This window comes from Roseburia sp. CLA-AA-H209 (assembly GCF_020687575.1).
Taxonomy (GTDB): domain Bacteria; phylum Bacillota; class Clostridia; order Lachnospirales; family Lachnospiraceae; genus Roseburia_C; species Roseburia_C amylophila.
The window spans coordinates 57,672-115,342 of the sequence record NZ_JAJEQU010000011.1 but is presented as its reverse complement, the minus strand read 5'-3'; the positions used below and the strand labels follow the sequence as shown (position 1 = coordinate 115,342).

Here is a 57,671-nt window from a genome sequence, read left to right as displayed (position 1 = left end):
CTTTGGTACCATTTCCCATGGCAATTCCATGCTGCACATGCTTTAACATTTCCACATCATTGATACTGTCTCCAAATGCATAGGTATCTTCTTTCTCAATACCAAGAAGCTCACAGGTTTTTTCGATGCCGGACGCTTTGGAAAATCCTTTTGGAACAAACTCTGCGCATGCCGCATCATGCACCAGCGGTGTGAAATTCTCTTCCAGATGGGAAAGTACCTTAAGATAAGCATCATCCGGTGTGGAGCAGGAAAACTTACTGATTTCCATAATTGCTTCATTTCCCGTTACCGGCAGCAAATCCTCTCCCAATGTCTCTTTTAGTCTCAAGCCATAAGGGTCTTCTTCAAATTCTTCCAGATCCATATACAAATTCCGGCTTCCCTCATATACCGTAGGAATTCCATACTCTTTTAATATATGTATGGTATCCTCTATCAATTCCTGTTCTAATTTTTTATAAAAAAGTGTTTTTCCATCCATCTCTATCCAGGTACCGCAGCCTGCCACAATTCCGTCGAATCCCAGTGTCAGCAATCTTTCATCCTGAATAAATGCTCTGGTTCTTCCGCTGCAGAGAAATGCCAGATGTCCATTTTCCCGCAGCTTCCGGATTGCTTCCTTTGCGCTCTCCGGTATCACAAAATGCTCGTCCCACAATGTTCCATCAATATCAAAAAATACTGCTTTCCTGCTCATTCTCTTTATGTCCTTTCGCTGTTTTCTTCTCGCTCTTTTTGTCACAAGGGTTATTTTATGCCCCAAAAGCAGAATGTGTCAACCACGAAAAAGCCGCCTGCCACAGCTCACCCTCCGGTGCACCATAGTCAGACGACTTTCTTCTATCATTATATTGTAATTTTCATTACTGTACGGAAAGATAAGAATATCCCATCAGACTTTCGTCTACTTCACGGGCTGCTTCTCTTCCTTCACGGATTGCCCATACAACCAGGGACTGTCCACGATGCATATCTCCTGCTGTAAAGACATTTTCCACGTTGGTCTTGTAATGACCGGCTTCTGTTGCCACATTGGTTCTGGCATTTAAGTCTACGCCGAATGCTTTGGCAATGTAATCTTCTGTTCCAAGGAAGCCTGCTGCAATCAGAACCAGATCACAATCTAACTTGCTTTCGGAGCCCGGTACTTCCACCATCTGCATCCGTCCGGTCTTTTCATCCTTTTTGCCCTCTAATTTTACGGTTTTTAATCCGCAGAGCTTACCGTTCTTGTCTTTTAAGAACTCTTTTACGGTTGTCTGGTAAATACGAGGGTCGGAACCGAACATAGCAATTGCTTCTTCCTGACCGTAGTCTGTCTTGCAGACTCTTGGCCACTCCGGCCATGGGTTGTTCTCTGCACGCTCATCCGGTGCTTTTGGCATCATTTCAAGCTGGATGACACTGGCTGCACCGTGACGGATAGAAGTTCCGACACAGTCATTTCCGGTATCTCCACCACCGATGATAACTACTTTCTTTCCCTTGGCAGAAATATATTTGTTATCTTTAAGCTCGGAATCTAAAAGGCTCTTGGTAGTTGCCTTTAAGAAATCTACTGCAAAGTAAATGCCTTCTGCATCTCTGCCCGGAGCTTTGATGTCTCTTGGATTCTTTGCTCCACAGGCTAAGATGACACGGTCATATTCTTTTAAGAGTTTTGCCGGCTTGATGTCTTTTCCAACATTGGCATTGGTAATAAACTCGACACCCTCTTCTTTCATTATATTAATCTTACGGTCAATAACCCATTTTTCCAGCTTCATATTCGGGATTCCATACATCAAAAGTCCACCGACACGGTCATCTCTTTCAAATACGGTAACGGAATGTCCTCTTTTATTCAACTGGTCTGCTGCTGCAAGTCCGGCAGGACCGGAACCGATGATTGCAACCTTCTTTCCGGTACGGACTCTTGGAGGTTTTGCTGCAGCATATCCTTTTTCATAGGCATTTTCAATGATTCCATGCTCATTTGCCTTACAGGTTACCGGGTCTTCCCAGTGTCCGCAGGTACAGGCTGCTTCACAAAGTGCCGGACATACTCTTGAGGTAAATTCCGGGAAGTTGTTGGTCTTGGTCAGACGGTTATATGCCTGCTCCCAGTTGTTGGTATACAAAAGGTCATTCCACTCCGGTACCAGATTATGCAGCGGACATCCGCTGGTCATTCCCATGATATTCATACCAGCCTGGCAGAACGGCACGCCGCAGTTCATACAACGTGCTGCCTGTACTCTTTGTTTCTCTTTTGAGAGAGGGGTATGGAACTCGTTAAAGTTCTTGATACGCTCCTTTGGTGCAACCGCTGCTGCATTCTCTCTGTCATATTCCATAAATCCTGTTGGTTTTCCCATTTTGCGTCCCCTCCTTAATTTCTTGTATTCGCATAAAATGCTTCAATCTGTGCCTGTTCGGAAGACAATCCTTTTTCTTCCATCTGAACAATTGCCATTAACATACGGTTATAATCGTATGGAATTACTTTCTTGAACTTCGGCAGATACTCACTGAAGTTATCTAAGATTTCTTTTCCCTTTTCAGAATTGGTCAAAGCTACGTGTTCTTTAATCATATCTTTTAATTCCATAACATCATATTTGTTTCCGACTTCTTCTGAGAATACCATTTCCTTATTGATTCTGGTATAAAGGTCGTTATCCTCATCTAATACATAAGCGATACCACCGCTCATTCCGGCTGCAAAGTTTTTACCAGTCTTACCAAGGATAACCACACGTCCACCGGTCATGTATTCACATCCATGGTCACCGACACCTTCTACTACTGCAGAAGCTCCGGAATTTCGTACGCAGAAACGTTCTCCTGCCACACCACTGATAAATGCTTTACCACTGGTTGCACCGTAAAGTGCTACGTTACCGATGATGATATTTTCATCCTTCTTATATTTCACACCTGCCGGAGCGTAGACAACCAGTTTTCCACCGGAAAGTCCTTTTCCGAAGTAATCGTTGGAATCTCCTACCAGCTCTAAGGTAAGTCCCTTTGGAATGAATGCGCCAAAGCTCTGTCCGCCGGCACCGGTACATTTTACGATAAAGGTATCTTCCTCTAAAGTATCGTCATATTTCTTTGTAATCTCGGAACCAAAGATGGTACCAAAGGAACGGTCTGTATTGCTTACTTCTACATCAATGCTTCTCTTCTGTTTCTTATCCAGTGCGGAAGAAAGCTGTTTTAACAGTACAGTTTCGTCCTTGGTCTTCTCCAGTTCGAAATCGTATACATGTTTTGGATCAAATGTAACTTTCTCCTTTGGTCCTGCAAACGGGTTATTCAAAATCTTGGAAAGGTCGATTTCTTTTTCCCGGTCTGTCAAATCCTCTCTTACCCGGAGAAGGTCACTTCTTCCTACCATTTCATCAATGGTACGGCAGCCTAACTTCGCCATGATTTCTCTTAATTCTTCTGCAATAAACCGCATGAAGTTTTCTACATATTCCGGTTTTCCCGCGAAACGTTTCCGAAGCTCCGGATTCTGTGTTGCGATTCCGGCAGGGCAGGTATCCAGATTACATACACGCATCATCACGCATCCCATGGTTACCAGCGGTGCAGTTGCAAATCCGTACTCTTCTGCTCCAAGCAATGCAGCAATTGCTACATCACGGCCGCTCATCAGCTTACCGTCTGTCTCGATTCTTACCTTATTACGAAGTCCGTTCATAATCAGAGTCTGGTGTGTCTCTGCAAGTCCAAGTTCCCAAGGAAGTCCTGCATTATGGATAGAACTGCTTGGTGCTGCACCGGTACCACCGTCATATCCAGAAATCAATACTACCTGCGCTCCTGCTTTGGCAACACCGGCTGCGACTGTACCCACACCTGCTTCTGATACCAGTTTTACGGAAATTCTTGCATCACGGTTGGCATTCTTCAAATCGTAAATCAACTGCTCCAAATCCTCGATGGAGTAGATATCATGATGAGGTGGCGGTGAAATTAAGGATACACCCGGTGTGGAAAGTCTTGTCTTTGCAATCCAAGGATAAACTTTCTTGCCCGGAAGGTGTCCACCTTCACCAGGTTTTGCACCCTGTGCCATCTTAATCTGAATCTCTTCTGCACTGACCAAGTAACGGCTGGTTACACCAAACCGGCCGGACGCTACCTGCTTGATTGCAGAACATCTGTCTAAGCTTGTATGTTTACTTGCGATACGGTCCGGATCTTCTCCACCCTCACCGGTATTGGATTTACCATGTAAATGGTTCATGGCAATTGCCAGTGTTTCATGGGCTTCCTTGGAAATAGAACCATAGGACATCGCACCTGTTTTAAATCTTGTTACAATAGAATCTACGCTTTCTACTTCTTCAATCGGAACACCTTTTTTCGGGAAATTGAAATCCATCAGTCCACGAATATTTGCATCACGCTCTTCGCTGTTCACAAGATCTGTGTACTGTTTGAAAAGGTTGTAATCTCCACGTTTGGTTGATTCCTGTAAAAGGTGGATGGTTGCCGGATTATAAAGGTGAACATCTGCGCCACTTCTCATCTTGTGACGTCCCTTGCTGTCTAAAGTAAGGTCTGTCTCTAATCCCAATGGATCATAGGCTGCAGAATGCAGAGTATCTACATCTTTTGCAATGTCTTCCAGTGTAATTCCACCGATACGGCTTACGGTATTTGTGAAATATTTATCAATTACTGCGGAGTCAATACCAATTGCCTCAAAAATCTTAGAACCCTGATAAGACTGAATGGTTGAAATACCCATTTTGGAAGCAATTTTTACGATACCACTGATAATTGCCTGATTGTAATCATGGATTGCTGCATAGTAATCCTTGTCTAACATATGCTCGTCTACTAACTGCTTTACGGTATCCTGTGCCAGATATGGATTGATTGCACAGGCACCATAACCAAGCAATGTTGCAAAATGATGTACTTCTCTTGGTTCACCGGATTCCAGAATCATGGCAACTGCAGTTCTCTTCTTGGTCTTTACCAGATGCTGCTGCAAACCGGATACTGCCAGAAGGGATGGGATTGCCACATGGTTCTCATCAATGCCACGGTCGGAAAGAATCAGGATATTTGCACCGTCACGGTATGCACGGTCTGCTTCTACAAACAGATGATCCAATGCTTTTTCCAGGCTTGTATTCTTATAATATGTAGTAGGAAGAACCACAACCTTGAAGCCTTCTACTTTCATATTTTTGATTTTCATCAAATCTGTGTTGGTAAGAATCGGGTTATCTACCTTTAATACCTGGCAGTTAATCGCCTTTTCTTCCAGCAGGTTACCATCTTCTCCGATATATACGGTAGTTGATGTTACCACTTTCTCACGAATGGAATCAATTGGCGGGTTTGTTACCTGTGCAAATAACTGTTTGAAATAATTAAACAGTGGCTGATGGTCTCCTGCCAGTGCTGCCAGCGGAGTATCAATACCCATTGCAGAAGTTCCTTCTCCTCCGTTTAATGCCATCGGAAGGATTGCTTCACGCAGTGATTCGTAAGTATAACCGAATGCTTTCTGCATTCTCTGACGCTCTTCTTTGGTATATTCCGGAACACGCTGATTTGGAATCTTTAAATCCTCCAGTTTAATCAGGTTACGGTCAAGCCATTCACCATAAGGCTGTTTGCTTGCGTAATACTCTTTTAATTCATCATCATTGATGACTCTTCCCTGGATGGTATCTACTAAGAGCATTTTACCCGGACGAAGTCTTTCTTTTACAACAATCTTGGTCGGATCAATATCAAGTACTCCGACCTCGGAAGAAAGAATCAGCTGGTCATCATCGGTAATATAATATCTGGAAGGTCTTAATCCATTACGGTCAAGAACAGCTCCCATGACATCTCCATCTGAGAAAAGAATAGAGGCTGGTCCATCCCACGGCTCCATCATGGTTGCATAGTACTGATAGAAGTCTTTCTTCTTCTGGGACATGGTATTGTTATTTGCCCATGGCTCCGGAATCATAATCATAACTGCCAGTGGTAAATCCATTCCACTCATTACTAAGAACTCTAAGGTATTATCTAACATTGCTGAGTCAGAACCTTCGGAATTAATAACCGGAAGGACTTTCTGCAGTTCCCCTTTCAGTTCTTCGGACTCCATGGTCTCTTCACGGGCAAGCATCTTATCTGCATTACCTTTGATGGTATTAATCTCTCCGTTATGTACGATGAAACGGTTCGGATGTGCTCTCTCCCAGCTTGGATTGGTGTTGGTTGAGAATCTGGAGTGTACGGTTGCGATTGCAGACTCATAATCTTTATCCTGAAGGTCTGCAAAGAACTGACGCAGCTGGTCTACTAAAAACATTCCCTTATATACGATGGTTCGGCTGGAAAGGGATACTACATAAGTGTCATCATTGGACTGCTCGAATACCCGTCTTGCCACATACAGCCGGCGGTCAAAATCAAGTCCCCTGGCTACTTCAGCTGGACGTTTTACAAATCCCTGCATGATATATGGCATACAGTCTACTGCTTTCTGTCCCAGTTTATCCGGGTCAGTCGGAACTTTTCTCCATCCTAAGAATTTCATTCCTTCCTTTTCCACGATAACCTCAAACATTTTCTTTGCCTGATTCCGTTTCAGTTCATCCTGTGGGAAGAAAAACATTCCAACACCGTAATCTCTTTCTCCACCAAGTTCAATATCTGATTCCTTTGCTACCTTGGAGAAAAATTTGTGTGATACCTGAAGCAGAATACCAACACCGTCACCGGTTTTTCCTTCTGCATCCTTACCAGCTCTGTGCTTTAAGTTCTCTACGATTTTTAAAGCATTTTCTACCGTCGCATGGGATTTGATACCTTTGATGTTTACCACAGCTCCGATACCGCAGTTATCATGTTCAAAATTCGGATTATACATACCCTGTGCTACTGCTGTACTTTCATTCCACTGTTCTGTCATAATCGTTCCCTTTCTGCTTTCTCTTTATTTTCTGTCTTACTTTGTTACCTGCACTCTGCTGCTTTAAAGTGCTTTTATTTTCTGAACTAAGTTTACACCCGGCATAATATACTTTGCAATAGTTTTTTTCTTGCTATTGTCTGATTATTAGACAATTCATTTTATATTCTTTTATTGTATTTATATTTATCAGTTTTTTACATATAAAAAAAGCTTATCAAAACAATTCAACGTGTTCTTTGTTGAAAATATTTTTTCATAAGCCTTTTGAATTTGCCTGCTATTTTAAATTGTGTCTGAATTGTTTCTCTGTTATCCTGAAATTTCTTAGGAAGGTTTTGAGTGTATCTGCCTTTTCATCGAATACGGATATTACATAAGGACTGTAAGGGGCACTGGGAATTTCGATATACTTTTTTGCCTATCCGGCAACCGGTGCAAATTCACATCCATGTTCATATGCACCTCGCCGGCACATCCCTGTGCCAGCGTTGCCAGTATATCAAACAAAATTCCAAGTGCCCCTAACAGCCCTTATTATATATCTGTATTTCGATGAAAAGGCAAATAAGCATCAATATCCATAAGATTTACCATGTTTTTAATACCATCTGCAGTAGCTGCATTCCCCTTAAAGGCATCAGAATCATCACTGCAGCCATCATACACCCAGGATAAAGCCATATGGGTAATTACATAAGCATAAGGACGAACATTCTCCTGCAGCATGTTATACATACCCTTATCACTTTCATATCCCGGTCCACCATATCCATAGTAGGCTACTGCTGAAAGCAGTGCATCATTGGACACAGAAGAGGTATACTGTCCATTACTCGGATTTGCTTTACTTGGTTCCAGACAATAAACTACAGTTCCATCCGAAAGACTATACTGGTGTGTCTGATAGCCATTGTAATTAATCGTCTTTCCTACGGTTAAATCTACATTAAAATCATAGTTTCCAGAGGCATAAGTTTTAACTACCAATCCCTCATCGGCACTGTTAAGAGCAATCTGCTCCGCTTCATGCTCTTTGTTTTCTTCTTCCGCCTTGCGTACCAGTTCATCAAAGTTATCTGAAAGAATCGATTCTTCCTGCTCCGGTAAACTTTCCGCAAAAGCAGTCAGCGGACTGGCTGCCATACAAACACATAATGCTGCAGCCATGAACGCTTTTAACTTCTGTTTTACGCTAAATTTCTTCATACTTTCCGTTTTCCTCCTTCCATTTGCTAAAAGAAAGCATATCCTTGTGAAAATACTTTTCACAAGATGTTACGGTATTCGTCAAAGTCCTGTACAAGTACAGACTTTTCCTCATTACACGCACAAAAAAAGAACCGATAGCATTATCAGTTCCCAGTTACCTTTATATTTTGTTTTCTATCCTCCCTTCCACTAAGCTATACGTACCGGATTCCGGTACAAGTATCTATAAAAAAAGGACTCAAAGTAAAACTACCTTGAATCCTTCTCTTACCATCTTTATACAAAATCTATTTCATTAATTAATGGATATGCCGGAACCTACCGGTCCGATTTCTCCACATCCGCTACACTGTGTATAAGGAGCTACATCCTGTACCCATACCTGCTTCGTTTCTGCATCATGGTGTTGTGTTCCGGTCTGACTCCATCCAGAATGCCAACCTGCTTTGCAATCAGGGTCACTATGATAAGTATCAATATGTCCCCATGGGTCACTTGTTATGTCAGCTCCACAATCATTGCATAAGCAAACCTCACTATATATCGGCTCGTCCCAGGCTTCCTTAACAACCTGCGTCTCATAATGACCGCTTTCCTCATGCAGCACCCAGGTATGAACATGTGCCGGAGTTGCATTATTGTTAGAAGCATTGGTGTTGCTATTGCTGCTTCCAGTTGTTCCACTGGAATTACTGGTAGTTGTTCCGGCTGATGCAGTACTGCCTGCACTTGCCTTGTTACCAGAATTGCTGTTGCTCTTATTTGATTTGCTTGTATTATTGTCAGATGGCTGCGCTGCAGTATTCTCTGCACTGGAAGTATTACTCTCCAGTTTTCCAGTGGTCTCCTGCTCTGCAACTGCCTCTGTTTCCGGCTCTTCTGTCTCTGTAGCTGCTTCCAATTCTTCCGTTGCCGGCTCTTCTGTCTCTGCTACCTCTTCGGTAGCTTCTGTATTTATAACAGTTTCCTTATCAGCAGTAGTATCTTTTTTCCCGCCACAGGCTGCCATACTTACTGTTACCATCAACATTGTTGCAATCATCGCTAATCTTTTCTTCATAATGATTTCCTCCCATCAGCTTTTCTTTTTTTGTCAATTATAATATAACAAACACTACAGCTTAACCATATTGTCGATTGCCTCTTCCACCGCAGCATTTAAACTTTTTCCATGCTCCATAGCATAGATTGCAATAGTTCTATGCAATTCCGGACTAATTCTTACATTAAAAGTCCCCTTATAAGGTTGCTCTGGTTCAATATTTCTCTCCTTACAATCCTCAAGATATTCATCCACTGCATTATGGAAATCCTGCTCTAATTCCTTTACGGATGCCCCTTCATAGGAAATCAGCGATTTAATACCGATTACTTTACCAAATAAACAATTATCTTCTTTCGAAAACTCTACTGTACCATTATAATTTTTGTATGATAGTAAGTCACTCATAATACGCCATCCTTTCTTAGTTTTTCAATCACCTGGTCTAAAATATAGCGTTTTAATGTCCCATTAGGATGAGGTCTATGAAAATTTATCACTTCATTAGAACCATCCTTTATAAATTTTACCCCTGAACCAGTGCCTCCCTGTTTTAATTCATATCCCAAATAGGAAAGTAATGATACCATTTCATCAAAGGTAAAATCTTTTGGCTTCTGCAAAAGTTTCTCTAATAATTTATCCTTTCTGCTCATAAATTTCTTCTCCTTTTATATTATACTCCCTGCTCACAGCAGATGCAACTAAAATTAGTTGCACTCACATATATGCCTTTTATACCTTGCCATTAAAAACATTCTGTTCTGACATCATCCCAGCAAAACTCTGGATGTATTATTTTCTGATGTTCATCTATTTCACATATTCTTGAATAGATTTTATTACGTACCTCGGCTATAAGTGTATTAATATTCTTTTCTAATGGATATTTGTTTTGCGTATCCGAAAGATATGCTGTTCCGTTATTAAATATCGGGCAATATAAATAACATCCATCCTCTTTCCGAATTAACGAAATATCGAAAAAATTTCGGTTCACATTTAATGTATAAATATTTAATTCCAATAAAAAAGTTAAATACTTTCCAAAATCATCCAATCTTGTAATACTTTTTACATCATCCACAAATTTTTCTATTCTATTGGACCTCTGCAACATCTTTCCCCGGTTCTTCATACTTAGAAAGTCTCTCCTCCAACTCCTTTACTCTTTTCTCAAGATGAAGTATATAACTCATCATTTCCGGAATATATGGAGCTGGCGTATTTTCTTTCTGTTCCCATTTTTGATACGTTCTTGTTGGTATTCCAAAGTATGCTGCAAACCGGCTCTGACTTAATCCAGTTTCCTTTCTCATCTTTGTTATTTCCACCAGTATTGTATCTTCTTTCATAATATAGTGTACCTTCCAGTTCTATTATTTTTTCTATCTAGACTATACCCTATTAGGGTACAGTCGTCAACAAGCAATCCAGGATTGTTATCATATCCATCAACAAATATCTTCTACCTTTTTAGCTTCTCATATTTCCAGTTTCTCTCCATTTTTTCAAAAAAATTCCCCTTAAGTAGACTAAGAACATTTACCTTATCTACCAAAGGGGAATTTTATCAAAATTAGATTCCTTTTATTTTTACAATTTATTCAATTAACCAGATTTTACTTCTCTTTTCCACCACGGAAAGCCAGCACCAGTAACACCACTATCAGCACGCTCTCCACCACGGTGCATATGACGCTTCCCGTCATGGATGCATCCATGAAATGAAACAGCTTTGTCTCGCTTCGAAGTACCGATACCAGATTCGTTACCATATGGGCTGCCATGGCTGCGCCAAGCCCTTCCTGTTCCATGATGACTGCCAGCAAGAGTCCTACCGCTGTGGCATACAGGAACTGCACCAGATTAAAATGCATGGCTCCAAATATTACTGCCGATAATACAATTGCCGTCTTCACTCCCAAAAATGCTTTCAAACGCTGGTAAACGATGCCACGGTAAAGAAGTTCCTCTAAGAACGGAATTATAATACAGGTTCCAAGGATTTCTAATGCCAGAGTACTGCCGTAAAAAGCAGCACTTACTTCCTGATAGCTCTGTGATGTTTCTTTTAAGCCGGTATATCCGATAAGATTATTTAACACTACGCCAAATAAGCCTGCGGCTGCTGCAAATAAAATGGTTCGTGGCAGATTTGCCATTTTCCCGCCATCCTCTTTCCGATAGAAAGCATAGATAAAGGGAAATGCTATCACCGTTGCAATAATCTGATAAATCATATAATTTTCATTGGTCATTGTATGCATGAGATTTAACACAAACATCACAACATTTGTTACTACAAAATAAATACCGATGGGATAAATCACTTCCCAGATGCGAAGTAGCTTATAATCTTTCAATATATTCTGCCGCCTCCTCAATACTGTCACAGATTGCTTTTGCACCAGCCTCCTGCAACTCTTCTTTCGTTCCGAATCCATAAGTGATACCGATGCAGTCCATATGTGCTTCTTTGGCTCCTGACACATCAAATCTGGTATCTCCAATCAATACTGCTTCGGTGGTATCATAAATATGCATCCGCTTTATCGTTTCCTGCAACACCTCATATTTGCTGTCTATTCTGCCATCCATTGTGGCTCCCACCACTTCATCAAAATAGGACAGGATATGGAAATGCTCCAAAATACGCCGGCAGGATTCTTCCGGCTTACTGGATGCCAGTCCGATACGATAGCCTTTTCGCTTGAGAGATTTCAAAGCATCCTCAACGCCATCAAAAAGACTGCATTCAAAGATACCGATTGGATGATAGCGTTCCCGGTACTTGGCTACTGCCGCTACTGCAGTCTCTTCATCCATGCCATAATGTTCCATAAAAGTATTTTTAAGTGGCGGTCCGATAAAGAATTCAAGCTTATCTGCATCCGGTTCGTCAATACCATATGCCTTTAGGGCATACTGGGCACACTTTGTTATTCCTTCCTTGGAATTGGTAATGGTTCCATCCAAATCAAATAAAACAATGTCTTTTCTGCCCTTCAGTTCCTGTTTCATCTGAAGCACCGTCTTTTTTAACACCGGATGCCAGAGATACGGTGCGATTTCACAGAGTGGTTCCAACACAAACAGGCGGTTTGCCATATCAATATGCGGAATCGTAAGTTCCGGGGTAGATATCACTTCATCATCATAAAATAAAATATCAAGGTCTATCGTTCTTGAGCCCCAGCGCATCTTACGCTCCCGGTTGCCATGAGCTTCTATGGTATGAAGCTTCTCCAATAATTCTTCCGGTGTATACAGGGTTCGAAGTTCCAGACATCCATTGAAAAATGCGCCTTCTGCCACGCCGCCATAAGGTTCTGTCTCGAGGATATCAGATACCTTTCCTACCTTGCAGTCTTCTAAGTTCCGCAGTTCTTCAACGGCATCTTCAATATATTTTCTCCGGTTGCCCATATTGGAACCAAAGGCAAGATATACCTTATGCCAGCCCCGTTCTATTTCCACTGCCACATCTGATAAAGGCAGTCCCACCGGAGCCCATGGTTTATGTATGGAAAATTTTAATTTCTGAATCAACGGAAAATGCAATAACACTGCCCGTGCTGTCTGCTCTGCTGCAGCTTCAATCAGCTTATAGGTATGTGTCGTCAGAAATTCTGTTACAAAATGGCTGACTTCTCCATAATTTACCGATTCTGTCAAATCGTCTGTGCATCCTGCTTTTCGCATAGAAAGGCAAAGCTCCATATTGATCAAAAACTTCTGTCCAAGCTTTGTCTCCTCCGGAAACACTCCATGATTTGCAAATAGTTCAAGATTTTCTATGATAATCTTATCCATGTAATCCTCCATCCCTGATTGCTTCTGCCATCTTAATTGCCTCTGCATTGGCACGCACATTGTGTACGCGGACAAATCCGCAATGTGCCCATACGGCATAAGCACTGGTTACTGCTGTGGCTGTATCGCGTTCCTTTGCCGGAACATCCAGCGTCAGACCGATTACCGACTTCCGAGATGTGCCAAGCAGCACCGGATAGCCCAGTTCATTCAGTTCTCCCACGCATCGGATAGCTTCTAAATTATTCTCATAAGTCTTGCCAAATCCTACACCCGGGTCTGTCATAATACCATCTTCACGAATCCCCGCTTCCTTTGCAAGACGTAATGTTTCCCGTAAATCATTTTTCATATCTTCCATAAAGTTCTTATAATCTGCTTCGTTGCGGTTGTGCATCAGACAGCATGCGGCATCATATTTTGCAATCACGCCAGCCATTTTATCATCTGCTTTCAGTCCCCAGATGTCATTTAAAAGATGTGCTCCTGCCGCAAGGTTAGCCTCTGCCACCTTACTTTTATAGGTATCTACGGAAACCGGCACATCAAAACGGCTTACAATTGCTTCTACCACCGGAACAGTACGCTCAATTTCTTCTTCATCAGAAATCTTTGTATAACCCGGTCTTGTGGATTCTCCACCCACATCGATGATATCTGCCCCCTGTGCCATCATTTCTTCTACATGCTTTAATGCAAGGTCTAACTGGTTATAACTTCCCCCATCCGAAAAAGAATCCGGTGTTACATTTAAGATTCCCATTACATAAGTATGATTTGCTGTGTCAAATGTCCGATTGCCTATTCTCATTTTTCTTCTCCTTTTATGCTGCCTGTAGAACCTGCTACCGGCAGCTTCTTACGGATGCCTGGCAGCTTAAAACCAGGTCTCCGGTTTATTTTTCTCTTCTTCACTCCACTTGCAGCTGTCTGCTGCTTCACAGGCAAAGCACATACGGGATGCCTTATCCGCCCATTTCATAAGCTGTGTAAATGCTGTCTGCCATAATTTCTCCCCGTGCAGCTCACTACAGGTCTCTCTGCGGTGAGCCAGAATTGCCTGGCAGATGATATCTCCTTTTTCCTTCGGATAGCCTATAGTCGCAAAAATCTCTCCTGCAAATTCGGCAGATGCCGCTGCATGAGAGATTCCCTGTTCATATTCTTTCATACGACCAATATCATGAAGCAGGGCATAAAGATATATCATCTCTTCATCCAAACCAAGCTGCTCCTTTAAATTGCGAATCTGTGCCAGACGTGCCACATCCATAAAATGTTCCATATTATGTCTGCAATAGATTCTGTCCGCTTCCAGACGGGCAATTTTCTTTACGGTTTTCCGGTATTGCTCCTGATGCAAAAGTCTCGCTACATATTCCATTTCATCACCATATCTAACGCACCATCTGGAAAAATTTATTTACCAGACGCTCATCCTCATTAAAGATTCCACGGGTCACATAAGTAACCGTCCTGCTGCCCGGCTTCTTAATACCACGCATCGTCATACACATATGCTCTGCTTCCATCATGACCATGACACCCTTCGGCTTTAACTGCTCCATCAGTGCATCTGCCACCTGTGCCGTAAGCTGCTCCTGAATCTGAAGCCGTCTTGCATAGATTTCCACGGTTCTTGCCAGCTTACTGATGCCGACTACTTCTCCATTTGGAATATAAGCAACGTGGGCTTTTCCATAAAATGGAAGCATATGATGCTCACAGGTAGAATAAAAAGTAATATCCTTTTCTACTACCATCTCATTATTGCTGGCATGAAATCTTTTCTTTAAAGGCTCTGCGGCATCCATGTCCATTCCGCCAAAGATTTCTTCATACATCCGTGCAATACGATCCGGAGTCTCAAGTAAGCCCTCCCGGTTCACATCTTCGCCAATGCCTTCTAATATCAGCCGTACACCTGCTTCCACTTTCTCTTTATCTATCATTCTTCTGTCCTTCCCGATACTGTATGACAGCCTGCTTTGCCTCTGCAAGATATGACAGGGATCCAAATATCAGCACCACATCTTCTCTCGAGCTCTCAGCAATTGCATGTCTTACCGCATCTTCAATCAAAGGTTCTGTTATTACTGTTTGATAGCCTGCTGCCTTCGCTTCCTCCGACAGCTTCTCTGCCGGAAGTGCCCTGCCATTATGCGGCGTTACCGCATATACAGTTTCCGAATAAGGACGCATTATCTTTAAAATCTTCTCATGTGCCTTATCAGCAAGCACCCCTATTATATAGGTTATCTTACGATTTGTAAAACAGTTTTCCAGCGTTTTTGCAAGTTGCAGTGCTGCGCCCTCATTATGGGCACCATCCAGAATGCATAATGGTTCCTCTAAAACACGTTCAAAACGCCCATTCCAGCAGACTTTCTGGAAGCCATTTTGTATCACCGATAAGGTAAGCTGCGGAAATGTTTTCTCTTTCAATACTTCTATTACTTTAAGCGCACAGGCTGCATTGGCTGCCTGATAGGCACCGGTCAACGGGAGTCTTATCTTCCACTGTGAATTATCTTCTCTTACATAATCAAACTGCATTCCATTCATATCATACAAAAGATTTCTTATGGCATCCTTCTTCGGCTGGTACAGCTGTGCTTTAAGCCGCTCTGCCTCCTTGACAAGAACCTCTTTCACAGCATCTTCCTGCCAGGCAGATACCACCGGACAGTTCTCTTTTATGATTCCAGCCTTTGCAGATGCAATCTCTGATAACGTATTTCCCAGGAACTGCATATGATCCATGCTGATAGAAGTAATGACACTGCAAATGGGATGGGTAATCAGATTGGTTGCATCCTCTCTTCCCCCCATGCCGGTTTCCAATAACACCACATCACAGGCTTCTTCTTTAAAATATAAAAACGCTGCGGCAGTCTCTACCTCAAAGGAAGTCGGATGCGGAAGTCCGTTTTCTGTCAGTGTAAGACAGGCTGTCTTTACTTTTTCCATCAAGGCAGCGTATGCTTCTTCGGAAACTGCTTTTCCGTTTATCTGCCAGATTTCCCGATAGGAAAAGACTGCCGGGGAACTATATCTGCCTACCTTTAAGCCGGCTTCTTCCAATACTGCCTGAAGCATTGCTCCAACGGAACCTTTTCCGTTAGTTCCTGCAATATGAATGGTAGATAAGTCTTCCTGCACATCGCCCAATTCTTTCATCAGTGCCCGGATACTGTCCAGTCCTAATATACTGCCATATTTTTTTGTTTCTTCTACAAATGCAAGTGCCTGCTGATATGTCAATTTATTTCTTTACTCCTTTGGTTGCACGGTTTCCAATATGAAGCCGGTTCAATGCAATTTCTTTATCTTTTACCATGACCACTGGCGGTTCTTCCTCACCCAGTGCATAGATGTTGGTCAGTTCATCCCCTGCTGCAAGCTTCATTCCGCAGACTCCGATTGCCCCCTTCTTCTTCTCAGGAATCGTATCTGCTGCGATCCTAAGGAACATGTCCTTTGCCGACTGCATAACAATAGTCATATTTTCTTCTACCGGTGCTACGAATATAACTGCATCATCATCTGCAAGCTTCGTGGCAGCTGTGGTACGTTTTGCTACGTCAAATTCTTTTCCATCCACCTGTTTTAACATGGCTGTCTTAGTTCCAAATAAAAGCTTCTGCGTACACAGTGCTGCCAGATCCGTGATATAAATCAACTGCTCTTTAGAGCTGTCATAATTACTTACATTATCAATCGGCTGTCCCTTGTCACGGAATTTTCCAAACGGCAAATCGACTACCTTCAGCAGATGCATCTGTCCGGTATTGGTAAAGATGCAGATTTTTCCAGTATTCATACAATGAAGTACATAACGGTTCTCACTGTCTGCTGCTTCTTTGTTACGCTCATAAGCCGCCACATCAATGGTTTTCGCATAGCCAAAACGATCCATCAAGAAGACCACTTCCATCTCTTCCATCTTCTTTTCTTCATAAACAGCAGCTTCCACATTGTCGATACGGGTACGGCGTTCTCTGGAATAGTTTTTCTTAAGACCATCCAATTCCTTCATAATTACCTTCGCCATTGTACTGCGGTTGGTAAGAATATCTTCGTATTCTGCGATATTCTTTAATGTGGTATTATGCTCATCCATCAATGCTTCCACTTCCAGACCAATCAGCTTATAGAGGCGCATCTCTAAAATTGCTGTTGCCTGACGTTCTGTAAAGTTTAACTTTGAAGCTTTCTTTTCGGATTCTTTTGTCTTGAATTTAATATTTTCTGTTACACCGTTCATCAGGCAGTTTTTCGCATCCTTGATATTACGGCTTCCTCTTAAGATTTCAATTATTAAATCAATAACATCGCAGGCACGGATTAAGCCTTCCTGAATCTCTTTCTTATCCAGTTCTTTTGCCAGTAATGTCTTATATTTTCTGGTAGCAAGCTCATACTGGAACTTTACATGGTGGCGGATAATCGGAACCAGTCCCAGAGTCTCCGGTCTTCCGTCTGCTACTGCCAGCATATTGACACCAAAAGTATCTTCTAATTTTGTCTTCTTATAAAGGAGATTGCAAAGATTCTGTGCATCTGCTCCTTTTCGAAGTTCGATAACAATGCGGATTCCCTCCTTGGATGACTGATTGGAAATATCCACAATATCATTTGTCTTCTTGGTCTCAACCAGACTGTAGACATCATTTAAGAATTTTCCAATATTGGCTCCAATCATGGTGTATGGAATTTCCGTAATAATCAGGCGCTCTTTTCCACCTTTTACTGCTTCAATCTCTACTTTTCCACGAACCTTAATCTTACCGATTCCGGTCTCATAAATGGAAAGCAGTTCATCCTGGTTGGTCACAATTCCACCGGTCGGGAAATCCGGTCCCTTGATATATTTCATCATTTCTTCTGTTGTAATATCCGGATTCTTCATATATGCTTTGACACCATCAATGACTTCGCCAAAATTATGTGGTGGAATGCTGGTTGCCATACCAACGGCAATACCCTCTGCTCCGTTTACCAAAAGGTTCGGCACCTTTACCGGAAGTACTTCCGGTTCTTTTTCTGTCTCGTCAAAGTTTGGCACAAAATCTACTACATCTTTATCTAAATCTGCCAGATACGCTTCCTGGGTAATCTTCTGCAGACGCGCCTCGGTATATCGCATCGCAGCCGCTCCGTCTCCCTCAATGGAACCAAAGTTACCATGACCATCTACCAGTGGCAGTCCCTTCTTAAATTCCTGTGCCATTACCACCAGTGCATCATAAATGGAGCTGTCACCATGCGGATGATATTTACCCATGGTATCTCCCACGATACGGGCACATTTACGATAAGGTTTATCATAACGGATGCCAAGTTCGTGCATATCATAAAGTGTTCTTCGCTGTACCGGCTTCAGACCATCTCTGACATCCGGCAATGCTCTTGCAATAATAACGCTCATGGCATAATCGATATAAGATTTCTGCATTACTTCCGAATATTCGGTGCGGATAATCTGTTCTTTCGTTTCCATAATCTATCCAATTCCTTCCTGATTTTCTGCTTCTATCATTTCCCATACATCCATAAAAATATGCTGTCAGCGATTCCTTACGGATTCATAGAAATTTATATGTCAAGTTCTGCATCCTTTGCATTATCATAGATGAATTTACGACGCGGCGGTACATCCGTTCCCATCAGCATCTCTGTTACATCCGATGCCATTCTGGCATCTTCGATTTCTACCTGTTTTAACATCCTTGTTTCCGGATTTAAGGTTGTCTCCCAAAGCTGCTGTGCGTCCATCTCTCCAAGACCTTTGTAACGCTGCAAGGTAAAGGAGCCTTTGTGCGTCTTACGATAGCGGGCAAGGGCTGCATCATCATAAAGATATTCCTCTTCTCCCTTAGTTGGCATCGCTTTATACAAAGGCGGCATCGCAATATAGACATGTCCTTCGTAAATCAGTTCCGGCATAAACCGGTAAAACAAAGTCAGAAGCAGCGTTGAAATATGTGCTCCATCCACATCCGCATCTGCCATGATAATTATCTTATCATAACGAAGCTTGCTGATATCGAAGTCATTTCCATATCCTTCGGAAAATCCGCAGCCAAATGCATAAATCATGGTTTTTATCTCTGCATTAGCCAATACTTTATCAATACTTGCTTTCTCTACATTTAATATCTTTCCACGAATCGGAAGAATCGCCTGGAACATCCGGTTTCTTGCAGTCTTAGCAGAACCACCCGCAGAATCTCCCTCCACGATAAAGATTTCACATTTGGAGGCATCACGGCTTTCGCAGTTGGCCAGTTTTCCATTGGAATCAAAGGAGAATTTCTGCTTGGTTAAAAGATTGGTTTTCGCTTTCTCTTCTGTCTTACGGATTTTTGCTGCTTTTTCTGCACATCCGATAATTGCCTTTAAAGTATCCAGGTTACGGTCAAAGTACATCTGAATTTCATCATTGGTTACTTTTCCGGTGGCTCTTGCCGCATCCTGGTTATCAAGCTTGGTTTTCGTCTGCCCCTCAAATCTTGGGTCCGGATGTTTCACGGAAATAACGGCAGTCATTCCATTTCTTACATCTGTTCCGGTAAAGTTTGCATCCTTTTCTTTTAAGATGCCAAGCTCTCTTGCATAGGAATTAATCACCTGGGTAAAGGTTGTCTTAAAACCGGTCAGATGGGTTCCGCCCTCTGCATTGTAAATATTATTACAGAAGCCCAGCACATTCTCATGAAATTCTGTTGTATACTGGAATGCCACTTCAACAGAAATGCCCTCAGATTCTCCTTTATAATAAATGACATCATGGAGACATTCACTATTCTGATTCATCTCTTTTACAAATCCAATGATTCCATCCGGCTCATGATATTCAATATGTTCTACTTCTTCCCCACGTCTATCTTCATAAATAATAGTTAAAGCAGGATTTAAATATGCAGTCTCATGGAGACGGCTCTTTACTTCATCCTCTTTAAATCTTGTCTTTTCAAAGATTTCCGGGTCCGGCAGGAAATTAATCTTTGTTCCGGTCTTTTTCGTCTTTCCAATTGTCGGCAGCAGTCCGTTTACCAGCTCTACCGTTGGCACGCCACGCTCATAGCGGTCATGATGCACATAACCATCTCTGCTTATTTCTACATCCATATAAGTAGAAAGTGCATTTACAACGGAAGAACCTACTCCATGAAGACCACCGCTGGTCTTATATGCTGCATTATCAAATTTTCCGCCGGCATGCAGAGTAGAAAATACCACACGGGCTGCCGATACGCCCTTCTTATGCATTCCCACCGGAATTCCCCGACCGTTATCTTCTACGGTACAGGAGCCATCTGCCTCTAATGTAACACGGATGGTATCACATACACCAGCAAGATGCTCATCTACCGAGTTATCCACGATTTCATATATTAAATGGTTCAATCCTTTTCTTGAGACGCTTCCAATATACATTCCCGGTCTCTTCCGGACAGCTTCCAGTCCTTCCAGTACGGAAATACTGCTTGCATCATATGTTTCCTGTTTCGCCATTGTTCCATTCCTTTCTTTCTAAAAACTGCTTCAAAAGAAGCCCTGCGGCTAGTATAACACATGGAGATTTTTTTGGCAAACATGTGTTTTCTTATTTCTATCTGCGGAGCGTTTTTTACTTTACAGGAAAACAATTTCCTGCAAAGTAAAAAACAACTACCAAGAATATCTCAGTAGTTGTTTTGAACTGCCAATAACAGATTCCGTCTTAACTAAACAGATTCTTAAAGAAATCTGCAATAGATGAAAACAGATTTGAGAAGAAGCTTCCAATCTTATCAAAGATTCCATCTGCACCAAGGTTTTCAATCTTGTCATAAATGGATTTTGCCTGATTTACAAGACTGTCCACATCAAGGTCCAGATCACCAATTTTCTTCAAAAGCTCTAATAACTGTGCTTTCTGGTCTTCGGTCAGTGTCACATCAAATTTATCTGCAGCTTCATCAATGGCTTTGCGAATGCTGTCATCATCGGTGAGGCCATTCTCTGCAATCTGCTGTTTTAAGTATGCTACCAGACCTTCTACCGACTCAGAATCTGCTCCGGTGCTGCTTTCAAGCTGTCCGGTTAATACCAGCTCATTTAATGCGGTATCCACATTTTCCTGTGGAAGCTCTTTACCAGTCATTTCCTGATATGCTTTAAATACGCCAACCAATGCAGCGGTTCCGGAAATATTTTTCGGTCCTGCTACAATGATATCTGCATCTTCAATCCCTGCTGTTACCAGTGCATTTTTATACATACCAACGGTACAATAAGAAATATTCTTTGTGGAAATGTTGATTCCATTTCCTTTCTCCTTCTTTACAATCACAACGGAGGACCAGGACTTGCTTCCAATCTGGGAAGATGGAATATAAGCGTCCAGATACTGATGCTCCTCAGAGTTGCTTACTGTTACTACGTCATAGTTACCAAGCTGTGCCGGGTCAATTCCCATCAGGCTTAAAACAGTGTTCTTCTGGTCTTCGGATAAGTCTGCACCCAATGCCAGATATGGTTTGTCGCTTTCCTTGATTACAACATTGTCATCTGCTTTGTCATTGGCTGCTGCCGGGTTATCTGCAGCTGCTCCGGCATCCGGCGTGCTGCTGTCTGCTCCACTGTCCGGATTTGCTGCTGCATCGGAACTGTTATCCGCTCCGTCTGCCGCACCATCTTCCCCGGATATCTCTGTCGATAAGGTACCGGTCACTTCTGCTGCGGATGCCTGAAATGGCACTCCAAGAAACAGCATACATGCCAATCCCATTCCCATTATTTTTTTGATATGTTTTTTCATTTTTTCCTCCTTTTTCAGGCAAGGTGAACATTCATCCATGCCCGAATATCATGATATACAACATCACGGTCTGTCTCATTTAAGATTTCGTGACGGTCGTTGTCATATAATTTCCAGGTAATATCCTCTTTGCCGGCTGCGTCAAATTTATTATATACCTTCTTTACGCCGCTGCCGCAGCCTCCCACCGGATCCATTGCTCCCGATATAAAGAATAACGGAAGACTCTTTGGAACTGCTTCAATATTTTCCTGCTGGTTGTCAAAAAGAACTGCCTCAAACAGTCCCATATAAGCATTTACCGTAAATACAAACGTGCATTTCGGGTCTGCATAATAGGTTTTTACTATTTCTTCATCCTTGGTCAGCCAGCTATTGGAAGCATCTTTTCCTGTCAGGTCAAACTGATGATAGTATTTATCATAAGATAATTTTTGTAATAATTTACTTCTGTGATGCCAGCCGAAAAATGCTGCCTGCAGCTTTGCAATAAGCATGGCAAGCTTTGTGGTATTGTCCGGAATACAGCCGGTTCCCATAATTATAGCACCGGTAAGTCCCTCTCCATGTATCGCCAGATATTTCCGAAGCATATAAGAACCCATGCTGTGTCCTAACATAAAATAAGGCACACCCGGATGCTCTTTCCGTGTTATCTCCCGGAGTGTATGCATATCGGCAACCACCGTATCGCTGGGATGCTCTGCAAAAAATCCCCATTCATCCTTAGATACAACGGATTCGCCGTGTCCGATATGATCATGACCTACCACCAGAAAACCATTGTCATTTAAAAATTCTGCAAAAGCCCGGTAGCGCTCAATATATTCCACCATACCATGTGTTATCTGTAAAACTGCACGATACTTTCCATCTTCCGGAGTCCATCGTACTGCATGAACTGTGGTTCGCCCATCTGCGGAAGGGAAAGAAAACACTTCCTCTTTCGTCATATAATATACCCCCTGTATGTTATAAATCCCTTATATTTTACAATGATTCTGCCCTTTTTACAACCGAAGCGTCCTGCAAAAACCATAATACTCTATTAAATTTTTCTTAAATTCCTAAAGTTTCACCTAAACCGCCGTATTATTGCCTGTACACTTTCTCTTCCACTGTAAGTGTCCACTGCCGGCTCATAAACGGCTGCAAACTGTATGCTGTTTTCTTTTCCATGCATAGCTGCATCCACTTCTTCACTGCCAAACTTTTCACTGAGAAATGTAAGAAATTTTTCCACTTCTCCAAAATAGACTCCTGCCATCGGATTCCCCTTTGAATCCAACAAATGAAGCTTTAACACATTCCGGTTTACGCCCACTATACCAGCTCTCGTAACCTTAATATTACGGTCTGCAAATACCGGTTTGGTATTGGACTTTCCGCAAGGCTCCAGCACACTTAACTGCCGGATGGTATCTACCGTAAAATAGGACATTGGAAGCACCGCATCCAGCCTTACCACCTCTGCCATATCTTCTTCAGAAAGTTCTGCCTTCTGATTAAGCTGTTCCCGCAATTTATCAATATCTTCTTCCCGCATGGAAAGTCCTGCTGCCATAGGATGTCCGCCGTATTTTGTAAACAGCTCCGCCACTTCCGTCATTTTATCAAACATGGAATAGGCTTCGATGGAACGACCGGAGCCTTTGACTCCTTCTTCTCCTCTGGTCAGTACAAATACCGGTCTCTGATAGGCTTCCCGGATTCTTCCGGCAATGATTCCCGCAAGACTCTCATGGCATTCCGGCAGGTAAACCACTAATACTTTATCTTTTTCCCGGCCTTCCTTTTCAATCTGTTCCAATGCCTTCTGTGTCTCCTGCTGTGTCATATATTTCCGGCTTTCGTTAAGCTCCACCAATTCGCCTGCCAGTGCAGAAGCCTTTACTTCATCCCGCTCAAGCAGCAGCTCCAGGGAACGTTTTGCCGTATCCAGTCTGCCGCTGGCATTGATACATGGTCCCAATACAAAGCCGATATGATATGCACTCAACGGCTTGTCAGAAAGCTTGTTTTTTGCAATCAACGCTTTCATTCCGGGATTCTTCGTATGCTCTAACGCTTTTAACCCAAGCTTTACCAAAATACGGTTTTCTCCGGTTAAGTCCATGACATCCCCCACCGTTGCAAAGCCTGCATTTTCAATAAAAATATCCGCTTCTTCCACCGGAATATCCATTCTCTCATAAAGCACCTGCACCAGCTTCCACGCCACTACTGCTCCGCAGATTCCTTTGCAGGGATACGGACAATCCGCCTGCTTGGGATTTACAATGGCATCCGCATTGCTCCGTAGAAATTCCTTTCCTTGTTCTGTATTACGATAAGGAATCTCATGGTGGTCTGTTACCACAACGGTCATTCCTTTTTCCTTTGCAAAATTAATCTCGTTGATTGCAGCAATTCCATTGTCACAGGTAATCAAAAGTTCTTTTCCATCGGACAATGCCTGCTCGATTAAATGCTCATTGATTCCATAACCATCTTTCATCCGGTCCGGGATTGCAGCATCCACATTGCCGCCGCACCGGCGGATTCCATCTAATAAAATATAGGTTGCATTGACACCATCAATATCATAATCACCAATGATACGCATGGTCTTTTTCTCTGCAATGCCCTCTGCAATAATTTCTGCAGCTTTATCCACATCCTTTAATAAATGAGGATTATGTAATGCCTCTTTTCCACCATACAAATATTCTGTAATTTCTTTTTCATCTATTATATCCCGGTTTCTTATAATCCGGGCAATCAGTGGGTCAATTCCATATTTCTTTGCCATTTCCATGAAATTGCCGCCTTTTCTGATTTCAATCCATTTCTCCATGAAGCTTTCTCTGCCTTATCTATTCATATTCCACATTTATGAGCACCAGTCCCTTTGCTGCTGCCATTGGTCCTGCCAGACTGCGGTTTCTGCCCTCTAATATTTCTTTCATCTCACGAACTTCCCGCTTTCCCGTTCCAACTTCTAACAGTGTTCCGGTAAGGATTCGCACCATGTTCTGTAAAAATCCATTTCCGGTAAAAGAAATGTCAAGTTCATCCTTTTTCTCTTCTATCCGAATCTCATAAATCGTCCGTACTGCCGATTTTTTGAAATGACGGTTGCCGCAAAAAGAAGTAAAATCGTGGGTTCCAAGCAGCACTTCCGCCGCTGCCTTCATTTTGTTAATATTCAGGTTTTCTGCCACCGGTGTTACATATTTTCTCCGGAATACATCCGGCTTCTCCCCTAAGAAAATGCGGTAGCAATAAGTCTTTTTTACTGCGTTTAATCTGCTGTGAAACCGAAGCGGTACTTCGGATACCTCTAATACCACAATATCCTCCGGCAGATACTGGTTACAGTACCGCTTTATCTCTTCCGGTTCATATGCGCTCTGAAGTTTAAAATTTGCCACCTGTCCCATGGCATGCACACCCGCATCCGTTCTTCCGGAGCCATGTATCTCTATTTCTTCTCCTGTCATTTTCTCCAATACCGACTGCAGCTTTCCCTGAATGGTCTGCTCTGTATTTCCCTGAACCTGCCATCCGCTGTATCTGCTGCCATCGTATTGCAATATCATTTTATAATTTATCATGTTTTCTCTCCATTCATTCTGCAACAGTATAACACGTTTTCCCGCTTTCCGGCATATACTTTATGGAATAAATATCATGAGGTTTCCATATGTCAAACCTTTCTTATATGCAAAAAGCCACAGACAGAGGACAACTGCAGATTCATGTCACCACAGAGCGTGGCTTTTTCCCCATTAAAGATGCCTCCATCCGTCTCTCCTATACGGGAAATCCTACTGAAATTATTAAAGAACTATCAACTGACATTTCCGGTCAGACTGCAGCAGTTGAACTGCCGGCTCCCCCCTTAGAATATAGTATGGAGCCTTCTGAATTCCAGCCTTACTCGGAATATACCATTCAGGTAAATGCGTCCGGCTACCGTCCCATCAATATTTCCGGTATCTCCGTTCTGCCGGATAAAACTTCCATCCAAAATGTCCGGATGGAAACTGCCACCGTGGAAAATCCACTGGAACGAAATATTGTTATAACAGCCAACACTCTCTATGGGAATTTTCCGCCGAAAATCCCAGAGGATGAAATCAAGCCGATGACTGAAAGCGGCGAGATTGTCTTAAGCCGTGTTGTCATCCCGGAATATGTCATTGTCCATGACGGACCGCCAAGTGATTCTTCCGCCAACGACTACTATGTCCGTTACCGGGATTACATCAAAAATGTTGCCTCCAGCGAAATCTATGCTACCTGGCCGGATGCTGCTCTCCGTGCAAATATTTTAGCGATTATGTCCTTTACCCTGAACCGGGTGTATACGGAGTGGTACCGGAACAAAGGCTATGATTTTACCATTACTTCTTCCACCGCCTTTGACCACAAATTTGTCTACGGCAGAAACATTTTTTCCAATATTTCCAATATCGTCGATGAGATGTTTAACAGCTACCTTTCCCGCCCGAACGTCCGCCAGCCGATTCTGACCCAGTACTGTGACGGGCAGCGGGTAAGCTGCCCGAACTGGATGACTCAGTGGGGTTCGAAATACTTAGCCGACCAGGGGTATTCCACCATTGAAATTCTGCGCTATTATTACGGCAGCAGTATGTATATCAACACGGCGGATGAAATCAGTGGTGTGCCTGCTTCCTGGTCGGGCATCAACCTTGAGGTTGGTTCTACCGGGGATAAGGTGCGGATGCTGCAGGAGCAGCTGAACCGGATTGCACGTAACTACCCTGCGCTTCCGACTATTGCCGTGGATGGCATTTATGGTTCTGCAACCAAAGCTGCCGTAGAAAAATTCCAGTCCATCTTTGGGCTTCCGGTTACCGGAATTGTAGATTTCCGTACCTGGTACCGTATTTCCGAAATTTATGTGGCTGTTTCAAGAATTGCAGAATTATATCAATAAATTTCATAACTTAAACCTTTTCGGGAATTCTTTTTACCACAAATCCATAGTAATTATGAAAATACAATGCTATACTAAATTCATATTACGAATTTACTGGAGGGAAAAATAATGCATACATTTCAACCATATCCAATTGACCTTATGGAAATGAATCCATTTACTAAAATCGGTAAAGAATGGATGTTAATTACAGCAGGTGATGAGAAGAAAGCAAATACAATGACTGCAAGCTGGGGCGGTGTTGGCGTCCTCTGGGGCAAAAATGTTGTCTACATCTTTGTAAGAGATACACGCTATACCAAAGAATTTATTGATAATGGAGAGACATTTTCACTGACCTTTTTAGATGAGTCCAATAAAGGAGCTTTAAAATATCTTGGAGCTGTTTCCGGACGTGATGAAAATAAAATTGAAAATGCAAGAATGCATCTTGATTACTGCAAGGACACACCTTATATTGACGAAGGAAATCTGGTATTTATCTGCCGTAAATTATCTGCTACAAAGATGACTCCGGACCAGTTTATTGATTCTTCTATCGAAAGCAGCTGGTATGCCGATGGCAACCTTCACACCATGTATGTAGGTGAAATCTTAGAAGTACTTGCCCGCTAAGCTACTCGCGTAACCATGGGAAACATGCTTTGCAAGTTTCTACAGTTATCGCGATGCTCGCCAAAGTCTGGCAGAAAAGAAAGAGCCAAGTTCGTTCAAGCAAACTTGGCTCCTTCTTTTCTGCCAGACTTTTTTTACCATCATTTTACTTATGAATAATATCATAATGTGCCTGTACGGCAGCATCGATTTTTCTCTGGTCTCCCGTTTCGATTGCTTCTGCAATTTCTACATGAAGCTTCCACATTTTTTCAAATTTCTCGGCATCTGCATTTTCCCAGCCTTTTCGGATACTTTCCTTATAAATTTCAGAAAATACCTGCATAATCGTAATCATGAAACGGTTGCCGGAACCTAATATTAATTTCTGATGAAACTCCCGGTCAATCTCATAACTTCTCTGCTGGTCAGCATTCTGCATAGATTCTGCCAGTGCTTTTAACTCCGCAAAATCCTGTTTACCCATGTTTTTAGCCGCAAGAAGACCTATTGTATATTCTAAAAGGCAGCGTGCCTCTGCAAGCTCATCCTTATCTATCTGCTGCAATAGCAGCATCATATTAATTACTTCTGAAAGGCTTTTTTCCATGTTGCAGCAGATATAATTGCCGGAGCCCTGCTGGCTTTCAATCAATCCGATATTCTCCATACTCTTTAATGCTTCCCGGATAGATGGACGTGACATACCAAGTGTTTCTGCCATTTCACGTTCTGTTGGCAGCTTACTGCCTACCCGAAACTCCCCGCTCCGTATTCCATCTTTTACGAATGCCATTACCCTCTTATACTCTCTGTCCTTCATCTGAATCTCCTTTCATCCCTTGCAAAATTATTGCATCATAGATACATCAATAAAAATTAGCAAATACAGTTGCTGCTGCTACCGTCAGAAGTCCTGCTACTGCAATGGCAAGACTGCTCATTGCTCCTTCTACTTCTCCCATTTCCATGGCACGGGCGGTTCCGATTGCATGGGCGGAAGTACCGAGTGCCAGTCCCTTTGCCACCGGCTCTTCTATATGAAATACACGGCATACCACTTCTGCAATCATATTTCCCAAAACTCCGGTAATGATAATTACTGCCACCGTAATCGTTACGATTCCTCCAAGTTCTTCAGATACTCCCATTCCAATTGCTGTGGTAATGGATTTTGGCAGAAGGGTTACATATTCCTCATGATTCAGATGGAATATCACCGCAAAAAGAAGCACACTTCCCATACTTGCAATGACACCGGATATAATTCCTGCTACAATGGCACTTTTATGTTTCTTTAACAATTCCAGCTGCTCATACAACGGAACAGCAAGACATACCGTTGCCGGGGTTAAAAGATAGCTTAAATACTTTGCTCCTTCATAATAACTGTCATAGTCAATCCTGCCTACACTTAATACAACCATAACAAAAATAATAGAAATCAAAAGTGGATTAAACAGCGCCAGCTTTAATTTACGCTTTAACAGTGCTCCGATTTCATATCCAATGAGACTGATTACTACACCAAAGAAAAGGGTATCTCCTGCAAAATTATTCATTTTCTTCTTTCTCCCTTCCCTTTCGTATCACATTCTGTGTCACTCTTCCGGTCACGACCATAACAATAATCGTCGTAAGTACTGTAATGACAATCACCGGCACAATAGTCGGACGCAGAACGCTCCAGGAGTCCAGAAGTCCTACTGCTGCCGGAATAAACATCACCGGCATAATTTCAATTAAGAATATCGCAGTGTCCTTCACCTGTTCTATCTTAACGATACCCGTTACCAGAGCAAGCAGCATTAACACCAGTCCGTAAATGCTTGCAGGAACCGGTAATGGCAGCACCATATGCAGAATTTCTCCAGCAAAAGAAATTGCCAGAATTAAAAAAAACTGTCTAAAATACTTCATTTCTAAATCCTCCGATTGGTATTACCAATCAAAGAGTATAATACAAAAGAAGTAAAAAGACAAGTTTTATTTAATGATTTTTCAAAATTTTATTCATTTTCTAATTCTATAAAATCTGAATACTGTTTCCCTCTGTATGCTTTGCCGCTTTTTTCTTTTTTACCAGTTCGCCCGAAAATTCACTCATATTTCGAAAGGTATAATTCCTATTACTTATCATAGCAATAGAAAGTGTTACCAGTGGAAAATACTCTTCACCACCTTTCTTTTAAATATAATAATACTTAAGCTGTCTATAAAGAGCATTTTTCTAAGAATTAGAACCTGCGATTAACTCATCCAGAGTACCAAAATGGTACCCCATCTCTTCCCACTTTGTAAGTAGTTCATCTAATATTTCACCATTGGTCTTTGAAGTATTGTGCAGCAGCACAACAGCTCCCGGATGAATACGTCCGGTGAGTTTTTCAAAGGCCTCTTCTTTTGTTGGCTGATTATCCGGATCCCAGTCCACATAGGCAAGACTCCAGAAAAAAGTATAATAACCTAATTCTTTTGCCATTTTCAGATTTGATTCACTGTATTTCCCCTGAGGCGGCCGGTAAAATTTAACCATCTCCTTGTCTGTAATCTCTTCATAAAGTAACTTGACATCTTCAACTTCCTTTTGAAATGACGATACATCTGCAATTTCTGACATATCCGGATGATGATAAGTATGATTTCCTACGGTATGACCTTCTTCCACCATTTTCCTTACCAGATCCGGACTGGTCTCTAAGAAATGCCCTACTACAAAGAAGGTTGCCTTTACATCATGCTTTTTCAATGCTTCCAGTATCTTCTCCGTATTTCCATTCTCATAGCCGCAGTCAAAGGTCAGGTAAATCACCTTATCATCGCCATTACCAATAAAATATGTATTATATTTCCGCAATTCTTCCGGTGTGGCATTTCCGGTTGGCTGTGTCCCCGATTCACCAAATCCAAGTCCCCAGTTCTCTGTTGTAGATGCCACTGCATTTACTCCCAGTAAGCCGCCATTCTGCCAGCTTTTTACCAGCACTGCACTCCCACGGCCTGCGCAAAATACCAATGCCAGCATTACCGCCACTGCCAGTATCCTTTTCCATTTTTTCATAAAAAAAGCCTCATATACTCTTTCTAAAGTATATGAGACTTCTTTTATCTCATGCTTTTCATTTTAGTTCTTTCAGTCATTTACTCTACTGCCTTGAATGCTTCCTCTAAGTCTTCAATAATATCGTCGATATTTTCTGTTCCGATAGAAAGGCGGATGGTATTCGGTTTGATTCCCTGCTCTTCTAATTCTTCTGCACTAAGCTGGGAATGCGTGGTTGATGCTGGATGAATCACCAGAGATTTTACATCTGCAACATTTGCCAGTAAGGAGAAGATTTCCAGATTGTCGATGAAATCTTTTGCCTTTCTGTCATCACCTTTGATTTCAAAGGTAAAGATAGAACCGCCACCGTTCGGGAAGTATTTCTTATATAATTCCTGCTGCTTTGGATCTGTACTTACTGCAGGATGATTTACACGCTCCACCTGTGGATGGTTATTTAAGAACTCTACTACCTTCAATGCATTCTGTACATGACGTTCTACTCTTAAGGATAATGTCTCTAATCCCTGTAAGAAGATAAATGCATGGAACGGAGATAAAGTTGCTCCGGTATCACGGAGTAAGATTGCACGAATCTTGGTTACAAATGCTGCCGGTCCTACTGCCTTGGTAAAGCTGATGCCATGATAACTTGGGTTTGGCTCAGTTAAAGATGCAAATTTTCCACTTGCCTCCCAGTCAAATTTTCCGCTGTCTACGATAACTCCACCAATTGTTGTTCCGTGTCCACCAATGAATTTTGTTGCAGAATGTACCACGATGTCTGCGCCATACTCAATCGGACGAACCAGATAAGGTGTTGCAAAAGTGTTATCTACGACTAATGGAATCTTGTGTGCATGTGCTACTTTTGCGATGGCTTCAATATCAGCTACGTCTGAGTTAGGATTTCCTAATGTCTCAATATATAATGCTTTTGTATTGTCTTTGATTGCTGCTTCAAATGCTTCCGGCTCCGGCTCAACAAAGGTTGTTGTAATGCCGTACTGTGGAAGTGTATGCTCCAACAGGTTATAAGAACCACCATAGATATTCTTTGCAGCTACAATATGGTCACCATTCTGTGCAAGATTTTCAATCGTATAAGTAATTGCTGCTGCTCCGGATGCTACTGCCAACGCTGCAACTCCACCCTCTAATGCTGCAATTCTCTTCTCAAATACATCTTCTGTCGGATTCGTAAGTCTTCCATAAATATTTCCTGCATCTGCAAGACCAAATCTTGCTTCCGCATGGTCGCTGTTGCGGAATACATAGGATGATGTCTGATAAATAGGTACTGCTCTTGCATCTGTCACCGGATCCGGATTTTCCTGTCCTACATGTAACTGTAAAGTTTCAAATTTTAAATTACGTTCTGCTCTGCTTTTCTTTGTGCTCATCTTCTTTTTCTCCGTTCTGTTATTTATTTCTGTCACTCTGATGTTACATCAGATTTTTTCCATTCTACTGCAAATTACTCTGTAAATAAAGCTGTTGAATAATATCTGTCTCCATTGTCCGGTAATAAAGCTACAATTGTTTTTCCTTTATTTTCAGGTCTCTTTGCCAGTTCAATTGCTGCATAAGCTGCTGCTCCGGAAGAAATTCCTACTAATACGCCCTCTTTGTGTGCAATTTCTTTTGCCACACGGAAAGCATCTTCGTTCTCTACCGGAAATACCTCATCATATACTCTGGTGTTTAATACATCCGGTACGAATCCTGCACCGATACCCTGAATCTTATGTGCTCCACTCTTACCTTCGGATAATACCGGTGAAGATGCCGGCTCTACTGCTACAACTTTAACATCTGCTTTCTGCTCTTTTAAGTATTCACCGGTTCCTGTTACGGTTCCACCTGTACCAACTCCTGCTACAAAGATGTCTACTGCTCCGTCCGTATCTTTCCAGATTTCCGGTCCTGTTGTCTCTTTGTGTACTTTTGGATTCGCAGGGTTTACAAACTGTCCAGGGATAAAGCTGTTTGGAATCTCTTTTGCAAGTTCATCCGCTTTTGCAATTGCACCTTTCATTCCTTTGCTTGCTTCTGTCAGAACAATTTCTGCACCGTAAGCCTTTAAGATGTTTCTACGTTCAACACTCATGGATTCCGGCATAGTAAGAATGATACGGTATCCCTTGGCTGCCGCAAGTGCTGCAAGACCAATTCCTGTATTTCCGGATGTCGGCTCGATAATAACAGAACCTTCTTTTAACTGTCCTTTTGCTTCTGCATCTTCAATCATTGCTTTTGCGATACGGTCCTTTACGCTTCCTGCCGGATTGAAATATTCCAGTTTGAAAAGTAATTTTGCTTCTAAGTTATACGCCTTTTCTAAATTAACTGCCTCGATTAATGGTGTATTTCCAATCAGTCCTAATGTTCCTTTATAAATGTTTGCCATGATAATAATCTCCTTTTCCCTAAATTCATATATTTCCTATCTGTTTGATATGGATTAAGTATAATATAAAACGATGCGTACCAATTGTCAAGACTTTTTTCAAATAAATTATTTAAAATATTTTGTTTCATTGGTACACATCGACCTCGTCCATTTAAATGACATAATCGCTGCTGATATCCTGCTGCCATTCCATCAAATCCTTTAACGTATACTTGTCTACTACACTCTTAATCGCATCATTTAATTCTTTCCAGATACGAAGTGTTACACATTCTGACTGACGCTCACAGGTGTTCACCTCATCCTCAAGACACGATACCGGTGCAAGACTTCCTTCTACCTGACGTAATATCATCCCTATCGTATATTCCTTCGGTGTCTTTGATAAACGATATCCTCCCTGGGGGCCTCTGATGCTCTTAACAAACCCTGCCCGTACCAGTGTAGAAATAATCTGTTCCAAGTATTTCATGGAAATATCCTGACGTTCCGCAACATCTTTAAGACGTACCGGTTCAACTTCATCATTCATTGCTATATCAAGAAGAAGTCGGACAGCATAACGTCCCTTTGTTGAAATCTTCATACTGTACCTCCATTTCTATTTGTCTATGGGTACAGTATATTCCTTTTTTCCTACTATGTCAATATGGATATGTTATTTTTAATATTCTTCCTCTTCTTCACCCTCAGAGATGTCGTTCTTCGGCTTCTTTAAGCCTTCAATGACAATGCCATTCTTCTCAGCATAATCCCAAAGTGCAGCATGAATACCTTCTTCTGCCAGAAGGGAACAATGCACTTTAACCGGTGGAAGTCCGTCTAATGCTTCCATTACTGCTTTATTGGTTACAAGTAATGCTTCCTGTACGGTCTTTCCCTTTACCAGTTCTGTTGCCATACTGCTGGTTGCAACTGCAGCACCACAGCCAAAGGTCTTAAACTTACAGTCCTGAATCACACCATTATCATCAATATCAAGATAGATTCGCATGATATCACCGCATTTTGCATTTCCTACTGTTCCTACTCCGCTGGCATTTTCAATCTCCCCTACATTTCTCGGATTCTGAAAATGATCCATAACTTTTTCACTATACATAATCGTTACTCCTTTTCTTCTCTATTACTGCTGGTTCTTTACAAAATCTTCGTATAACGGTGACATGCTGCGTAAATGTGCAACAATCTCTTTGATTGCATCTACCGTGGTGTCAATCTGCTCTTTGGTGGTATCTGCGCCTAAAGTCAGGCGGAGTGAACCATGTGCAATCTCATGTGGCAGACCAATTGCCAGCAATACATGAGACGGGTCTAAGGAACCGGAAGTACATGCTGAACCGGAGGATGCACAAATCCCCTTCATATCTAACATAATCAGCATGGATTCTCCCTCCACAAAACGGAAGCATGCATTGACATTATTGGCAAGACGATGCTCTCTGTCTCCATTGATTTTCACATATGGGATTTCCTTTTCAAAACGGGAAATCATATAATCTCTCAATTCTCTTTCTCTTGCAGTACGCTCTTCCATGGAAGCAAATGCCAGTTCTGCAGCTTTACCGAAGCCTACGATTCCCGGTACATTTTCCGTTCCGGCTCTTCTCTTTCTCTCCTGTGCACCACCATGTACAAAGGAGCGGATTTTTACACCTTTTCTGATATAGAGGAAACCGATTCCCTTTGGTCCGTTTAATTTATGGCCACTGCTGCTTAACATATCAATATTCATTTCATCTACCTGGATTGGCTCCTGACCAAATGCCTGTACTGCATCAGTATGGAATAAAACTCCATGTGCCCTGGCAATTGCACCAATCTCTGCAATCGGCTCGATGGTACCGATTTCATTGTTGGCAAACATAATAGAAATCAGAATGGTATCCGGACGGATTGCAGCTTCTACATCTGCCGGATTGATACGTCCATTCTCATCCACATCAAGATAAGTTACCTCAAAGCCCTGTCTTTCCAACCATTCACAGGTATGAAGAATTGCATGATGCTCAATCTTACTGGTGATGATATGTTTTCCTTTTTCTTTATAAGCTTCTGCTGTTGCTTTCAGTGCCCAGTTATCAGATTCACTTCCACCTGCCGTAAAATATATTTCTTCCGGTTTCGCACCGATTCCTGCTGCAATAATATCTCTGGCCCTTGTTACTGCCTTGCGGCTTTCCTCACCTAATGCATAAATGGTAGATGCATTTCCATAATACTGGGTAAAATAAGGAAGCATTGCCTCCACTACCCGCTCGTCCGTTCTTGTTGTTGCCGCATTGTCCAGATAGATTAATTCCATCGGTTTTCCTCCTTTATCAATTTGCTTTATCAGCTATTTTCGTCCTATTTCCAAGTAATTCAGTCGGAACTAAGAATAACACCTTAGGAATAGTATGTCAATCTTCTGCCTGGATTTATTCCTTTTGTACTTTTATTTATCCAAGAGGTTAAAAGGGGAAAGGGCAGCTTTCGCTGCCCTTTCCATCTATCCTCTTATTTCAGACGATATACATTATAAAAACTAAACTCTCCTGTTTGCAGTTTTGCTCTGCTTAGACTCTTTTACGTCTTCTGTAAAGTACAACTACCGCTGCTCCTGCAACGAATAACAATACTACCATGCATGCAATCGGAGTATTATCTCCTGTCTTAACCTGCTTCTCTGCTGTTACAGCAGGTGTTGCATTCGGAGTTGTAGATGCTGCTGGTTTCATATCTGTATTGCTAAGTACAATAACATACTCAGATGCATGTGAGAATTTGAAATCAACGGTTCCGTCTGCATTTACCTTTAAAGCCTGAACATATTCTAATGCTCCGGTCTTTTCATTGTAATAGTAAAGGTTTGCATATTTTCCACTGTTCTCTGCACCAACGTTGACACGAAGTATAGCATCAAATCCAAATGCTCCGTCATGTGCCAGTGAAAGTTCAATAGTCTTGTTGTCTCCAGCTAATGCTTTAATCTTATCAGCCGGGATGCTGCTCTTACCTACGGTTACACCGAGGTCTATTGCATCTTTTAATTTACTTACAATGTTCTTTCCGTTTACAATCCAGCTTACGTTGTCGCTCAGTTTGAAGGTAATGGTAATATCTTTTCCAATCATGCCATTGAATACTTCTGCCGGAACTTTTGTGGTATCTGGCATTGTAACATTAATCTTTGCTGTATCTCCCACAGCATCAATGGTATCAATTACTTCCTGGAAATCTTTACCCGGAACAGTAATGTCAAGATTAATCTTTTTATCTGCTCTCAGCACTACAGTACCGCCATCCTTTGCTGCCGGAATGGTAACTGTTACTGTCTTATCAGAAGAAACAGTATATGTTTTACCATCATAAAGATTTACAACTGTATTTCCTGCATTTGCATTAACCGGAACTTTTACTTCTTTTGCGGTATCCTTGATATTCATACCAACATATAAGGTTGTTCCTCCATAGGATCTTGAAACTACATCATAGCCTTCCTCATCAGAACTTGCCACAACCTTTCTGCTTCCTCTTGCAAATACATCTGTGTATGCATTACGGATGCTCAGCAGATTCTTATAATGCTGATAAGTTACATTGTCCTCTGTTGCCAGAGAGAAATCCATGTCATATCTATTAGTCTGGTATGGATAATTATTTAATCCGCTTAAACCAACTTCTTCACCATAATAGATCACCGGAATACCCTTTGCAGTAAGCTGTAAGGTAGCTGCAACTAACGCTGCTGATGTTGCCTCATCCTCGGTATATCCTTTTCCGTTCATTAAGGACGCCTTAAATCCATCTTCATCATGACTGCTTAAGAACTGACCTGTCATGTATGCGTTATTAAGTGCTGTATTTCTGGAAGAAAGGAAGCTTTCTACAGAAGAAATATTACCACTGACAAAGCTTGTTGCCTGGTCATTAAAATCAAAATCAAGGTCTGCATCCATCTGACCGGTACCTAAGGTACTACCATTTGACGCATATCCTGCGCCATAATATTCTCCAATCATCTTGAAGGATGGATTTACTTCTGTTGTAGAATTTTTAAGTGCTGCCCATGTTGTACTATCAACATGCTTTACTGTATCTACACGGAAATAGTCAACACCATAATCCTTCATCCATGATGTCTGCCATTCTACTAATTTTGCCCTGACATCTGCATTTTCTGTTGCAAAATCCGGCAAGCCAGACTGCCATGATTTAATATCGCCTTCACTGACGCTCTTATCCCTAAGCATATCAGCAAATGTTGATTCTGTACCATATCCAGCATGGTTTACAACAATATCAACCATAATACGCATGCCACGTTTATGTGCTTCGCTAATCATAGTTTCAAATTCTTCTGTTGTACCAAGTGTCGGATTCAATTTTGTAAAATCACTTGCCCAGTATCCATGGTATGCTGCATTATAAGGAACATCTTCTGAACCCTCATCTGTTACAGCTACACCTTTCACATTCTCTACAATTGGTGTAATCCAGATTGTATTTACACCTAAATCCTGTAAGTAATCTAACTTGGTTGTTACACCTGCAAAATCTCCACCATGATACAGTCCCGGATTGTCTCCGTATGTATCTGCACCACTTGCTGTATTGTTAGATTCATTGCCATCAAAGAAGCGGTCTGTCACCATAAAGTAGACAACAGATTCATCCCAGTCGAAATCATTTTTGTTTTCCTTCACACGGTCTGTGATTTCAACATCCACTGTAGTACTGAATTTATTACCGTACTGGTCTGTTACAGTAATTGGTAATGTCTTAATTCCTAATGTTGTATCTGTTGTTGCAGAAATGGTAACTGCCTGCAGTTCCGGTTCAATCGGCATTGCACTGCTTCCACCAAGAGAAGAAACATCAATACTTGCACTTGCTACTTCAAGTTTCTGAGTGTCTGTATCAGCCTGTTCAACCTTAAACTTAACAACATCATTTTCATTGTAGTTAAAGGATTTATTCATAACTTCTGCTGTAACTGTTGCATTTAATTTATAGTATTCAAAATATGAGTAATCTGCTTTCTTGTACTCTTCACTGTTTGAATTGAATGCATCTACAACATAAGTTCCATTTGCTTTGTAACGATAATGTGTTTTACCATCTGTCAAGCCGCTCTTTACATACTCAAAACGCTTTGTTGTATCATTGTATGTCATTGGATACTCTGTTCCGTCTACATCAACAGATACTGTCATATCCTTTAAGGTGCCATCTACAAATGCAGCATCATCACGATAGTAATATGATACCTGTTGATTTTCTGCATCTACTTCATAGCCAGTATTATATGGCATAGCAATTTCCGGCTCACTGCCGGCTTTCATGCTGGCATAGATAACCTTCTGGTCAGAAGGGAATGTAACGGAATGGTCTCCACCATCTTTAATCCATGGGTCACCTGTTGAATCTAATGCAATACAAAAATCAACCTTTGTGCAGGATGGTTTTGCAGGAATCGTTACTGTCCATTTATCTCCACCTACGTATGTAAAATCGGTTAATACTGAAGCATATCCTGATGACCATGTATAGAACTGTGGTGTAATACCTTTTTCTTTTAATCCCGGATTCTCATAATCCAATACAAGGTATCTCTTTTCCGTTGGTACGATTGTCGGTTTCTCATGAACCGGATCTGAACCATCCACATAATATAATACCTCATTCTCATCACCGCTTATTGTAAAAGAACGGTCTGCGGTATCAGAGCCGCCATCCCATCCCTGTGTTATGTCATAACGTGCCTTTAATCCTACTGTTTTTCCCACATTACTGCCGGCAACTGTAATGGTCTTTTTAAACCATGTCACATTATTTGCAGCATCATATTCTGTTTCATCAAAAACATATGATCCATTTAATCCGGCATTCCACATCCACATATCAACTTTTCCCATGTCTGTGTCTGTTGATAAATCTTCATTGTAATAATACATTGTAAATGTGTGGTCTGGAACCGGTGCCTCCCAGCTGTCCGGTGCTGTTTTATATACGGTTGTATCACCACCACCTTTGGTTCCGGTAACCCAGAGTTCAGTACTTGTTGATGTTACAGAAACATCAATATTATCCGTCTGTGCTCCATTGTTATTATTAAAAATACAGCTGAAATTCTGTTTTACATCCTGTGTATATACTACATCATACCATCCGGAATGGTCAGCATTTTCTGAAATCTGTCCACCTGGCCATTCTTTTCCAACACCTGCTCCTGTTGCAGAGGCATCTGCTCCCCACATATGATTGTAAATAGTGCTTCCCATTCCTGAAGCAAGATAATGAATGGTTGTTACATATTTCCAATCAGCAGGTTTTGTCTCTGACAAAGAACCATCGAACCAGTACTCTGCTTCTGCCTTTCCTTTTGTAGAAAGTGTTACTCCGTCTAACTGGTTTCCATGTCCATCATCATTTAAAATGAGATCATAATCTGTGCTGTTATCTAATGTCAGATGCATTGTATACCAGCCTTCATGACCTTCTGCTGCAGTCATGGTTTTTCCCGGCCATTCACCTGCCGGCTTATTGGTCTCATGATATATATATGCAGCAACATCATTGCCTAATGTGCTCTTATAATTAATAGTCAGATCACATTCTGTTGGTACAGACTCCGGAATCAATGTTTCATTCTTTGAAGCATCCTTATACCACTGATATTTTCCATTGTCATCCAATAAACAATAAATGCTTGTATCAGAAGTAAAAGTCTTAATCTGCTCAATTGCAGCTCCTTCTGTCTTTATCTCCGGTGCAGCCTTCTCAGTAGAACCTGCATCAACAAACTGAAAACCTGTCCACTCACTGCTCTGTACATCTACATAATAGAGTCCAGAACTTTCCTCATATGCAAGCTTTGGTTTTTCCTGATCCCCCCATTGTGAAATGGCGGCATTTCCTGCGTCATGGTTATCTACCGTAGCACCGGCAGCCCAGACATTGACAACCGGTGTATTCCATGTACTTGGTTTGTCCAGGTACAACCGGATTGTCGGGCTCGCAGCATATGCAGTGGTTGCACCACCGATTGCCGGAACCATGGTCACAATCATAGCAAGTGCAAGTACCATACTAAAGATACGGCTTACAATGCCATGTTTCCTGTGAAAGCGTTCTTTTAACTTTCTCATCTTTCCCTCTCCTTTTCATCGTTTTATTTTATATTTCCCTGCGATTACGTTTTCCCTCCGATTACGTTTTCGCAGTTTTTCGATAATTAATTATATTCTAATTTTTTTACTTTCGCTATCCGCAAATAAACTAAAAAAGAAATTCTTTTTTGTGCATTTTAACTAATTTCTGTCTTGAAGCTCATTTTTACAATTCATTTTACACAATTTCCGCATGATAATTTTTTCGAAAAAAGGACAGCACCGATGGTACTGTCCCATATAATTTACATAATTAAATTTTCATAGTTCCGCAAAACCTGGCAGCTAATTCTGGTAATCCATATGTGCAATGACCATCATGGCAATCTTAAAAGTCATGGCATCCTCGAATTTGCGGATATCAAGTCCAATCATCTTTTCCAGACGTTCTAAACGGTATACCAGCGTATTCCGGTGGATGTATAGCTGCCTTGCTGTTTCTGAAATATTCAGGCTGTTCTCAAAAAATTTCTGGATTGTCACCATCGTTTCATCATCTAAATCAATATTCCGCTCACCAAAAATCTCTTTGATAAACATTTCGCAAAGGCTCATCGGAAGCTGGTAAATCAGTCTGCCGATGCCAAGCTTTCCGTAGGAAATGGTTTCCTCTTCTACATTAAAGATTCTTCCTACTTCCAGTGCCATCTTGGCTTCCTGATAAGATTTGGCAATATCCTGCAGGGTATTTACCGTATTACCATAACCCACCCGGACACGCACCATCGCTTCTGCATGCAGATTGTCTACAATTGTTTTCGCCAGATGCAATGCATCCTCTTCTGTTTTCAAATCTGTTGCATCCTTAATCAGGATAATGTTCTGCTCGTCTAACTCTGTTACAAAATCCCGGTTGCGGTCTGCAAAAAGATTCTTCACCATTTCTACAATAACAGAATCTTTTCTGCCATCCACTTCTATGACATAAACCAGACGCTTTGCCTGCTCAATATGCAGCTTCTTTGCCTTATTATACATATCTACAACCAGCATATTTCCAAGAAGGATATTCTGCATAAAGTTATTCTTATCCGACTGTTCCCGGTTGGAGGCAATCAGATTCCGAATCTGGCATACGGCAAGTCTTCCCACCATATATGCTTCATCATTAGTGGAACGCGCCAGAAGAATATATTCTACTTCCTGTTCCGCAATTACTTTAAAGAAATGAAAGCCCGACAACATCTGGCTTTCTGCCATGGATGCTGCAAAATTCACAACCTCTGCATGCATATCTGTTTCAATCTGAAATGTTGCTGCAACCTGCTTTCCGTTTTCGTCATAAAGGGCAAGTCCGATTTTGGATATATCACTGATTTCTTCTAATGTTGTCTGTAGCTTATGATTTGAAAGCATTCTGCGTACTCCTTACTTATATATAATATGAAAAAAAACTTTTATCGATAAAAAACCCGGATGCATATAGCACCCGGGTTATTGCACTATATTCAGTTCGATTGTACCGAATTAGTTAGTAATTGTCAATTCAGTCTCTTTGTCGAATACATGAACCTTCTCAGGATCGATAGCAAGTTTGATATGGTCGCCTAAACGAGCCGGTGTTCTGGAATCAACCTTAGCTGTCATCTGAACTCCTGCAGCTTCGAAGTATAATAATACTTCAGAACCAAGTAACTCATATCCGGTTACATCTGTCTCAATGATGCTGTCTTTGAAGGTTTCGATTGTAATCTGGGAATCATCGATATCTTCTGGTCTGACACCCATAACAACTGTCTTTCCGTTGTAGTTGCCTTCGATTAATTTCTTAGCTTTTGCTGGTGGTAATACAACAGTTGTATTGTCAAATGTAAGGGAAACCTTCTCACCTTCAATATTGCATTTAGCATCTACGAAGTTCATCTGTGGTGATCCGATGAATCCAGCTACGAATAAGTTATCTGGCTCATTGTATAATTTCTGTGGAGAATCAACCTGCATGATAACACCATCTTTTAATACAACGATTCTGGTTCCTAATGTCATAGCCTCTGTCTGGTCATGTGTTACATAGATGATTGTAGCACCTAATCTATGATGCAGAGCGGAAATTTCAGAACGCATCTGTACTCTTAATTTTGCATCCAGGTTTGATAAAGGCTCATCCATAAGGAATACCTTAGGATTACGAACGATTGCACGACCCATAGCAACACGCTGTCTCTGTCCACCGGAAAGAGCCTTTGGTTTACGGTCTAATAATTTCTCAAGGTCAAGGATCTTAGCTGCTTCTTCAACTTTTCTCTTGATTTCATCCTTCGGAACTTTTCTTAATTTTAATCCGAATGCCATATTGTCAAATACAGTCATATGTGGATACAGAGCGTAGTTCTGGAATACCATTGCGATATCTCTGTCTTTTGGCTCTACATCGTTAACGAGTTTTCCGTCGATGTATAATTCTCCGGAAGAAATCTCCTCAAGACCTGCAATCATACGAAGTGTAGTAGATTTACCACATCCAGATGGTCCTACGAAGATGATGAATTCCTTATCTTCTACTTCAAGGCTGAAATCCTTAACAGCTTCAAAGCCGTTTGGATATACTTTACAAATGTTTTTTAATGATAAACTTGCCATTGGTTTAACCTCCTAATGTTTTGTTCGTTTTTAACTGTCCTTATCATACAGGATATTACGCACTTTGGCTATGCGAGGATTCCACAAAGATTTTTCTTTTTTTTGTATGTTCTGACTGATATTCTGTACATTTTTTTATCTCTTCGTCAGAGTGACGAAAACCCATCTCTTTCTTGTACAATCCGACGAAAGAAATGGGTTTTCACTTTAGAAAATGTTTATCTTTTCTTTATAATTTAGAGTATCCGTAACCATTTACCATGGCCTCTAACTTCATGCCTTTTGCACAATACGGACAGTCATGCTGCTCATATGCCTGATAGCCCGGTACATCTTTCTCGGTAAAGAGACTTTCTACTCTGTGACCGTCTACTTCCTTAACAGTGGAGAAGATTGCTACTACATCTTCAATGATTCCACCGTAATACCGGATGCACTCTAAGCATCTTCTGATTGTCTCACCGGTTGTTGTTGTATCCAGCAAAAGCACGATATGTTTTCCGGTAATCATATTTTTGGTATTATCACGGAAAATCATCTGACCGCTGCTGTTCATCTCCGGAGAAATAACATAAATAGTCTCATGCAGATTGGTTGACATAAAATCTCCCTGTTCAAAACGCTCTGCTAAAAATCCGCCAATCATTTCTGTTCTGTCCATACATACAACGGTATCTACATAGGATGGATTACCGGTCTTCTGGTAAAGCACTTTTGCAGCTTCTTTTGCCTCTTTCACGCGGGCTTTTATACTGGTTACATCAATATAGTAATTGATGTGCGAATGACTGGTGGCAAAATGCCCCGGTATTGCATGTAATGCAAGATTGTTGTTTTCCTGTGAATAAAATTTGACCATACGTTCTTCCATTTGATTTACCCCCTGTTTGATAATTTACTGGATTCCGGTACTTCCGAAACCACCTCTGTCCTGGTTGCCCAGGCTTTCTACTTCTTCAAAATGAATCTGCGGCTGATTCTCTACAATACGGAACTGTGCGATACGGTCATTAACATGAATCACGGTATCACGCATTGCAATTGCAGGCAGTCTCCACATATCATTGTCTCCACAGTAGGAACCGTCTACGATTCCGCAGCTGTTTGCCTGAATAATTCCGAAATTCTTATAAGTAGAACTTCTTGGCATAATGTGTGCTTCATATCCCTTTGGCAGCTCCATTGCCACACCAAGAGGAATCAGTTTAAATTCTCCTGCTTTCATTTCGACTTCTTCGGATGCACGAAGATCAATCCAGTCGGATTTGCCATCGATATATGTAAGCTTTTCGATTTTATCTGTAAAATATTTGATACGAATCTTTTCCATTCTGCTAAAAACTCCTTTTCTCCTACTGCCATTCCAGGTCGTCATGCTCTACCTTTTTATCTCTGAGCATCAGTTCTTTTACTGCATCCTTCGCAGGTTTATTTTCAAATAATACTTCATTGACCTGTTCAATAATCGGCATATCTACATGATATTTCTTCGCTAAAGCAATTGCTGCTTTGGCAGAATAGACACCCTCAACTACCATCTTTACTTCATCCATTGCCTGCTGCATGGTATATCCCTGCCCCATCAGATATCCGGCACGACGGTTTCTGCTGTGCTTGCTGGCACAGGTTACGATTAAATCACCCATTCCGGTCAGTCCGCTTAAGGTCTCATATTTCGCTCCCATGGCAAGGGCAAGTCTTCCCATCTCTGAAATTCCACGGGTAATCAGTGCTGCCTTGGTATTATCTCCATAACCAAGTCCGTCTGCCATACCTGCTGCCAGTGCAATGACATTCTTTAAGGATGCTCCGATTTCCATCCCCAGTACATCCGGGCTGGTATAAACACGTAATACTTCACTCATAAAGGTGTTCTGGACCAGTTCTGCTGTGGCACGCTTCTTTGCTCCTGCTACCAGACTGGTCGGAATTTCTTTTCCTACTTCTTCCGCATGGCTTGGTCCACATAAAACCGCCACCTCACATTGTGGAATCTCTTCCATAATAATTTCAGATAAAGTCATTAACGTATTCTCTTCAATTCCCTTTGCCACGCTGACAATAAGCTGTCCCTCTGCTACGAACGGGCTCATTGCTTTTGCTGTGCTTCTGGTAAATGGAGAAGGCACTGCTAAGACGAGCATATCTTTTCCCTCGATTGCTTCTTTTAAATCTGTTGTGAACATAATATCATCCGGTAAAATAACGCCCGGAAGTTTTTCTGCCTGCTCATGCTTTTCCTTTAACATTTCAATTTCCGGTGCAAGTGCAGACCAGATTGTAATCTTATGACCGTTTTTATGTAATACCACCGATAAAGCAGTTCCCCAGCTTCCGGCTCCAATGATACTGATATCAGACATTTGTTTTTTCCTTTCCTATGCTTCCTGTTTCTTTGAATGGAAACTGAATTTGTTCTCGGTTCCCTTAAGAAGTCTTCCGATGTTGGCATGATGTAAAATGATTGCCAGTCCCGCCACAAAACCGAATACAATATACACCTCTGTCATATACTGCTCCGGTACGGAAAGCAGTCCCATCTGGCCAAATACGATAATCTGTATTTCAAGACTGATTACACCAAGTATGGAACCCAGGGAAACATACCGTGTGATTGCTACCACGAGAATAAAAATTCCAAGGCTTATTGGCACTGCCAGCGGACAGAAGCCAATCAGTAGACCACCGGTACAGGCAATTCCCTTTCCGCCTTTAAATTTCATATAAGCCGGAAAATCGTGACCTAAGATGCAGCCCACACCAGCATAAAGCTCTAAGACCTTCACACTGTCCGGATAACGGTTCCGGAAAATGAGCCATACAATGACCATTGCCATAAATACCTTGCACACATCACCGATCAAGGTAAGAATGCCTGCCTTCACGCCGAGGTTACGCATGGTGTTGGTAGTTCCTACATTTCCACTGCCCACCTTACGTAAATCCACATTTTCTTTCTTTCCATATAAGAAGCCGGATAAAAACATACCGCATAAATATCCGATTCCTACTGATATTACACGTCCGAATAACATTTTATTAATCTTCCTTTCTTTCCCTTATAATGAATTTCAGGGAAGTACCCTTAAAGCCAAATGCTTCCCGAATCTTATTTTCCAGATATCTTGTATAGGAAAAATGCATCAGGTTCTTGTCATTTACAAAGATAACAAAAGTTGGCGGTTTTACCGCTGCCTGTGTAATATAATATAATTTTAAGCGTTTTCCCTTATCCGTTGGTGGCTGCTGCATGGCAACTGCCTCTGCCATAATCTCATTTAATACACCGGTTGCCACACGCATGCTGTTATTTTCAAGCACTACATCAATGGTCTCAAAAATCCTGCCGGTACGCTGTCCGGTCTTGGCTGAAATAAATAAAATCTCTGCATATGGCATGAAGCTTAAAATCTGACGGATTTTCTCTGTATGCTTGTAAATGGTCTTATCATCCTTTTCAATGGCATCCCATTTATTCACTGCAATGATAATTCCTTTGCCTCTTTCATGGGCAATTCCAGCAATCTTGGCATCCTGCTCCGTTACGCCTTCTGTAGCATCAATTACAATAATGACCACATCTGCACGTTCCACTGCTGTTACTGCCCGGATGATACTGTAACGCTCTAATTCTTCTTTAATCTTATTCTTTCTCCGGAGTCCTGCCGTATCAATAAATACATATTCTCTGCCATTATATTTTATATCGGTATCAATGGCATCTCTTGTAGTTCCGGCAATATCAGAAACAATCACACGGTTTTCACCGGTCAGCTTGTTAATCAGTGATGACTTACCTACATTCGGCTTACCTACAATGGCAATACGCGGTCTGTCATCTTCTGCTTCTTCTAACATTTCCTGGGTAAAATGCTTTGCCACTTCATCTAACAAATCACCGATTCCAAGTCTGGATGCTGCAGATACCGGAACCGGGTCACCAATTCCAAGATTATAAAATTCATAAACATCCGGCATATATTTTTTAAAATCATCTACTTTATTTACTGCAAGAATAATTGGCTTCTTGGAACGGCGCAGCATGTCAGCTACTTTCTGGTCTGCATCTACAAGCCCCTGTCTTACATCCGTAATAAAAATAATGACATCTGCGGTATCAATGGCTATCTGTGCCTGCTCCCGCATCTGGGATAAAATAATATCTCCGCTGTCCGGCTCAATACCGCCGGTATCAATTAAGGTAAAGTTATAGTCAAGCCAGGATACTTCGGCATATATACGGTCACGGGTTACCCCCGGAGTATCCTGTACGATAGAAATTCTTTCACCTGCCAACACGTTAAAAAGTGTTGATTTTCCTACGTTTGGTCTGCCTACAATAGCTACTACTGGTTTACTCATTCTGTCTCCTTCCAAGGACTGCATTCAGCAAATCCTGCCCGCTTGATTTTACAATATCTGCCTGTACTTGTAAAGTTCTTTTCAGCTCCGTCAATGTGATGTCATCTAAGAAAACATCTTCTCCCATACGCAATACATTGCATGGCAGCAGTATCTCATCTCCCAAATCTTCGTCCTTAAGCTGTGCGATAATATCCTGTCCGGTCAGAAGTCCTGCAACGGTAATCCGTTCTCCGAAGAAATCGTTTCGGATCACGCGGACCCGTATCTTTACATTTGGAAACTTCTCCTTCATTTCTCCTGTCAGTTCCTCCAAAATCGGTCCTGCCAGCTTTCCGGTTACCAGCGTAACTGTCCTTTTCAGATTGGCATCACCTTTTTCTGCTGCAAGTGCCTCCCGGAATTCATCCCGCAGCAGTGTAATCATTCCCACGCCATTTTCCAGCTGGATATATCCATCATAGTTTTCTGCAGACGGAAGAGGCTGCTCTGCCAGAAGATACCACTCGTCTCCTCCATGCACAAAGTGTGTACCGAAATGCTCCATGCAATAATCCTGCCAGCGGTGAATCTGCTCTAAGACTTTTCCTGCATCCTCTTTTTCAAAAGCTTCCAAAGGATATAAGCCCTCCCGGTATTTTGTCAGGCCGACCGGTACAATAGAAAGGCTCTGCATATTTGGAATATATTCTGTCAGATCACGGATGGTCCGCTCTAACTCTTCGCCATCATTGACGCCCTTGCAGAGTACAACCTGTCCATTCATTTCAATTCCGGCATCTGATAAGCGTTTGATTTTCTTTAAGGCTTCTCCAGCGAAACGGTTGTGCAACATGGTACAGCGAAGCTTCGGATTCGTGGTATGCACCGACACATTAATCGGTCCAAGATTGTAGTATATGATACGTTCAATATCCTTATCCTTCATATTGGTCAGCGTTACATAATTCCCCTGTAAGAAGGAAAGTCTGGAGTCATCATCTTTAAAATAAAGTGTCTCACGCATGCCCGGCGGCATCTGGTCAATAAAACAGAACATACACTTATTGGAACAGGATTTGTAATCGTCCATCAGTCCGTTTTCAAATTCGATTCCAAGGTCTTCATCATAATCTTTTTCAATTTCCAGTTCCCACTCTTCGCCATTATTCTTTCTTACTACCACCAGAAGATACTCGTCCTCTGTCAGGAACTGATAGTCAAATACATCTTCTATTTCTTTGCCATTAATGGAAATCAGCTCATCTCCCGGCTCCAGCTCAAGCTCCATGGCAATGCTGTCCGGTTTAACTCCACTGATGACATGTTTCTTTGTATGCATAAATTATTTTCTCAATCTTTCTATATTATAATACCTCTTTAGTTTACAATAAAAAGGGCAGAATAACAACAGTTATTCCACCCTTCCATTTATTCCTGCTCCATACTCATGCTTCTGTCTTCCATTTCCTGTAACGTCATCAGTTCATCCTCCGACTCAATGATATGTAACTCCAGCAGTTTGTTAATCGTGTATACACAACGATCATTCAAATTCAAATCGAAATAATAATCTTTACTGTTTTCCATTCCCCACATCCGTTGTTCCCCTCTGGTAAGCTGGATTCCCTGGCTGTTATAGACATGCAGATACAGTCCATTGATATACGTATGTTTATAGTAGTTATCATTTACTGTATTCAGATAAATATGACCTGCCCGGATGTCCTTAAGATAAGCATCATATATTTCCTGCGCCCGCTCATCAGGTATATTAATGCTGCCATATTCTAAATTCTGGTCATAGGTATCAAACTCCATTGAAATAATATGATTATTCGGGTCATCATAATTCACCATCAGATTCCCCTTGAGATAATTCTCCGGATCCATAGACATAGCATAGATTCTTGAAACAACCGAATCTGCATTTTCATAATAATTTTTAGCAGCCGGTACATCATAGCTTCTCACCATAATGCTTCCGTCTGCAAGCTGATAATCAATCTCTACCCACTGCAATGCCTTATCTAAATCAGACGAGCCCTGATATGCCTGAAATTCCTTCTTCGAATCAATAATCTGCTGATGAATACTCATAATTTCATCAATTCCGCTTTCTGAATTTTCTTCTATTTCAAAATAGCAGTTAATATTTGCTGCGACAATTTCCTTCTTATCCGGGATTTTATTTTCCAGTCCGAACGCATTCCATTTGATACAAAGAAGAAATACGACGGAAATTCCTAACATGACGCCACATTCTAACAATCTCTTTTTGGTCACTACACGCAGTTTCTTCGTCAAAATCATTTCCGCAACGAAAAATGCCAGAAAGCCTGCAATCAATGTTGTAAATAAAACCATCAGGAAATTGCCCAGTGATGTATGTACCAGCACGCCCAACAGTCCGCTCAGCAGAATTGCAGTAAGAAAAGCCACACAAAAAGCCATTCCCCAGCGGAACACCGGGCGGGTTGCCGGAATTGTAAGCACATCTCCCGTGGTTTCCAGTTTACGTTTCTGATAAAGCAGACAGGATATCACTATCAGCACCACACCCACCAGCACATAGATCCCTACAACCGAAAGGCCAAACATATGGTATTCTATCCTGTCCTCTAAATAGTCATACTCTACTCCCACCTTATTTGAAAGATATATCACCGGTGATAAAATACTATTCATACGGTCAGCATAAGAATTCGCCATACCATAGCCAATTGTACTAATCATACATGTAATCACATAGCGGCATCCTATATATAATACGTTCAGAATAATCGTGAATACCGGCATTGCCAATAACTGACCGCTAAACATGCCAACGAAAATTGCCATACTGTAGAAGAAAAAGCTCTCTCCCGTCAGCATCAGTGCCCACGCCAGCAGATACTGCAGACTTGTAATTCCCTGCATAATGCAGCATACTGTTCCAAGAATAAACGCCAATAGTACAGGAACCACCAGCATGCAAATTCCTGACAGGAAATTACTGATAAAAAGTTCCGTTCTTTTCAACGGCAGTGAATGAAACAGATGTGAGCTTCTGTTATTATAAAGATAATAAAATACTGCCATTGCTACAATAATTCCAATTGCCAGACTAAGGAGTGCTATAAGCGCACCACTTCCATCCGAAAACAGGATCTGCATAAAATTATTCATTTTTATTTCTTTAATTTCCTGTGCTGAATAACCTTCATAAGAAATCCCGGAATTCACTAACAGCCGCAGAGGAACCATACATAGCAGCAATATCGTATAAATCAGCCAGACAGGCCAGAAATGCGTAATATTTTTCCAAAATACCGTCTCATTAAAGTAAGATGTCTTTGACCGCATAATCCGCACCTCCTAATTCGTAAATAAAAATTTCTTCCAATGTCAGAGGCAGCACATCAATCAGCATCGGCGAAGTCTGTTCTAACCGCAGCTTTGCCTCTTTGGGATTGCCTTTTACAATCATGGTATATACCCTTCCGGTACTGGACATATGTAACACTTCAAAATCAGCCGGAAGCTTCGGCATTCTTTCCTGATATGCCACCTGAATCTTACAGACACTTCCCTGTAGTTCGCTTAAGGAACGTTCTAACATTACTTTTCCATGATGCATAATACCCACATGGTCGCAGACATCCTCCAGCTCTCTTAAGTTATGGGAAGATACTAACACCGTAGTTCCATGTTCTGCCACATCAGACATGATGATGCTCCAGATCTGCCTTCTCATTACCGGGTCTAGTCCATCTACCGGCTCATCTAAAATCATAAGCTCCGGTCTGCAGCTGATTGCCAGCCAGAAAGCCGCCTGCTTCTGCATTCCCTTTGACATTCTCCGAATGGTCATCTTCGGATCAATGTTGGAAAATGCATCCCGGATCCGGAAAAACAAATCTTCATCAAAAGTCTTATAGATTCCCTTATAAAAGCGTTTCATTTCCATGACATCTGCCTGCTGGAAATAGAAAAGATCATCCGGAATATATGCAAATCTGGCCTTTGCCTGAGGATTCTCATACACCGGCATCCCGGCTATTTCTATGTTGCCGGCATCCGGCTTATAGATTCCGGTAATATGTCTTATTATCGTAGATTTCCCGGCTCCGTTCGGTCCTACCAGTCCATAAATTGCTCCATCCCTTACATGCAGGTTTACACCGTCTAACGCCCGGAAATCCCCAAATGTTTTCACTACATTATTTACCCGTATCATGAATATCTTCTTCTCCTTCCAGTTCCGTTATCCGATGTTTCAACTGCTCCGGCTCTACTGCCAGATACAGCAATTCTGATACAATTTCATCAAAATGTCCTTTTAATTCCACTGTTCTTGCATCCTTTACATGCTTCTGGGCAGCCACGAATGTTCCTTTCCCGGAAATGGTATAGACATATCCTTCTTTCTCCAGATCACGGTACGCCCGCTGGATGGTATTCGGATTAATTGCCAGTGTTGCTGCCAGTTCACGCACAGATGGCAGTTTTTCATCCGCTGTCAATGCATTGGAAATCACAAGATGACGCATTCCATCTTTAATCTGTTCGTAAATAGGCTTTGCATCCCTGTAATTAAGCTGTATCACTTCGCTTCCTCCTTTTGGAATATCGTAGGTGTATTATCCGTATTACTTCAATTGATACGCACACTATAACATCCCAGCAGATGAGACACAAGAAAAATATCTGTATGATTTTATTAATAATTCCTTAATGCTGCTCGCGTAAAAAAGCGGAACCAGTTTACACTGATTCCGTCTCTTTACACTACTCTATCTTCCTTTCATCAGGAAATATTATTCACATTTTTCAATTGCTGCAATTACTTCATTTAACTTCTGTAATTCATCTTTGATTTCGCGGTTGTTATTACCAAAGTCTGTTGCCAGTGCAGATACATTGGTTGCAACAATTGCGAATCCTTTTCCAGCCTCTCCTGCACGAGCAGCCTCAATAGAAGCGTTTAATGCAAGAATCTTCTGGTTCTTTTCAATCTTGTCCAGCTGTTTGGTAATATCATTAATCTTCTGGATGTATTCTGAGGTCTTCTGTACATTCTCATGAATATCAGAATTCTTCTTCTCTTCATCCATTCTCTTCTCTTCAGATGCTGCAAGCTGTGTCAGAACGATAGTCAGCGCTGCTATCTTAGCTTTAGCTTCGTTTTCATCCTCTGCGTCTTCCTTCTTCGCATAAGAAAGATATCCAACAATTTCAATTCCGGCTTTGATCACATCTCTGTATTCAGATGCTTCACCTTCCCCGATTGCTACACTTCCATCAGAATCCAGAAGTAATGGTTTTACTCCTGTTACGTTTTCCCATTGTGCAAAAAGTACCTCTATATCTTCTGCATTAAATATCTTATTCAACTGCATATTTCTGCCCTCCTAAATTATTTATCCTAATTATATCACATGTTTGCTTTGTGAACAAAAAAATTTTTCATTTTTTGACATTTTTCTATTTAATGCACAAAAATGCCCCAAGATTTCCTCTTCTTCCATGACTTGCTCTGTGCGAAAACAACAGTTCACTGTTACAGCAGGTACACACATTCGGCAAGATTAGTTTTTCCGGCAGGATTCCCGCATCTAAAAGCACTCTTTCATTGGCTTTCCAGAGATTTAACTGATACTTTCCATTTTCTTTCCGGTACATAATTTCACTGCCATGACCGGAAAACTCCTGTTCAAATTCCAGTGCCACATCTTCACTTACTTCATAACAGTCCTGGCAGATAGATGGGCCTATCGCACACCATACATCCTTCGGTACTGTTCCATATGCTTCTGCCATTGCTTTCAGCGTGGCTCTTCCCATTCTGTTAACCGTGCCCCTCCAGCCGGAATGGCTCAGTCCGATTGCCCTATGCTTTGTATCCACAAAGTAAAGCGGCACACAGTCTGCATAAAAGGTTGCAAGCATCAGCCCCGGCACATCGGTAATCAATCCATCCACATCATGATACGGCCGTTCCTTTGTCAGTCCGCTTCCTGCATCCTCTGCTGTTACTTTTCTTACATTGGTGGTATGGGTCTGGTCAGAGCAGACAATCTGCCCTGCCGGAACTTCCATTGCCTCAGCTACCCTGCGGAAATTTTCCTTTACTGCCTCTATGTCATCTCCACGGTTAAAGCTTAAATCCAGCGAAGAAAATTCATTCTTACTTACTCCACCCATTCTTGTGGTAAAGCAGTGTTTTACCATATCAAGTGCCTGCAACTGTGGATACTGCAGTAACACTAATTCTTTTTTCCCCGCATGGGAAAATACGGACGGTATCATGGTTCGTCCATCCTCTTTTATCTGAAATTCTGTCATTTTTCTTTTCCTGTTCTTATTTTTCCAGTTCCAACTCCATGCTGTAACGGATTCCATGCTGTAACTGGTTCAATTCTCCAGCATTCTTTTTCCTGTATCAAGTCTCATCTGTCACTAATAAGGCTCTATATAGGGGAAAGCATCCTTCAGCCACTGTATGTCCTCTCCTAATATTGCAATCACATCAAACCTGCAGGGCAGTCCCATCATATGTTTACACATCAGGTAATAATCTGCCACTCTTGATATTTTCCTTTGTTTACGGTAATCTACCGCTTCCTGTGGAAGTCCCTTTCCGGTATCACTGCGGTATTTTACTTCTGCAAAAACAAGATATTTTCCATCTCTTGCAATCATATCAATTTCTCCGAACCTGCAGCGGTAATTCATCTCACAGATACTGCAGCCGGATGCCTTTAAATACTCTGCCGCCTTTTTTTCATACTCACTGCCCATGCTGCGTTTATTTTCCATCCCTGCTCCCCTTTCTGTTATTCCTGCTATTTGGATTTCCACTATTTGGATTCCTGCTATTTGGATTTCCACTATCCCGTTTGCCGTTACAGCTATTTTTATTCCAATTTACTGCGCAGCTTATCCATATCATCGACAAAGACAAGTATCTCTGCCACTACTTCATATAATTCCGGCGGAATCATATCTCCAATTTCAAGCCTGGATAAGGTATTTGCCAGCTGATTATCCTGATACAGCGGAACATCTTCCTCTTTGGCTTTCTCAATAATTTTATCCGCAAGATACCCCTTGCCGGTTGCCAGTATCTTTGGTGCCCTCTCTCCCGGCTCATATGCGATGGCAACTGCTGTTTTTTCTTTTGTTTTCTCTTCTCCGGCATTTTTCCCATCAAAGTCTGCCGGATGCCAGATTCCATTTTTCATAAATTACGCCCTCATATCAAAGGAATACCGATGCAGGATTCCGACTGACGGATGCTCCTGCTGCATAAAATCTTCAACCAGATTTTTCTTTCTGGACTGGTTCTCCACCTGTACCGTACAGGAATATCCTTTCTCCTGCAGCCGCTGCATCAGCTCAGCCATATGTTCTTCGATTAAATCATAGGATTTCTCATCCTCCAGATAAAAATTCGTATGCACCTTTCTATCCTTCATCCGCACAGACACATCCGTTGCACCAAGGTTATCCATATCAAGATGTAAAAAAGCACTCAGTTCGCCATCCGGTCTGTCCACACCACTCTTATTAGTATAGACAAATAAATCTCCGTGGGCATTCTGATTTGACATCCGAAGGGGAATCTGCACATAATGATAGGCATTATTAATCTGATTCATAAATTCAATATTCCCCTGCAGATTACTTACTGCTTTCGCAAGGGAAGTATTGCTCTGACCGGATTCTTGCACCAGCTCCTGCATCTTCTGCATCTGATTTTCCATCTTCTCATAAAGATGCTTAACAGCATCCCCTTTGATTTCTTCCGGTTTTAGTGTCCACTGCTGTTTTACCTCATATTCCAGCACTTTCTGATACTCTTTACCGGAAAACAGTTTCTTTGCAGAACCTCCGGTTAAACCCATTATCTCATCCAGTGCCTGATGCAGTTCTTTTAGAAATGCACCTGTAGAAAGATTTCCGTTTAAAGTCCCCTCTGCGGTAAATAATTTACTGCCTGCAAGCTGTGGAAATTCTTTCAGAAGATTTGAAAAATCCTTCATCTGCCCCTCTGTAAACAATGCGCCGACACTGCCCCTGGCATAATACTGCACGCCATCTAATGTTTCTTCTATGGATCCTGCTATCGTTTCAGTTTCTGCTAATTCCGTTCCTGTGATTTCTGTGGCAGCAAATTCTGACGCTCCTTCCAGTATGGCTCCTTCCTGAAGTTCCACCGGACTCCAGCTTCCTTTCTGTACTCCCTCTTTTACAATTACAGACATATCCAAAGAACCATCCTGCTTCAACACCTGATAGATTCGGCTTCCCAGTTCCAATGCCTCTGTCTCGGAAAGGTTTTCGTTCTGATATAATTTTCCGATGCTTTCCAAGACATCATCAAACTGTGAAGTGATTGCCGCCTGATCAGATTTATAATTTTCAAACTGCCGGATAAATTCTTCTGACATCGGAATATCAAGCTTATGCATCAATACCAGTGACTTAATATCCGCATCCGGATATGCAGAAATACTGCGTGCCATATCCATAAGGCTTTCCCTGCCAATGGACATCTGCTCTTCCATCATGGAATTGACCATATCTATCATTCTTGGTTCTGCCGGAATGCCTGCTGCATCCAGTGCCTTTAACAACGTCGGATTATTGAGATTTCCATTGGTATAAGGTCGAATTTCAACGGTAGTTCCATCATTGGATTTCACCTGGAAAAACATCGCCTGACCAACGGCTAACTGTACGCCTGCTGCTATTCTCGCCTGAACAGTCTGGCCATTTGCCAGTCCAAGCGTAACCGTTCCGTTTTTGATATCATTTACGGTTCCTTCAAATACATTTCCTACCGTCATTTCCCGTACGGCTGATACCAGCTGCTGAACCCCTTGCTGCGGGGCTGTTGCTGTAGCTCCGGTAGCCGAACTTCTGTTGTATTGTGCTAACATGTCTGAAATCTGCATATCAATCACTCCACTCTGCATCGCCAATTTCTTTGGAATTATTCACTGTAAAAATTCTTAATAAAGGTTCTCCGGTGAATTGGTGTTGGTCCATATTCTTTGATTGCTGCAATATGGGCTGCGGAGCCATAACCCTTGTTATCCGCAAATCCATATTCCGGCATAATTTTCGCATATTCAACCATCATGCGATCCCTTGTTACCTTTGCAATGATACTGGCTGCTCCAATGGAAATGCTCTTTGCATCTCCTTTGATAATCGGAACCTGACGGATATCTACTCCCGGTATTGTCACCGCATCATTTAATAATATATCGGGTTTTACTTTCAAATTCGTTATAGCCTGTCGCATAGCTTCATAAGTAGCCTGCAAAATATTAATTTCATCAATCCGCCCCGGACCTGCCATTCCAATTCCTGTTGCCACTGCCTTCTCCATAATTTCATCATAGAGTTTTTCACGCATGGATGCACTGAGTTTCTTGGAATCATTGATATATAAAATGTCACAATCCTTTGGCAGAATCACAGCTCCTGCCACAACCGGCCCCGCCAGCGGACCTCTTCCCACTTCATCTATACCGCAGATATAACCGGCATCCGCATATTCTTTTTCATACTTTTTCAGATTTTCAATCCGGGCATACTCTGCCTCAAGCCTCTGTATCCGCTTTCCTGCTTTTTCCACAAGGCTCTTTACGCCGCTTCGTTCATCTTTTTCATATCTTGCTATAAAATCAGGCAGCATACTGTCTTCTGCTGCCTGTAACTCTTCTTTGATTGCTCCGATTTTCTTTTCTTCTGCCATAATTACTTTACCCTCTAACTACTCTTCCGATTTTATTACTGGTGCCGGATAAATCCAATTTTATCAAATGGATAGATTCTAAGCCATGCTTTTCCTATGATATCCGCCCGCTTGATATTTCCAACATCCGGGAACCTGCTGTCCTTGCTGTAATTGCGGTTATCTCCCATCACAAAATATTCATCCTCACCTAATGTAATCGGGTCTGATGCAAGTCCCGGGTCTTTAATAACCTCTCTTCCATAAGATTCCACCAGTTCTTCTCCGTCAATCAATATCTCTCCCTTATCGGTAATCTGTACCGTTTCTCCCGGCATTCCGATAATCCGTTTGATAAAATAAGTGTCTTCCTTATACTGATACGGAAATACAATAATATCAAAACGTTCCGGTTCATGAAACCGATAGGATATCTTATCTACAATCAGATTATCTCCATTGGTAAGGGTATTTTCCATGGACGAACCATCCACTCTGGTCCGCTGTCCAACATAACGTATCATCAAAAATGTCAGTATCACAATCACAATGAGATATAATATGAAACTGACACTTTCCCTTACCGCCTTTCCTCTTTTGCCGCGTTCTTCTTCCTTCATATCTCCGTCTTGCTCCAACTCTTTTTGATTCCTATTCTTATTTTTATCTTATGCTTCCACTTCCGGTTTTTCAAGTGAAATTTTACCGAGCTTTCCAGTACGGAATTCATCCAGCACCAGTGCAGCGGCTTTGGCATAATCTACTTCATTTCCTTTTTTGATACAGCCACGGTTTAAGGCAATTTTCTCCAACATCTCTGCCGGTGTTCCCTCTTCTTCCATTCCATATCTTTCCTTTAATACACCCGGATACTCTTCCCGCAGAATCTGAATCAGTTCCAGTGAAAGTTCATCAATATTTAAAATATCATCTTTGATAGAACCTATCAGTGCCAGTCTTAACCCAACGCTCTGGTCTTCAAACTTTGGCCATAAAATACCCGGTGTATCCAAAAGTTCTACATTCTTATTCAGGCGAATCCACTGCTTGCCCTT

52 protein-coding genes (2 of these 52 cut by a window edge) are annotated in these 57,671 nt (G+C 41.7%); 2 read left to right on the top strand and 50 right to left on the bottom strand.

All coding sequences use genetic code 11. The features are described from left to right. From LKD41_RS11205 to truA, 21 genes are all read right to left on the bottom strand, one after another. Positions 1-700, bottom strand: partial view of a Cof-type HAD-IIB family hydrolase gene (locus tag LKD41_RS11205; RefSeq protein WP_227701204.1) — the 5' portion only. The gene continues 89 nt to the left of window position 1, outside the view; 700 of the gene's 789 nt are visible here — the first part of the coding sequence; the start codon lies at positions 698-700; its stop codon lies beyond the left edge, outside the window. Positions 701-866: 166 nt separating this feature from the next. Next, positions 867-2,360 carry a glutamate synthase subunit beta gene (locus tag LKD41_RS11200; protein ID WP_022242506.1) on the bottom strand — a complete coding sequence of 498 codons (1,494 nt, stop codon included), beginning with the start codon at positions 2,358-2,360 and terminating at the stop codon, positions 867-869. A 14-nt stretch (positions 2,361-2,374) separates the two neighbouring features. Further along, positions 2,375-6,928: a glutamate synthase large subunit gene (gene gltB, locus LKD41_RS11195; protein ID WP_227701203.1), complete on the bottom strand. Its 4,554-nt coding sequence runs from the start codon at positions 6,926-6,928 to the stop codon at positions 2,375-2,377. 537 nt (positions 6,929-7,465) lie between these two features. Then, entirely contained in the window at positions 7,466-8,137 is a 672-nt protein-coding gene (locus tag LKD41_RS11190; RefSeq protein ID WP_227701202.1) for a thioester domain-containing protein, read from the bottom strand. A gap of 298 nt (positions 8,138-8,435) precedes the next feature. Continuing rightward, positions 8,436-9,200: a hypothetical protein gene (locus tag LKD41_RS11185; RefSeq protein WP_227701201.1), complete on the bottom strand. Its 765-nt coding sequence runs from the start codon at positions 9,198-9,200 to the stop codon at positions 8,436-8,438. Positions 9,201-9,254: 54 nt separating this feature from the next. Continuing rightward, positions 9,255-9,590, bottom strand: coding sequence for a type II toxin-antitoxin system HicB family antitoxin (locus LKD41_RS11180; RefSeq protein WP_022242502.1), 336 nt, complete (start codon positions 9,588-9,590; stop codon positions 9,255-9,257). Continuing rightward, positions 9,587-9,838 carry a type II toxin-antitoxin system HicA family toxin gene (locus LKD41_RS11175; RefSeq protein ID WP_022242501.1) on the bottom strand — a complete coding sequence of 84 codons (252 nt, stop codon included), beginning with the start codon at positions 9,836-9,838 and terminating at the stop codon, positions 9,587-9,589. Before LKD41_RS11175 ends, LKD41_RS11180 begins: the two co-directional genes overlap by 4 nt. Before the next feature lie 92 nt (positions 9,839-9,930). After that, positions 9,931-10,320: a hypothetical protein gene (locus tag LKD41_RS11170; RefSeq protein WP_227701200.1), complete on the bottom strand. Its 390-nt coding sequence runs from the start codon at positions 10,318-10,320 to the stop codon at positions 9,931-9,933. Further along, positions 10,283-10,537, bottom strand: a complete 255-nt coding sequence (locus LKD41_RS11165; RefSeq protein ID WP_118056855.1) for a helix-turn-helix domain-containing protein — start codon at positions 10,535-10,537, stop codon at positions 10,283-10,285. The genes LKD41_RS11170 and LKD41_RS11165 overlap by 38 nt, the downstream gene beginning before the upstream one ends. Positions 10,538-10,804: 267 nt before the next feature. Further along, complete coding sequence (locus LKD41_RS11160; protein ID WP_158567185.1) at positions 10,805-11,548, bottom strand: CPBP family intramembrane glutamic endopeptidase; 744 nt, start codon at positions 11,546-11,548, stop codon at positions 10,805-10,807. Then, positions 11,535-12,998, bottom strand: a complete 1,464-nt coding sequence (gene folK, locus LKD41_RS15830; RefSeq protein WP_331470916.1) for a 2-amino-4-hydroxy-6-hydroxymethyldihydropteridine diphosphokinase — start codon at positions 12,996-12,998, stop codon at positions 11,535-11,537. Before folK ends, LKD41_RS11160 begins: the two co-directional genes overlap by 14 nt. Further along, positions 12,991-13,809, bottom strand: coding sequence for a dihydropteroate synthase (gene folP / locus LKD41_RS11145; RefSeq protein ID WP_022242496.1), 819 nt, complete (start codon positions 13,807-13,809; stop codon positions 12,991-12,993). Before folP ends, folK begins: the two co-directional genes overlap by 8 nt. Before the next feature lie 66 nt (positions 13,810-13,875). Then, on the bottom strand, positions 13,876-14,382 hold the full coding sequence (locus tag LKD41_RS11140; RefSeq protein ID WP_227701199.1) for an HD domain-containing protein: 507 nt from the start codon (positions 14,380-14,382) through the stop codon (positions 13,876-13,878). A gap of 13 nt (positions 14,383-14,395) precedes the next feature. Then, a complete protein-coding gene (gene folE, locus LKD41_RS11135; protein ID WP_022242494.1) occupies positions 14,396-14,950 on the bottom strand; it encodes a GTP cyclohydrolase I FolE in 555 nt (184 codons plus the stop codon). Continuing rightward, the gene (locus LKD41_RS11130; RefSeq protein WP_227701198.1) at positions 14,940-16,262 is read right to left on the bottom strand and encodes a bifunctional folylpolyglutamate synthase/dihydrofolate synthase; all 1,323 of its coding nucleotides are present in this window, start codon (positions 16,260-16,262) and stop codon (positions 14,940-14,942) included. The genes folE and LKD41_RS11130 overlap by 11 nt, the downstream gene beginning before the upstream one ends. 1 nt (position 16,263) lies before the next feature. Then, positions 16,264-18,501, bottom strand: coding sequence for a DNA gyrase/topoisomerase IV subunit A (locus tag LKD41_RS11125; protein WP_118087320.1), 2,238 nt, complete (start codon positions 18,499-18,501; stop codon positions 16,264-16,266). Between the two features lie 95 nt (positions 18,502-18,596). Further along, positions 18,597-20,519: a DNA gyrase/topoisomerase IV subunit B gene (locus LKD41_RS11120; protein WP_022242491.1), complete on the bottom strand. Its 1,923-nt coding sequence runs from the start codon at positions 20,517-20,519 to the stop codon at positions 18,597-18,599. A gap of 208 nt (positions 20,520-20,727) precedes the next feature. Further along, positions 20,728-21,807, bottom strand: a complete 1,080-nt coding sequence (locus LKD41_RS11115; RefSeq protein ID WP_227701197.1) for a DUF1002 domain-containing protein — start codon at positions 21,805-21,807, stop codon at positions 20,728-20,730. Between the two features lie 14 nt (positions 21,808-21,821). After that, positions 21,822-22,760: an alpha/beta fold hydrolase gene (locus tag LKD41_RS11110; protein WP_227701196.1), complete on the bottom strand. Its 939-nt coding sequence runs from the start codon at positions 22,758-22,760 to the stop codon at positions 21,822-21,824. Between the two features lie 122 nt (positions 22,761-22,882). After that, positions 22,883-24,643 (bottom strand): single-stranded-DNA-specific exonuclease RecJ, encoded by a 1,761-nt coding sequence (gene recJ / locus LKD41_RS11105; protein ID WP_227701195.1) that lies wholly within the window; start codon positions 24,641-24,643, stop codon positions 22,883-22,885. A gap of 19 nt (positions 24,644-24,662) precedes the next feature. Then, the gene (gene truA / locus LKD41_RS11100; RefSeq protein ID WP_227701208.1) at positions 24,663-25,400 is read right to left on the bottom strand and encodes a tRNA pseudouridine(38-40) synthase TruA; all 738 of its coding nucleotides are present in this window, start codon (positions 25,398-25,400) and stop codon (positions 24,663-24,665) included. Between the two features lie 92 nt (positions 25,401-25,492). On the opposite strand from truA, the gene LKD41_RS11095 reads away from it, so the two are divergent. Then, positions 25,493-26,755 (top strand): peptidoglycan-binding protein, encoded by a 1,263-nt coding sequence (locus LKD41_RS11095; RefSeq protein ID WP_227701194.1) that lies wholly within the window; start codon positions 25,493-25,495, stop codon positions 26,753-26,755. A gap of 111 nt (positions 26,756-26,866) precedes the next feature. Further along, positions 26,867-27,373, top strand: coding sequence for a flavin reductase (locus LKD41_RS11090; protein WP_117946658.1), 507 nt, complete (start codon positions 26,867-26,869; stop codon positions 27,371-27,373). A 145-nt stretch (positions 27,374-27,518) separates the two neighbouring features. On the opposite strand, the gene LKD41_RS11085 is transcribed toward LKD41_RS11090, so the two are convergent. The 29 genes from LKD41_RS11085 to ylqF form a co-directional block, all read right to left on the bottom strand. Further along, on the bottom strand, positions 27,519-28,175 hold the full coding sequence (locus LKD41_RS11085) for a FadR/GntR family transcriptional regulator (RefSeq protein WP_022242484.1): 657 nt from the start codon (positions 28,173-28,175) through the stop codon (positions 27,519-27,521). A 46-nt stretch (positions 28,176-28,221) separates the two neighbouring features. After that, positions 28,222-28,914, bottom strand: a complete 693-nt coding sequence (locus LKD41_RS11080) for an LrgB family protein (protein WP_022242483.1) — start codon at positions 28,912-28,914, stop codon at positions 28,222-28,224. After that, on the bottom strand, positions 28,907-29,272 hold the full coding sequence (locus LKD41_RS11075) for a CidA/LrgA family protein (protein ID WP_117698178.1): 366 nt from the start codon (positions 29,270-29,272) through the stop codon (positions 28,907-28,909). Before LKD41_RS11075 ends, LKD41_RS11080 begins: the two co-directional genes overlap by 8 nt. A 310-nt stretch (positions 29,273-29,582) precedes the next feature. Continuing rightward, entirely contained in the window at positions 29,583-30,413 is an 831-nt protein-coding gene (locus LKD41_RS11070) for a delta-lactam-biosynthetic de-N-acetylase (RefSeq protein WP_117946662.1), read from the bottom strand. Between the two features lie 80 nt (positions 30,414-30,493). Beyond that, a complete protein-coding gene (locus tag LKD41_RS11065) occupies positions 30,494-31,801 on the bottom strand; it encodes an O-acetylhomoserine aminocarboxypropyltransferase/cysteine synthase family protein (protein WP_022242480.1) in 1,308 nt (435 codons plus the stop codon). Between the two features lie 74 nt (positions 31,802-31,875). Beyond that, positions 31,876-32,808 (bottom strand): cysteine synthase A, encoded by a 933-nt coding sequence (gene cysK / locus LKD41_RS11060; protein ID WP_227701193.1) that lies wholly within the window; start codon positions 32,806-32,808, stop codon positions 31,876-31,878. 154 nt (positions 32,809-32,962) lie between these two features. Next, positions 32,963-33,397 (bottom strand): RrF2 family transcriptional regulator, encoded by a 435-nt coding sequence (locus LKD41_RS11055; protein WP_227701192.1) that lies wholly within the window; start codon positions 33,395-33,397, stop codon positions 32,963-32,965. Positions 33,398-33,475: 78 nt separating this feature from the next. Then, positions 33,476-33,913 carry a Fe-S cluster assembly scaffold protein NifU gene (nifU, locus tag LKD41_RS11050; protein WP_022242477.1) on the bottom strand — a complete coding sequence of 146 codons (438 nt, stop codon included), beginning with the start codon at positions 33,911-33,913 and terminating at the stop codon, positions 33,476-33,478. Positions 33,914-33,937: 24 nt separating this feature from the next. Next, positions 33,938-35,116, bottom strand: a complete 1,179-nt coding sequence (nifS, locus tag LKD41_RS11045; protein WP_227701191.1) for a cysteine desulfurase NifS — start codon at positions 35,114-35,116, stop codon at positions 33,938-33,940. Between the two features lie 253 nt (positions 35,117-35,369). Next, the gene (locus tag LKD41_RS11040) at positions 35,370-39,944 is read right to left on the bottom strand and encodes an alpha-amylase family glycosyl hydrolase (RefSeq protein WP_227701190.1); all 4,575 of its coding nucleotides are present in this window, start codon (positions 39,942-39,944) and stop codon (positions 35,370-35,372) included. A 306-nt stretch (positions 39,945-40,250) separates the two neighbouring features. Beyond that, complete coding sequence (locus LKD41_RS11035) at positions 40,251-41,321, bottom strand: PucR family transcriptional regulator (protein ID WP_022242473.1); 1,071 nt, start codon at positions 41,319-41,321, stop codon at positions 40,251-40,253. Between the two features lie 111 nt (positions 41,322-41,432). Then, complete coding sequence (locus tag LKD41_RS11030) at positions 41,433-42,545, bottom strand: ABC transporter ATP-binding protein (RefSeq protein ID WP_022242472.1); 1,113 nt, start codon at positions 42,543-42,545, stop codon at positions 41,433-41,435. A gap of 229 nt (positions 42,546-42,774) precedes the next feature. Continuing rightward, entirely contained in the window at positions 42,775-43,416 is a 642-nt protein-coding gene (locus LKD41_RS11025) for a phosphoribosyltransferase (RefSeq protein ID WP_227701189.1), read from the bottom strand. Positions 43,417-43,440: 24 nt separating this feature from the next. Further along, positions 43,441-43,875, bottom strand: a complete 435-nt coding sequence (locus LKD41_RS11020) for a dUTP diphosphatase (protein WP_117698185.1) — start codon at positions 43,873-43,875, stop codon at positions 43,441-43,443. 22 nt (positions 43,876-43,897) lie between these two features. Next, positions 43,898-44,908 carry an NAD(P)H-dependent glycerol-3-phosphate dehydrogenase gene (locus LKD41_RS11015; protein WP_022242469.1) on the bottom strand — a complete coding sequence of 337 codons (1,011 nt, stop codon included), beginning with the start codon at positions 44,906-44,908 and terminating at the stop codon, positions 43,898-43,900. A gap of 15 nt (positions 44,909-44,923) precedes the next feature. After that, a complete protein-coding gene (plsY, locus tag LKD41_RS11010) occupies positions 44,924-45,580 on the bottom strand; it encodes a glycerol-3-phosphate 1-O-acyltransferase PlsY (RefSeq protein WP_227701188.1) in 657 nt (218 codons plus the stop codon). A gap of 4 nt (positions 45,581-45,584) precedes the next feature. Next, a complete protein-coding gene (der, locus tag LKD41_RS11005) occupies positions 45,585-46,907 on the bottom strand; it encodes a ribosome biogenesis GTPase Der (RefSeq protein ID WP_227701187.1) in 1,323 nt (440 codons plus the stop codon). Beyond that, positions 46,900-48,228 (bottom strand): DUF512 domain-containing protein, encoded by a 1,329-nt coding sequence (locus tag LKD41_RS11000; RefSeq protein WP_022242466.1) that lies wholly within the window; start codon positions 48,226-48,228, stop codon positions 46,900-46,902. The genes der and LKD41_RS11000 overlap by 8 nt, the downstream gene beginning before the upstream one ends. 89 nt (positions 48,229-48,317) lie before the next feature. After that, complete coding sequence (locus tag LKD41_RS10995; RefSeq protein ID WP_227701186.1) at positions 48,318-50,231, bottom strand: ABC transporter permease; 1,914 nt, start codon at positions 50,229-50,231, stop codon at positions 48,318-48,320. Further along, the gene (locus LKD41_RS10990) at positions 50,206-51,105 is read right to left on the bottom strand and encodes an ABC transporter ATP-binding protein (protein ID WP_022242464.1); all 900 of its coding nucleotides are present in this window, start codon (positions 51,103-51,105) and stop codon (positions 50,206-50,208) included. The genes LKD41_RS10995 and LKD41_RS10990 overlap by 26 nt, the downstream gene beginning before the upstream one ends. Then, on the bottom strand, positions 51,089-51,475 hold the full coding sequence (locus LKD41_RS10985) for a GntR family transcriptional regulator (protein WP_022242463.1): 387 nt from the start codon (positions 51,473-51,475) through the stop codon (positions 51,089-51,091). Before LKD41_RS10985 ends, LKD41_RS10990 begins: the two co-directional genes overlap by 17 nt. Before the next feature lie 210 nt (positions 51,476-51,685). Continuing rightward, complete coding sequence (locus LKD41_RS15680) at positions 51,686-52,267, bottom strand: methyl-accepting chemotaxis protein (RefSeq protein WP_255667076.1); 582 nt, start codon at positions 52,265-52,267, stop codon at positions 51,686-51,688. 85 nt (positions 52,268-52,352) lie between these two features. Beyond that, positions 52,353-53,213, bottom strand: a complete 861-nt coding sequence (pgeF, locus tag LKD41_RS10975) for a peptidoglycan editing factor PgeF (RefSeq protein ID WP_022242461.1) — start codon at positions 53,211-53,213, stop codon at positions 52,353-52,355. A gap of 114 nt (positions 53,214-53,327) precedes the next feature. Beyond that, the gene (locus tag LKD41_RS10970) at positions 53,328-53,687 is read right to left on the bottom strand and encodes a YraN family protein (RefSeq protein ID WP_022242460.1); all 360 of its coding nucleotides are present in this window, start codon (positions 53,685-53,687) and stop codon (positions 53,328-53,330) included. A 98-nt stretch (positions 53,688-53,785) separates the two neighbouring features. Next, positions 53,786-54,112, bottom strand: coding sequence for an EscU/YscU/HrcU family type III secretion system export apparatus switch protein (locus tag LKD41_RS10965; RefSeq protein WP_117946678.1), 327 nt, complete (start codon positions 54,110-54,112; stop codon positions 53,786-53,788). A 3-nt stretch (positions 54,113-54,115) separates the two neighbouring features. Continuing rightward, entirely contained in the window at positions 54,116-55,828 is a 1,713-nt protein-coding gene (gene fliK / locus LKD41_RS10960) for a flagellar hook-length control protein FliK (protein ID WP_227701185.1), read from the bottom strand. A 38-nt stretch (positions 55,829-55,866) separates the two neighbouring features. Then, positions 55,867-56,637: a ribonuclease HII gene (locus LKD41_RS10955; RefSeq protein ID WP_227701184.1), complete on the bottom strand. Its 771-nt coding sequence runs from the start codon at positions 56,635-56,637 to the stop codon at positions 55,867-55,869. A 35-nt stretch (positions 56,638-56,672) separates the two neighbouring features. Next, positions 56,673-57,236 (bottom strand): signal peptidase I, encoded by a 564-nt coding sequence (lepB, locus tag LKD41_RS10950; RefSeq protein WP_227701183.1) that lies wholly within the window; start codon positions 57,234-57,236, stop codon positions 56,673-56,675. Positions 57,237-57,284: 48 nt separating this feature from the next. Continuing rightward, a protein-coding gene (ylqF, locus tag LKD41_RS10945; RefSeq protein WP_117840819.1) for a ribosome biogenesis GTPase YlqF crosses the window boundary here: on the bottom strand, positions 57,285-57,671 show its end. The gene runs 465 nt beyond the window's last position; only the last 387 of its 852 coding nucleotides appear in the window; its start codon lies beyond the right edge, outside the window — the gene reads right to left on this strand; it ends in the stop codon at positions 57,285-57,287.

Coding starts and splice junctions, on each gene's coding strand:
- LKD41_RS11200 (WP_022242506.1), bottom strand. CDS start 2,360: ATGGGAAAACCAACAGGATTTATGGAATATGACAGAGAGAATGCAGCA.
- gltB (WP_227701203.1), bottom strand. CDS start 6,928: ATGACAGAACAGTGGAATGAAAGTACAGCAGTAGCACAGGGTATGTAT.
- LKD41_RS11190 (WP_227701202.1), bottom strand. CDS start 8,137: ATGAAGAAATTTAGCGTAAAACAGAAGTTAAAAGCGTTCATGGCTGCA.
- LKD41_RS11185 (WP_227701201.1), bottom strand. CDS start 9,200: ATGAAGAAAAGATTAGCGATGATTGCAACAATGTTGATGGTAACAGTA.
- LKD41_RS11180 (WP_022242502.1), bottom strand. CDS start 9,590: ATGAGTGACTTACTATCATACAAAAATTATAATGGTACAGTAGAGTTT.
- LKD41_RS11175 (WP_022242501.1), bottom strand. CDS start 9,838: ATGAGCAGAAAGGATAAATTATTAGAGAAACTTTTGCAGAAGCCAAAA.
- LKD41_RS11170 (WP_227701200.1), bottom strand. CDS start 10,320: ATGAAGAACCGGGGAAAGATGTTGCAGAGGTCCAATAGAATAGAAAAA.
- LKD41_RS11165 (WP_118056855.1), bottom strand. CDS start 10,537: ATGAAAGAAGATACAATACTGGTGGAAATAACAAAGATGAGAAAGGAA.
- folK (WP_331470916.1), bottom strand. CDS start 12,998: ATGGATAAGATTATCATAGAAAATCTTGAACTATTTGCAAATCATGGA.
- folP (WP_022242496.1), bottom strand. CDS start 13,809: ATGAGAATAGGCAATCGGACATTTGACACAGCAAATCATACTTATGTA.
- LKD41_RS11140 (WP_227701199.1), bottom strand. CDS start 14,382: ATGGAATATGTAGCGAGACTTTTGCATCAGGAGCAATACCGGAAAACC.
- folE (WP_022242494.1), bottom strand. CDS start 14,950: ATGATAGATAAAGAGAAAGTGGAAGCAGGTGTACGGCTGATATTAGAA.
- LKD41_RS11125 (WP_118087320.1), bottom strand. CDS start 18,501: ATGGAAACGAAAGAACAGATTATCCGCACCGAATATTCGGAAGTAATG.
- LKD41_RS11120 (WP_022242491.1), bottom strand. CDS start 20,519: ATGGCGAAACAGGAAACATATGATGCAAGCAGTATTTCCGTACTGGAA.
- LKD41_RS11115 (WP_227701197.1), bottom strand. CDS start 21,807: ATGAAAAAACATATCAAAAAAATAATGGGAATGGGATTGGCATGTATG.
- LKD41_RS11110 (WP_227701196.1), bottom strand. CDS start 22,760: ATGACGAAAGAGGAAGTGTTTTCTTTCCCTTCCGCAGATGGGCGAACC.
- recJ (WP_227701195.1), bottom strand. CDS start 24,643: ATGGAGAAATGGATTGAAATCAGAAAAGGCGGCAATTTCATGGAAATG.
- LKD41_RS11095 (WP_227701194.1), top strand. CDS start 25,493: ATGTCAAACCTTTCTTATATGCAAAAAGCCACAGACAGAGGACAACTG.
- LKD41_RS11090 (WP_117946658.1), top strand. CDS start 26,867: ATGCATACATTTCAACCATATCCAATTGACCTTATGGAAATGAATCCA.
- LKD41_RS11085 (WP_022242484.1), bottom strand. CDS start 28,175: ATGAAGGACAGAGAGTATAAGAGGGTAATGGCATTCGTAAAAGATGGA.
- LKD41_RS11080 (WP_022242483.1), bottom strand. CDS start 28,914: ATGAATAATTTTGCAGGAGATACCCTTTTCTTTGGTGTAGTAATCAGT.
- LKD41_RS11075 (WP_117698178.1), bottom strand. CDS start 29,272: ATGAAGTATTTTAGACAGTTTTTTTTAATTCTGGCAATTTCTTTTGCT.
- LKD41_RS11070 (WP_117946662.1), bottom strand. CDS start 30,413: ATGAAAAAATGGAAAAGGATACTGGCAGTGGCGGTAATGCTGGCATTG.
- LKD41_RS11065 (WP_022242480.1), bottom strand. CDS start 31,801: ATGAGCACAAAGAAAAGCAGAGCAGAACGTAATTTAAAATTTGAAACT.
- cysK (WP_227701193.1), bottom strand. CDS start 32,808: ATGGCAAACATTTATAAAGGAACATTAGGACTGATTGGAAATACACCA.
- LKD41_RS11055 (WP_227701192.1), bottom strand. CDS start 33,397: ATGAAGATTTCAACAAAGGGACGTTATGCTGTCCGACTTCTTCTTGAT.
- nifU (WP_022242477.1), bottom strand. CDS start 33,913: ATGTATAGTGAAAAAGTTATGGATCATTTTCAGAATCCGAGAAATGTA.
- nifS (WP_227701191.1), bottom strand. CDS start 35,116: ATGGAATTAATCTATCTGGACAATGCGGCAACAACAAGAACGGACGAG.
- LKD41_RS11040 (WP_227701190.1), bottom strand. CDS start 39,944: ATGAGAAAGTTAAAAGAACGCTTTCACAGGAAACATGGCATTGTAAGC.
- LKD41_RS11035 (WP_022242473.1), bottom strand. CDS start 41,321: ATGCTTTCAAATCATAAGCTACAGACAACATTAGAAGAAATCAGTGAT.
- LKD41_RS11030 (WP_022242472.1), bottom strand. CDS start 42,545: ATGGCAAGTTTATCATTAAAAAACATTTGTAAAGTATATCCAAACGGC.
- LKD41_RS11025 (WP_227701189.1), bottom strand. CDS start 43,416: ATGGAAGAACGTATGGTCAAATTTTATTCACAGGAAAACAACAATCTT.
- LKD41_RS11020 (WP_117698185.1), bottom strand. CDS start 43,875: ATGGAAAAGATTCGTATCAAATATTTTACAGATAAAATCGAAAAGCTT.
- LKD41_RS11015 (WP_022242469.1), bottom strand. CDS start 44,908: ATGTCTGATATCAGTATCATTGGAGCCGGAAGCTGGGGAACTGCTTTA.
- plsY (WP_227701188.1), bottom strand. CDS start 45,580: ATGTTATTCGGACGTGTAATATCAGTAGGAATCGGATATTTATGCGGT.
- der (WP_227701187.1), bottom strand. CDS start 46,907: ATGAGTAAACCAGTAGTAGCTATTGTAGGCAGACCAAACGTAGGAAAA.
- LKD41_RS11000 (WP_022242466.1), bottom strand. CDS start 48,228: ATGCATACAAAGAAACATGTCATCAGTGGAGTTAAACCGGACAGCATT.
- LKD41_RS10995 (WP_227701186.1), bottom strand. CDS start 50,231: ATGCGGTCAAAGACATCTTACTTTAATGAGACGGTATTTTGGAAAAAT.
- LKD41_RS10990 (WP_022242464.1), bottom strand. CDS start 51,105: ATGATACGGGTAAATAATGTAGTGAAAACATTTGGGGATTTCCGGGCG.
- LKD41_RS15680 (WP_255667076.1), bottom strand. CDS start 52,267: ATGCAGTTGAATAAGATATTTAATGCAGAAGATATAGAGGTACTTTTT.
- pgeF (WP_022242461.1), bottom strand. CDS start 53,213: ATGACAGAATTTCAGATAAAAGAGGATGGACGAACCATGATACCGTCC.
- LKD41_RS10970 (WP_022242460.1), bottom strand. CDS start 53,687: ATGGAAAATAAACGCAGCATGGGCAGTGAGTATGAAAAAAAGGCGGCA.
- LKD41_RS10965 (WP_117946678.1), bottom strand. CDS start 54,112: ATGAAAAATGGAATCTGGCATCCGGCAGACTTTGATGGGAAAAATGCC.
- fliK (WP_227701185.1), bottom strand. CDS start 55,828: ATGCAGATTTCAGACATGTTAGCACAATACAACAGAAGTTCGGCTACC.
- LKD41_RS10955 (WP_227701184.1), bottom strand. CDS start 56,637: ATGGCAGAAGAAAAGAAAATCGGAGCAATCAAAGAAGAGTTACAGGCA.
- lepB (WP_227701183.1), bottom strand. CDS start 57,236: ATGAAGGAAGAAGAACGCGGCAAAAGAGGAAAGGCGGTAAGGGAAAGT.